General features: G+C 74.0%; 46 protein-coding genes and 1 pseudogene. 20 read left to right on the plus strand and 27 right to left on the minus strand.

The window, feature by feature from the left end:
* Positions 1-108 precede the first annotated feature (108 nt).
* Together ACFVYI_RS31855 and ACFVYI_RS31860 are read right to left on the minus strand one after the other, a co-directional pair.
* On the minus strand, positions 109-1,167 hold the full coding sequence (locus ACFVYI_RS31855) for a phosphatidylinositol-specific phospholipase C domain-containing protein (protein ID WP_387892019.1): 1,059 nt from the start codon (positions 1,165-1,167) through the stop codon (positions 109-111).
* Between the two features lie 151 nt (positions 1,168-1,318).
* Positions 1,319-2,569 carry a tetratricopeptide repeat protein gene (locus ACFVYI_RS31860; RefSeq protein ID WP_387892020.1) on the minus strand — a complete coding sequence of 417 codons (1,251 nt, stop codon included), beginning with the start codon at positions 2,567-2,569 and terminating at the stop codon, positions 1,319-1,321.
* A gap of 206 nt (positions 2,570-2,775) precedes the next feature.
* On the opposite strand from ACFVYI_RS31860, the pseudogene ACFVYI_RS31865 reads away from it, so the two are divergent.
* A pseudogene (locus ACFVYI_RS31865) lies at positions 2,776-3,774 on the plus strand (RNA-guided endonuclease InsQ/TnpB family protein); the annotation flags it as partial.
* Between the two features lie 272 nt (positions 3,775-4,046).
* Here ACFVYI_RS31865 and ACFVYI_RS31870 read toward each other — a convergent pair.
* Complete coding sequence (locus tag ACFVYI_RS31870; protein WP_387892022.1) at positions 4,047-7,517, minus strand: CHAT domain-containing protein; 3,471 nt, start codon at positions 7,515-7,517, stop codon at positions 4,047-4,049.
* 160 nt (positions 7,518-7,677) lie between these two features.
* On the opposite strand from ACFVYI_RS31870, the gene ACFVYI_RS31875 reads away from it, so the two are divergent.
* A complete protein-coding gene (locus ACFVYI_RS31875; protein ID WP_387892023.1) occupies positions 7,678-8,106 on the plus strand; it encodes a hypothetical protein in 429 nt (142 codons plus the stop codon).
* Positions 8,103-9,014 carry a hypothetical protein gene (locus ACFVYI_RS31880; RefSeq protein ID WP_387892024.1) on the plus strand — a complete coding sequence of 304 codons (912 nt, stop codon included), beginning with the start codon at positions 8,103-8,105 and terminating at the stop codon, positions 9,012-9,014. Before ACFVYI_RS31875 ends, ACFVYI_RS31880 begins: the two co-directional genes overlap by 4 nt.
* Positions 9,015-9,185: 171 nt before the next feature.
* Here the strand turns inward: ACFVYI_RS31880 and ACFVYI_RS31885 are convergent, their stop codons facing one another.
* The 6 genes from ACFVYI_RS31885 to ACFVYI_RS31910 all read right to left on the minus strand — a co-directional run bounded on the left by ACFVYI_RS31885 (position 9,186) and on the right by ACFVYI_RS31910 (position 16,499).
* On the minus strand, positions 9,186-9,356 hold the full coding sequence (locus ACFVYI_RS31885; protein ID WP_387892025.1) for a hypothetical protein: 171 nt from the start codon (positions 9,354-9,356) through the stop codon (positions 9,186-9,188).
* Positions 9,357-9,479: 123 nt separating this feature from the next.
* The gene (locus ACFVYI_RS31890; RefSeq protein WP_387892027.1) at positions 9,480-12,452 is read right to left on the minus strand and encodes a bpX6 domain-containing protein; all 2,973 of its coding nucleotides are present in this window, start codon (positions 12,450-12,452) and stop codon (positions 9,480-9,482) included.
* On the minus strand, positions 12,449-14,125 hold the full coding sequence (locus ACFVYI_RS31895; protein WP_387892029.1) for a hypothetical protein: 1,677 nt from the start codon (positions 14,123-14,125) through the stop codon (positions 12,449-12,451). The genes ACFVYI_RS31890 and ACFVYI_RS31895 overlap by 4 nt, the downstream gene beginning before the upstream one ends.
* Positions 14,122-14,664 (minus strand): hypothetical protein, encoded by a 543-nt coding sequence (locus ACFVYI_RS31900; protein WP_387892031.1) that lies wholly within the window; start codon positions 14,662-14,664, stop codon positions 14,122-14,124. Before ACFVYI_RS31900 ends, ACFVYI_RS31895 begins: the two co-directional genes overlap by 4 nt.
* A complete protein-coding gene (locus tag ACFVYI_RS31905; protein ID WP_387892033.1) occupies positions 14,661-15,866 on the minus strand; it encodes an AAA family ATPase in 1,206 nt (401 codons plus the stop codon). Before ACFVYI_RS31905 ends, ACFVYI_RS31900 begins: the two co-directional genes overlap by 4 nt.
* Positions 15,867-16,079: 213 nt before the next feature.
* The gene (locus ACFVYI_RS31910; protein WP_387892035.1) at positions 16,080-16,499 is read right to left on the minus strand and encodes a hypothetical protein; all 420 of its coding nucleotides are present in this window, start codon (positions 16,497-16,499) and stop codon (positions 16,080-16,082) included.
* Positions 16,500-16,601: 102 nt separating this feature from the next.
* On the opposite strand from ACFVYI_RS31910, the gene ACFVYI_RS31915 reads away from it, so the two are divergent.
* Positions 16,602-17,090, plus strand: coding sequence for a hypothetical protein (locus tag ACFVYI_RS31915; RefSeq protein WP_387892036.1), 489 nt, complete (start codon positions 16,602-16,604; stop codon positions 17,088-17,090).
* A 182-nt stretch (positions 17,091-17,272) separates the two neighbouring features.
* A complete protein-coding gene (locus ACFVYI_RS31920; RefSeq protein WP_387892037.1) occupies positions 17,273-17,956 on the plus strand; it encodes a LuxR C-terminal-related transcriptional regulator in 684 nt (227 codons plus the stop codon).
* A 161-nt stretch (positions 17,957-18,117) separates the two neighbouring features.
* Here ACFVYI_RS31920 and ACFVYI_RS31925 read toward each other — a convergent pair whose 3' ends face one another.
* The 4 genes from ACFVYI_RS31925 to ACFVYI_RS31940 form a co-directional block, all read right to left on the minus strand.
* Positions 18,118-18,660: a hypothetical protein gene (locus ACFVYI_RS31925; protein ID WP_387892039.1), complete on the minus strand. Its 543-nt coding sequence runs from the start codon at positions 18,658-18,660 to the stop codon at positions 18,118-18,120.
* 202 nt (positions 18,661-18,862) lie between these two features.
* Entirely contained in the window at positions 18,863-20,182 is a 1,320-nt protein-coding gene (locus ACFVYI_RS31930) for a sensor histidine kinase (RefSeq protein WP_387892041.1), read from the minus strand.
* Positions 20,175-21,662 carry an FtsX-like permease family protein gene (locus tag ACFVYI_RS31935; RefSeq protein WP_387892043.1) on the minus strand — a complete coding sequence of 496 codons (1,488 nt, stop codon included), beginning with the start codon at positions 21,660-21,662 and terminating at the stop codon, positions 20,175-20,177. Before ACFVYI_RS31935 ends, ACFVYI_RS31930 begins: the two co-directional genes overlap by 8 nt.
* Positions 21,663-21,667: 5 nt before the next feature.
* Positions 21,668-22,450, minus strand: coding sequence for an ABC transporter ATP-binding protein (locus ACFVYI_RS31940; RefSeq protein WP_387892110.1), 783 nt, complete (start codon positions 22,448-22,450; stop codon positions 21,668-21,670).
* 328 nt (positions 22,451-22,778) lie between these two features.
* Here ACFVYI_RS31940 and ACFVYI_RS31945 point away from each other — a divergent pair, with 328 nt between their 5' ends.
* Entirely contained in the window at positions 22,779-23,543 is a 765-nt protein-coding gene (locus ACFVYI_RS31945; RefSeq protein ID WP_387892045.1) for an alpha/beta hydrolase, read from the plus strand.
* A gap of 174 nt (positions 23,544-23,717) precedes the next feature.
* Positions 23,718-24,446, plus strand: coding sequence for a transcriptional regulator (locus tag ACFVYI_RS31950; protein WP_387892047.1), 729 nt, complete (start codon positions 23,718-23,720; stop codon positions 24,444-24,446).
* 140 nt (positions 24,447-24,586) lie between these two features.
* Here the strand turns inward: ACFVYI_RS31950 and ACFVYI_RS31955 are convergent, their stop codons facing one another.
* Positions 24,587-25,111 (minus strand): hypothetical protein, encoded by a 525-nt coding sequence (locus tag ACFVYI_RS31955; protein WP_387892049.1) that lies wholly within the window; start codon positions 25,109-25,111, stop codon positions 24,587-24,589.
* A gap of 312 nt (positions 25,112-25,423) precedes the next feature.
* Here ACFVYI_RS31955 and ACFVYI_RS31960 point away from each other — a divergent pair, with 312 nt between their 5' ends.
* Entirely contained in the window at positions 25,424-26,941 is a 1,518-nt protein-coding gene (locus tag ACFVYI_RS31960; RefSeq protein ID WP_387892051.1) for an MFS transporter, read from the plus strand.
* 91 nt (positions 26,942-27,032) lie between these two features.
* Here ACFVYI_RS31960 and ACFVYI_RS31965 read toward each other — a convergent pair whose 3' ends face one another.
* From ACFVYI_RS31965 to ACFVYI_RS31975, 3 genes are read right to left on the minus strand one after another with little or no spacing between them, the layout of a single operon-like run.
* Positions 27,033-29,123: a PQQ-dependent sugar dehydrogenase gene (locus tag ACFVYI_RS31965; RefSeq protein WP_387892053.1), complete on the minus strand. Its 2,091-nt coding sequence runs from the start codon at positions 29,121-29,123 to the stop codon at positions 27,033-27,035.
* On the minus strand, positions 29,123-30,400 hold the full coding sequence (locus ACFVYI_RS31970) for a glycosyl hydrolase family 8 (RefSeq protein WP_387892055.1): 1,278 nt from the start codon (positions 30,398-30,400) through the stop codon (positions 29,123-29,125). The genes ACFVYI_RS31965 and ACFVYI_RS31970 overlap by 1 nt, the downstream gene beginning before the upstream one ends.
* 11 nt (positions 30,401-30,411) lie before the next feature.
* On the minus strand, positions 30,412-31,446 hold the full coding sequence (locus ACFVYI_RS31975) for a chitinase (protein ID WP_387892057.1): 1,035 nt from the start codon (positions 31,444-31,446) through the stop codon (positions 30,412-30,414).
* Between the two features lie 207 nt (positions 31,447-31,653).
* On the opposite strand from ACFVYI_RS31975, the gene ACFVYI_RS31980 reads away from it, so the two are divergent.
* On the plus strand, positions 31,654-33,159 hold the full coding sequence (locus ACFVYI_RS31980) for an APC family permease (protein WP_387892059.1): 1,506 nt from the start codon (positions 31,654-31,656) through the stop codon (positions 33,157-33,159).
* 214 nt (positions 33,160-33,373) lie between these two features.
* Here ACFVYI_RS31980 and ACFVYI_RS31985 read toward each other — a convergent pair whose 3' ends face one another.
* Together ACFVYI_RS31985 and ACFVYI_RS31990 are read right to left on the minus strand one after the other, a co-directional pair.
* Positions 33,374-33,661 (minus strand): hypothetical protein, encoded by a 288-nt coding sequence (locus ACFVYI_RS31985; RefSeq protein ID WP_387892061.1) that lies wholly within the window; start codon positions 33,659-33,661, stop codon positions 33,374-33,376.
* Positions 33,658-34,116: an ATP-binding protein gene (locus ACFVYI_RS31990; RefSeq protein WP_387892063.1), complete on the minus strand. Its 459-nt coding sequence runs from the start codon at positions 34,114-34,116 to the stop codon at positions 33,658-33,660. Before ACFVYI_RS31990 ends, ACFVYI_RS31985 begins: the two co-directional genes overlap by 4 nt.
* 369 nt (positions 34,117-34,485) lie before the next feature.
* On the opposite strand from ACFVYI_RS31990, the gene ACFVYI_RS31995 reads away from it, so the two are divergent.
* Both ACFVYI_RS31995 and ACFVYI_RS32000 read left to right on the plus strand, forming a co-directional pair.
* Entirely contained in the window at positions 34,486-35,331 is an 846-nt protein-coding gene (locus ACFVYI_RS31995; protein ID WP_387892065.1) for a helix-turn-helix domain-containing protein, read from the plus strand.
* Between the two features lie 29 nt (positions 35,332-35,360).
* Positions 35,361-35,546: a DUF397 domain-containing protein gene (locus ACFVYI_RS32000; protein ID WP_387892067.1), complete on the plus strand. Its 186-nt coding sequence runs from the start codon at positions 35,361-35,363 to the stop codon at positions 35,544-35,546.
* Between the two features lie 65 nt (positions 35,547-35,611).
* Here the strand turns inward: ACFVYI_RS32000 and ACFVYI_RS32005 are convergent, their stop codons facing one another.
* The 3 genes from ACFVYI_RS32005 to ACFVYI_RS32015 form a co-directional block, all read right to left on the minus strand.
* Positions 35,612-36,421, minus strand: a complete 810-nt coding sequence (locus ACFVYI_RS32005; protein ID WP_387892069.1) for an arylamine N-acetyltransferase — start codon at positions 36,419-36,421, stop codon at positions 35,612-35,614.
* A gap of 107 nt (positions 36,422-36,528) precedes the next feature.
* Positions 36,529-36,939 (minus strand): hypothetical protein, encoded by a 411-nt coding sequence (locus ACFVYI_RS32010; protein ID WP_387892070.1) that lies wholly within the window; start codon positions 36,937-36,939, stop codon positions 36,529-36,531.
* 85 nt (positions 36,940-37,024) lie between these two features.
* Positions 37,025-37,351 (minus strand): nucleotidyltransferase domain-containing protein, encoded by a 327-nt coding sequence (locus ACFVYI_RS32015; protein ID WP_387892072.1) that lies wholly within the window; start codon positions 37,349-37,351, stop codon positions 37,025-37,027.
* A gap of 380 nt (positions 37,352-37,731) precedes the next feature.
* On the opposite strand from ACFVYI_RS32015, the gene ACFVYI_RS32020 reads away from it, so the two are divergent.
* Positions 37,732-39,177, plus strand: coding sequence for an NF041680 family putative transposase (locus tag ACFVYI_RS32020; protein ID WP_387892074.1), 1,446 nt, complete (start codon positions 37,732-37,734; stop codon positions 39,175-39,177).
* A gap of 8 nt (positions 39,178-39,185) precedes the next feature.
* Here ACFVYI_RS32020 and ACFVYI_RS32025 read toward each other — a convergent pair whose 3' ends face one another.
* Entirely contained in the window at positions 39,186-39,935 is a 750-nt protein-coding gene (locus tag ACFVYI_RS32025; protein WP_387892076.1) for a BTAD domain-containing putative transcriptional regulator, read from the minus strand.
* A 365-nt stretch (positions 39,936-40,300) separates the two neighbouring features.
* On the opposite strand from ACFVYI_RS32025, the gene ACFVYI_RS32030 reads away from it, so the two are divergent.
* From ACFVYI_RS32030 to ACFVYI_RS32050, 5 genes are all read left to right on the plus strand, one after another.
* Positions 40,301-42,739, plus strand: a complete 2,439-nt coding sequence (locus ACFVYI_RS32030) for a S8 family serine peptidase (RefSeq protein WP_387892078.1) — start codon at positions 40,301-40,303, stop codon at positions 42,737-42,739.
* Positions 42,740-42,807: 68 nt separating this feature from the next.
* Positions 42,808-42,993, plus strand: coding sequence for a hypothetical protein (locus tag ACFVYI_RS32035; protein WP_387892080.1), 186 nt, complete (start codon positions 42,808-42,810; stop codon positions 42,991-42,993).
* Between the two features lie 48 nt (positions 42,994-43,041).
* Positions 43,042-43,290 carry a hypothetical protein gene (locus ACFVYI_RS32040; protein ID WP_387892081.1) on the plus strand — a complete coding sequence of 83 codons (249 nt, stop codon included), beginning with the start codon at positions 43,042-43,044 and terminating at the stop codon, positions 43,288-43,290.
* A 57-nt stretch (positions 43,291-43,347) separates the two neighbouring features.
* Positions 43,348-43,593, plus strand: a complete 246-nt coding sequence (locus tag ACFVYI_RS32045) for a hypothetical protein (RefSeq protein WP_387892082.1) — start codon at positions 43,348-43,350, stop codon at positions 43,591-43,593.
* A gap of 596 nt (positions 43,594-44,189) precedes the next feature.
* Entirely contained in the window at positions 44,190-45,119 is a 930-nt protein-coding gene (locus tag ACFVYI_RS32050; protein WP_387892083.1) for a peptidoglycan-binding protein, read from the plus strand.
* Between the two features lie 371 nt (positions 45,120-45,490).
* Here ACFVYI_RS32050 and ACFVYI_RS32055 read toward each other — a convergent pair whose 3' ends face one another.
* Positions 45,491-48,496, minus strand: a complete 3,006-nt coding sequence (locus ACFVYI_RS32055) for a tetratricopeptide repeat protein (RefSeq protein WP_387892085.1) — start codon at positions 48,494-48,496, stop codon at positions 45,491-45,493.
* A gap of 566 nt (positions 48,497-49,062) precedes the next feature.
* On the opposite strand from ACFVYI_RS32055, the gene ACFVYI_RS32060 reads away from it, so the two are divergent.
* A complete protein-coding gene (locus tag ACFVYI_RS32060) occupies positions 49,063-50,472 on the plus strand; it encodes a lamin tail domain-containing protein (protein WP_387892087.1) in 1,410 nt (469 codons plus the stop codon).
* 48 nt (positions 50,473-50,520) lie between these two features.
* On the opposite strand, the gene ACFVYI_RS32065 is transcribed toward ACFVYI_RS32060, so the two are convergent.
* Positions 50,521-51,747, minus strand: coding sequence for an ROK family transcriptional regulator (locus tag ACFVYI_RS32065; protein WP_387892088.1), 1,227 nt, complete (start codon positions 51,745-51,747; stop codon positions 50,521-50,523).
* A gap of 214 nt (positions 51,748-51,961) precedes the next feature.
* On the minus strand, positions 51,962-52,807 hold the full coding sequence (locus ACFVYI_RS32070) for an SDR family NAD(P)-dependent oxidoreductase (protein WP_387892090.1): 846 nt from the start codon (positions 52,805-52,807) through the stop codon (positions 51,962-51,964).
* Positions 52,808-52,896: 89 nt separating this feature from the next.
* Here ACFVYI_RS32070 and ACFVYI_RS32075 point away from each other — a divergent pair, with 89 nt between their 5' ends.
* Together ACFVYI_RS32075 and ACFVYI_RS32080 are read left to right on the plus strand one after the other, a co-directional pair.
* Positions 52,897-53,388, plus strand: a complete 492-nt coding sequence (locus ACFVYI_RS32075; protein WP_387892092.1) for a MarR family winged helix-turn-helix transcriptional regulator — start codon at positions 52,897-52,899, stop codon at positions 53,386-53,388.
* A 129-nt stretch (positions 53,389-53,517) separates the two neighbouring features.
* The gene (locus ACFVYI_RS32080) at positions 53,518-55,341 is read left to right on the plus strand and encodes a SpoIIE family protein phosphatase (protein ID WP_387892094.1); all 1,824 of its coding nucleotides are present in this window, start codon (positions 53,518-53,520) and stop codon (positions 55,339-55,341) included.
* Positions 55,342-55,379: 38 nt separating this feature from the next.
* Here ACFVYI_RS32080 and ACFVYI_RS32085 read toward each other — a convergent pair whose 3' ends face one another.
* Entirely contained in the window at positions 55,380-56,573 is a 1,194-nt protein-coding gene (locus ACFVYI_RS32085; RefSeq protein ID WP_387892096.1) for a trans-sulfuration enzyme family protein, read from the minus strand.
* Positions 56,574-56,646: the final 73 nt, after the last annotated feature.

Genomic DNA, 56,646 nt, shown 5'->3' on the forward strand with positions numbered 1-56,646 from the left:
CGGAGTGACGCCGCACGGTCCTGGCCCTGACCCCGGGCACGGACCCGGCCGAGGGGGGGGGCCCCCCCCCCCCGGGTGGGGGGGGGGGGGGGCGCGACGGGCGGGCGGTCAGCCGCGCGGCAGGGCGAGGGACTGCACGGCGGGGAGCCTGCGCCAGTCACTGGAGACGATGCTCGCGTGCGCCCGGGCGAGCTGCTCCGTGCGACCGCGGGCCTGGTCGGCGGTGGGATCGGTGGCGCTGATCGCGGGCGCGACGTTCTGCGCGTCGGTCATCGTCAGCAGGTAGTGCCGGCTGTCGTACCAGGCGGTGTCGACGCCGCCCAGGTAGGCGGCGGCATCGCCGTCGAAGACCACGAACCACGGGCGGATCGCCGTCTCCGCGTACTTGGTGCGGGGGTCGCCGGCGGCGGCGCCGTGGACGGCGGGGAACACCTGGGCGTCGCCGATCCGCCCGGCCGCGGCCAGGTCGCGCAGGTGGCGCCCGTACTCGACGTCGGTGGGCAGGGTGTCGAAGGGGTTGCCCTCCTCCAGCGATCCGGGGATCACGTACACCAGCACCCGCCCGGCGAGCGACGCCCTGGTCGGCCAGTTGCCGGCCCGGACCGCCTCGTCGGCATCGGCGTACGAGCCGCCGCCCGGCTTGGCGAGCAGATCGGCCGGGCGCAGCACGGCGGAGCCCAGGTGGCCGGCGATCAGGGAGTCCAGCTGGGCGGGGCCCATGCCGCGGTTGGCGGCGAACCCCGCCTTGAGCTCCAGCTTGACGACCAGCGGGCCGGCGCCGGGGTGGGCCCCGAGCCAGACCCGGACGTCGTCCAGGCAGGTCTCCAGGTTCTTGTTGGCGCCACCGGTGTAGAGCTGGGCGGGCGTGTTCGCGCTGACGCAGTTGTTGGCGTTGCCCAGCGGGTTGGAGTGGCTGACCTTCCACTCCTTGGTCACGGTGTCCGTCCAGGCGTCCAGCTCGATCATGCCGGTGCCGGTGTCCAGGCCCTGGGCGAGGTAGCCGAACGCGGCCGGGTCGTAGGTGTTGTGGAGCCCGACGGTGGTGGCCGAGCCGAACGGGAGCTCACCGGCGCCGCTCGCGCCGGCCGACTGCACCGGCAGGAGGGCGGCGGCCGCGGCGAGCAGACCGGTGGCGATGGTGCCGGCGAGGGCGCGGCGTGCGGTCACGATGACTTGTCCCCTTGTCAGAACGCGGTCGGCGGTCGCTTCCGCCGATCGGAAGGATGCCACGGCTGAGCATCCCTCACATGAAGCGGACACAACAACACCGTGACCGGGACGGGACGATCCCGCTGCGCGCGCCGGCGGTGACCGGCGGTCAGGGCAGGTGTTCGCGCAACCAGTCCAGCTGCTCGCGGACGACCTGCACGCGGGGGTGGCCGGGACCGTGGATCCGGCCGTAGTCGGCGGCGCAGCGCATCAGCAGGCCGGCTGCCTCGGCGAGGAGGCCGGCGTCGATCAGGACGTTGGCCAGGTTCTCCCGGGAGTTCACGGTCACGGGGTGGCCCTCCCCGTGCAGGGCGGTCCGCCGGGCCAGGATGTCCCGCAGGAGGGGGACGGCCTCCCGGTAGCGCTCCATGCCGTGCAGGACGGCGGCCAGGTTGTTGCGGGCGGAGAGGGTGTTCTCGTCGTCGGGCCCGGCGAGCGCCTCCCAGGAGGTCACCACGGCCCGCAGCTCCGGCTCCGCCTCGACGTGGCGGTCCAGCCGGACCAGGACGGCGCCGAGGTTGCTGCGGGCCGCCACGGTGCGCTCGTGGTCGCGCCCGTAGCGCTGTTCGAGCCTGGGGACCAGGGACCGCAGGGACCGCTCGGCCTCCCGGTGGCGTCCGCAGTTGATCAGGGCGGCCGCGTGCCGGTTGACGGCGGACAGCACCTCGGGGTGGTCCGCGCCCAGCAGCCTGCTCCGGCGGTCCAGCGTGTCACGCAGCAGCGGCTCGGCCTCCGCGGAGCGCCGCAGGGACTCCAGGGCGGCGGCGAGCCCGTCGGCACTGCGCAGGGTGTCCGGGTGGTCCCGGCCGAGGGTCTGCGCCCTGGCACGGAAGTTGGCCTGCCAGAGCGACTCGGCCTGCTGGACCCGGCCGAGGTGGTGGAACAGGTCCGCGAGCTCCGCATCGCTGCACAGGGTCTCCTCGTGACGTCCGCCGAGCACCGCGCGCTGGGTGCCCGCCACGTACTCGTAGAGCTCGACCGCGCGGTCGGTGCCGCCCGGGGTGTGGGCCAGGACCCGGGCGTACTCCCGCAGGACGGTCAGGGTCTCGGGGTGGTCGGCCCCCAGCCGCTCGATGGCCGCGTCGGCCCGCCAGGCGGCCACTTCCTCCGGCTGGAGGCGGACCCGGGCGATCTCCTGTTCCGGCACGCCCTCCGTCACCTCCGTGACGGTGACGGTGGCTCCGGGCGGCCGCCAGCGCGGCTCCCGGAGCCCCTCGGCGGCGGGCGGCGCGCCGCCGGTGCCCTCACCGGGCAGCACGTCGCCGGTGCCTTCGCCGGGCGGCCCCGACGGCGCGGGGCCGCCCGTGCGGTCGGCCCGCGCGGCGCGCTCGGCCGCCCGTCTGCGCCACCATCCGCTCATCGGGGACCTCCGTGGATACCCCCGGTTGGCCGGGGGTGGGGGCGCCCCCGCTTGCGGGGGAGAAACGGACCGCCTGCGGAGCAGGTCGGGGGGCGGTGTTTCGCCGTCGAGGCGGATCGCCGTGAGGGTGGCCGCAGGTCGTTGTCAGTGCCTGTCGGTAGGTTGATCTCGTGCATCTCAGGTACTCGTTTCGGATCTGTCCGACGGTGGGTCAGCGGCAGCTGCTGGCCCGTACGTTCGGGTGCGCGCGGGTGGTGTTCAACGATGCGCTTGCCCTGCGGAAGGCGGCGTGGAAGGCGGACCGGTCGAGGATCCCGACGGGTGTTCTGGCCAAGTCGGTGATCACCGATGCGAAGAAGACGGACGCCCGGTCGTGGCTGGGGTCGGTGTCGGTGGACGCTTTGCAGTCGTCCCTTCGTGACCTGGACACGGCCTACCGGAACTTCTTCGACAGCGTGTCGGGTAAGCGGTCCGGTCGCCGGGTGGGCCTTCCGGTGTTCAAGTCGCGGAAGGACAACCGGCAGTCGTTGCGGTTCTCCCGCAACGGCTTCCGGCTGCGGTCCAATGGCAAGCTGAACCTTGCCAGGATCGGTGATGTGCGGGTGAAGTGGTCGCGGGCGCTGCCGGCCGACCCGTCGTCGGTGACGATCGTGCTGGACCCGTCCGGCCGGTACTTCGCTTCGTTCGTGGTGGACGTCGAGCCGGACCATCTCGCCGAGCTGGACACCGAGATCGGCATCGACCTCGGCCTGACCACCTACGCCGTCTGCTCCGACGGCACGGTGATCGACAACCCGCGTTTCCTGCGGAAGGCGGAGAAGAGGCTCAAGGCCGCGCAGCGGGCGCTGTCCCGGAAGGCCAAGGGGTCGAGGAACCGGGCGAAGGCCCGGCGCAAGGTGGCCAGGGCGCACGCCAAGGTGGCCGACACCCGCATGGACTGGCTGCACAAGCGGACGACCAGGCTGATCCGCGAAACCCAAGCGATCTACCTGGAAGACCTGAACGTGCGCGGCCTGGCCCGAACCCGCCTGGCCAAGTCCGTCCACGACGCCGGATGGTCCACCTTCCGGCGGCTCCTCACCGAGAAAGCCGCCCGCTACGGCAGACACGTCGGCGTCATCGGCCGGTACGAGCCCACCAGCCAGGTGTGCTCCGCGTGCGGGGTCCTGGACGGGCCCAAGCCGTTGAGTATCCGCATGTGGACGTGCGGTGCGTGCGGTACCTGCCATGACCGTGACCTCAATGCTGCTCGGAACATCCTGGCCGCCGGGCGGGCGGACAGGCTAAACGCCTGCGGAGGGCCGGTAGGACCCGGCGTGGCGATCCCACGCCAGGCACGGCCCGTTGAAACAGGAACCCACCGGAACGCCGGCCACACCGGGTGCAAGCCCCGTGCCGCAGGCGCGGCCGGAATCCCCGTGCTTCAGCGCGGGGAGGATGTCAACGGTGAACCTCCTTCGTCGTCGGGTCCGGCCGGTCAGGCGCCGGCGTGCACATGGGCGGCCCAGAGGCCCGGACTGGTGGAGAACGCCGTCCGGCACTGCCGGACGGCGTGGTGGAGTGCCTCGGCCGTCCGGTCGGTGTCCAGCCCCGGCGCCCCGGCGGGCCGGCCGGCCCGCAGACCCCGGTAGAGCAGCCTGGTCATCCGGAGCGCCAGCAGGTCGTGCACCGGCCAGAGGGTGCCGACGGCATGGGCGTACCCGGCGAGCTGGAAGGCCGAGGTGATGTGGATCGCCTCGTCGGCCAGGTCGCCGGCGCCCCGGGCCGTCTCGCAGGCCGAGAGGACGGCGAGCCGGGCCGCGGGCAGGTCGAGCCGGGCGATCCGGCGGACCGTCAGCGGCGCCGTCCGGTGGTCGTGGACGAGGAGCCGGGCGTTCGACGGGTCCTGCGGCTCGCTGACGCCGTGGCAGGCGAAGTGCACGTGGCAGTGGCGGGGCAGCGCTTCGAGGACGCCCGCCAGGGTGGCCTCCTCGCCGATCAGCACCTCGGTCGGCAGCAGCCCGCGGAGCAGCTCGACCTCGCGCCGGGCGCCGGTGAGCGGACGGGCGCCCGGGGTCTCGGGCATCGCCACCGCGAGCAGGCCGTCGGCGCCCCCGGGCCCGTCCGGCGACGGCCCGTCCAGCGCCGACGGGCCCACCACCGACCGGCCCGGCTGCGGCCGGTCCGGCTGCGGCGCGGCCTCCCGGGCGCGGGCGTAGCCGAGCGCGCGGACGGTCGGGGTGTACGAGGAGACCACCCGGTCCAGCACCGTGCAGGGGCTCCCCTCGCTTGCCCCCGTACCGCGCCGCCCGTCGGGCGCCGCGCCGTCGTGGTGGCCCGCCGCGTGCAACGGCAGGGCCGAGAGCGCCCCGCCCGGCGACCACCAGATCCGGGGCCACGGGCCGTCGGGGGCTGCCCCGGACAGGCCGAGCCGGTCGAGCACCGGTCCGGTGACGTGGTCCCACGTCCAGCCGAGCACCTCGCCGATCACCGCCTGGGCCGCCCGGTCGGTGGCCGGATCCGCCGCCGCCGCCAGCGCCTCCTCCAGCCGGCGGACCTGCTCGTCCACCGCCTCCGGGGTGGCCGCCGCCAGCGGGACCAGCAGGACCTGACCCGACCACAGGACCAGCGCGTCGCTGCGGTACCCGCTGCAGTAGGCGAGCACCACCGGTCCTCGCTCGGAGGCCGCCGCCAGGACGGCCGGGGACGGCGGGGCGAGGAAGTCCGCGAAGCCCGGCAGTGCGCGGATCTCCGTCACCAGCCGCCCGAACCGCGCCGCCAGGGTGTGCCGCAGGTCGGTGCCCCCGGCCGGCAGGCCCGACCGTGCGTCGGCCGGGTCGGCGGCGTCGAGCGCGTCGATCCGCTCGCTCAGCTCGCGGAACAGCTCGGCGGCCGCGGGATGGGCACGGCGCAGCCGGCCCAGGCCGTCCCGGGCGGCGATGGTCCGGCCGAGCAGGACGCCCCGGCCCTGTTCCAGCAGTTGGACGGCGAGGACGAGGTCCCCGGTCTGGACGGCGCAGGCGGCCGCCTCGGCGGCCAACCCGTGCACCCGGGAGAGGCTGCGTTCCTGGTCGCCCCGGGCCAGCCGGCCCGAGGCGGCGAACGGCAGCAGCCGGACGGCCAGTTCGTAGCCGCGCAGCGCCTCCTCCCACCGTTCGCCGAGCGCCGCGCCGGCGCCCCACTCCCAGGCGGCCCGGACCCGTCCGTCGGCCGGCATCGCCTCGGTCAGGGCCGCCTGCCGGTAGGCGTCCGCGGCGGCCCGCAGCACGGCGGGGTCGCCGTCCCGCTGGTGCAGGAAGAGCAGGGCGTCGGCGTAGTGCCGCAGGTAGGTGCCGTGCGCCGCGGTGCCCTCGGCGCCGGCCCAGACGGCCCGGCCGAGGTCGCTCACCGCCCGGTCCAGGGCCTCGTCGTCCCCGGTCGTGCGGTGCTGGTCGAGCCGGGAGTTGCCGAGGTTGGAGAGCACCAGGGCGAGCCGGGGGTCGCCGTACGGGCTCACCTCGACGGCGCGCTCCAGCAGCGCGACGGCCTCGTCCAGGTCCGTCCGCTCCCCGGTCGAGTCGAACCGGGCCCGCAGCGCGTTGGCGAGGTGGTTCAGCCGGTCGCCCAGGGCCGGACTCCCGGGCCCGGTCAGCGCGAGGGCCTCGCGGGCCGTCGCGATCGCCTCCGCGGCCAGTGCCGGCTCGCCGGTCTCGCCGTGCCGGCTCTGCAGCACCACACCGAGGTTGGCCAGCCGGTCGACCCGGTCGGCGGGCCGGACCGGCCCCTCGTCGACGGCCCGGCGGGCCAGCTCGGCCGCCTCCCGGACGGCCTGCGGGTCGTTGGTCTGGAAACCGCGCTCGCGCAGGGTGACGGCGAGGTTGGCGAGGACCTCGCCGAAGATCTTCGTCCCGGGCCGCTGCCCGGCCAGCGCCTCGCGCAGCACCTCGACGGCCTCGTCCAGGAGTTCCACGTCACCGGTCCACTGCGCCAACCGGTGCAGCGCGTTGCCGAGGCTGTTCAGCCGGCCCGCGTACAGCGCGGCGTCCTCCTCCGGCAGTGCGACGGCGCGGCGGAGCAGTTCGACGGACTCCCGCAGCGCCACCAGGTCGTCGGTGGCCTCGGCGACCAGCCGCAGGGCCACGCCGAGCCCGGCCAGACACGCGCCGTGGCCCGGCTGCCCGGCCGGCGTCCCGGCCAGGGCCTCCCGGTTCACCCGGAGCATCTCCGCGCGATCGGCCGGGTCGCCGGTGAGGGTGCTCCAGGTCCGCAGGCCCTGGGCCAGGTTGTGCAGCGCCGGCAGCCGGGCTTCGTGGCCGGCCGGGACCACGGCCGGCACCGCGCGCCACAGCTCCAGCGCCTCCCCCAGCGCTTCGGTGTCGCCGCGGAGTTCGTGGACGGAGTGCAGCAGGTTGCCGAGATCGAGCAGCAGGGCGGCGCGGTCCGTCGGGTCGGCCCACCGACCGTCCAGCGCACGCCGGTAGGCGCTCTCGGCCCGCGCCAGGTCCTCCTCGCGGCCGGTGACCCGGAACCGCTCGGACAGCGCCCCGCCGAGGCCGGCCAGCGCCTCCCCCGCGGTGGGCGGCTGCTGCGGCAGTCCGGCCGCCCGGGCGAACATCGCCACCGCCCCGTCGAGGTCCGCCGGGCGGCCGTGGAGGTCGAACCGGCTCCGGTACCCGAGGGCGAGCAGCCGGACGTCCTGGGCCGCGGGCGGTTCGGCCGCCGCGCACCGGACCCCGAGGGTGATCAGGGCGTCCAGGTCCCGCCGGTCGCCGAGCAGTTGCCAGCGCACCAGGAGCGCCACCAGGAGGTTGCCCGCGCGGACGGACCGGCCCGCCTCGTCCGGCGGCGCGGTGCGCAGGTACGTCCGGGCGATCCGGACCGCCCGGTCCAGGGCCGCCCGATCGCCTGTTCTGAGATGGTGCAGCAGGAGTTCGGCGGCCGGATCCGCGCCGCCTCCCGTCACCGAAAGCCGCGTCTGCGAGACGATCACCCCCGGGGCGCTCCGTCGCGCCGATCAGCCTGCCCGCTCCGACTACCCGCACCTACCCCGCCGCGGCGGGTGGAGTCACCCGACACGATAGCGAACGTACCGTCAGAATCCCGTCGTTATACTGACCGAGGATCCGCAACGACGCCACGAAGGGGGCCGTGTGGTCGAGACGGAGAGCCGCGAGCCGGACCGCCCGAGGACCGGGCACGCACGGTTGGGGGAGTTCTGCCGGCGGCTGACCGGCGCGCCCGACTCACTCGACCTGGGCCCGGCGGGGCGCCGCCTCGTCGAACACCTCACCTCCCAACTGCGCGCCGGCCGACCGCCGGCGGAACTCGATGACGCCTTCGACGAGTTGGAGGAGCTGCTGCTGATGGCCGGGCACACCGCCGGGCTCGGCTCCTACCGCACCGCCCCCACCACCGGGCCCACCTACCGTGCCCTGCCGGTGGCCGGGCCGGGCCACCCGCCGCTGCACGTCCTGGCCTGCCCGCACGGCCACTGCGGCCGGGTGGAGGTGCCCGACGCCGCGCACGCCTCGCAGTGCCTGGTCTTCGGGCAGCCGCTGCGGGCGGTCGGACTCCGGTGACCAGCGCCTTCCTCAGCGCGCTGGGCGGCCGGATCGCCGAACGCTGGGTCGCCCTGCTCGCCCTCCCCGGCCTGCTCTACCTCGCGGCGCTGACCACCGCCGCCGTCCTCGGCCAGAGCCACTGGCGCGACGTCGGACGGCTCCGCTCGCGGCTCGACGACCTGGCCGCCGCGCCCGGCTCGCACAGTGCCGCCGTGATCGCCGTCGCCGCACTGGCCCTGCTGGTCGGCGCGGCCGCGATCGGGGCGGCCGCGCAGGCCCTGGGCACGGCACTGGAACTGCTCTGGTGCGCACAGGCCCACGGCCCGGTGCTGCGCCGGCTCGCCGACCGGCGGCTGCGCCGCTGGCGCAGCGCCGACGACGCGTACCGGTCCGCCCTGCTGGCGGCGGGCCGCGCCCGGATCGCCGGCGCGGCCGACGCCGACGACCTGGCCGACACCGCGGAGCGCCGGTACGCCGAGCGCAACCGGATCGCCACGGCCCGCCCGCGCCACCCGTTCCGCACCGGGGACCGGCTGGCCGCCCCCGGCCAACGCCTCTGGCGCGCCTACCGCCTGGACCTCGCGGCCGCCTGGCCGCACCTGTGGCTGCTCGCCCCCGACGGCACCCGCGCCGAGCTGCACACCGCCCGCCTCCAGCTGGCCGCCGCCACCCGGCTCTGCGCCTGGGGCGCCGGGTACCTGCTGCTGGGCCTCTGGTGGTGGCCGGCCGCCCCCGTCGGCGCGGCCGCCGTCGGCATCGGCCTGCGCCGGGGGCGGGACGCCGCGGTGGCGTTCGCGGACCTCACCGAGGCCCTCGCCGACCTGCACGTCCGCGAGCTGGCGCAGTCGCAGGGGATCGACTGCCCCGACGGCTTCGACCGGGCGGCCGGCGAACGGCTCTCCCGGGCCCTGGCCAAGGTGGACTGAGCCGGCGTCACGCCCGGGGCGGGGTGAGCGTCCCGTGACGGGGATCGACGCCGTCGCCGCCGGGCGGGTCAGCGACCCGGCGCGCGGCCTTCTGCGCGGATACCGCCGACGCCCCGACCGCGGCCAGCAGCGGTACCCCGCGCGCGAGGGGCGAGCGGACGGTGCACAAACTCAGACGTGGCAACGCACGTTGACGAGAAGCGTGTCCCCGGGCAGGTCGTCGCCGCAGTCGATCAGCTCACGCGGCGCGCCCGCGCACCTGCCGATCACCTCGGGTTCCCGCGCGACCGCCTCGTCCACTTCGGCCACCGTCGAGCCGGGCAGACATACGATGATCGACATTCCAGCCACTCCGGGATCCTGGACACCGGCGCGGCCGCCGACGACCCGGCGACCCGGACCACGGCTCCTCGCCCGGTTGCGGGCCCTGACGAGGACGGCCGTCGGGTGGGGCACGGCCCGGTGTCAGCCGGCGGTGACCCGCAGGTTGGCGAGGACGGCCGAGCCGTCGGCGGTGGTGGCGAGCACCCGGCCGGAACGGTGCCGGAACGTCAGCGCGCCGCCGTGGTGGCGCAGGCCCACCGGGGACGCGGCCGCGGTCGCGTTCGGGAGGAGCAGTGTCCGCAGTCCCTCCGTGGCGCTCGCGGTGCCGGTGCGGACGCGGACGGTGCCGTCGGCGGCCGGGGCGAGGGTCAGTGCCCAGTGGTCACCGTCGACGACCGGTCCCGCCGCGGCGACGCCCTCGACGAGTTGCTCCGTGTGTAGCCGGTCGGTCGACCAGCGCAGCGCGGTGCGGCCCTGCGCCGGCTCCGGTTCGGCGGTCAGCAGCCGGCCGCCCGCCAGCAGCGCCGAACCCTCGGTGAGGTGCTCGGTGTCCAGCCCGGTGCGCGCGCGCAGCTCCCAGCCCGGCTGGTCCCAGCGCCACAGCTCCGTCAGCACCCCGCCCCCGGGCAGGCGGGAGGACACGACGGACGCGCAGGACGTGGGCGTGCGCACGACCGGGCCGACCGGCCGTTGCCCGCCGCCGAGTTCGCGCCACACCACGGTCGGACGCGCTGCCAGGGTGTCGAGGACGGCGATGCCCTCCTCGTCCACGGTCAGCAACTGCCGGCCGTCGAAGGACGGCGCGAGCGCGCGCACCCGCAGGGTGCTCCAGTACCGGACGGCGCGGGTGCCGAGGTCCAGCCGGGAGATCTCGCGGACCTGCCCGTAGCGGGCCACCAGCAGGGCGGTGCCGCCGTGGTCGGCCAGGACCAGCTCGTCCGCCGGGACGTCCCAGCGGGCCCGCACCCGGCCGTCGGGCCCCAGCAGCCGCACCCCCGCCTGACCGCAGGCCACCAGCAGCAAGCCCGACTCCAGCCGCACCGCGTCCAGGACCGGGAGCGTCCCGGGCCGGTCCACGAAGGCCAGGTCGCTCCCGGCGTCGGCCGTGGGGCCGGTGGCGCGCCGCGGTCGCGGCAGGTCCGCCGCCGCCAGGGGGTCAGCGCGCTTCATCAGCTGCTCGAACAGGGCCTGTTCGGTGCGCCGGTGGAGCCTGCCCGCGTCGCCGAAACCGCCGTCCCGGACCACGGCGCGGACCGCCGCCGTGGCGAGCTCCCGGTCACCCGCCGGGTCCGCGCCCGGCAGCTCGGCCAGCGCGGTGGCCAGCGCGGACCGGCCGGTCGTCCGCGCGCGAACACCCTCGCCGGCGTCGGCGGCGCCGTACGAGCCGTCGCCGACGTCCTCCAGGACGGCCAGCGCGAGCGCCCGGGTCGCCTCCCCTGCGCCGAGGGCCAGCAGGTGGGCCAGTGCCCGGCCGCGCGCCGGGCCGCCGAGCGCGACCGCGTCACGCAGATCCGCGACCACCGTGGGCCGCAGCGCCTCGTCCGGCCAGGCCGCTTCGACCGCGCCCAGCCGGTCGCCGCCCGCCCGGCAGTGCTCGACCCAGGCGGTGCGCAGCTCGCGCCCGGCCTGCGGGTCGTCGGCGCTCAGCCGGTCGACCGCGCCCGCGAAGGCGGCCCGCCGGTGCGCCGTCCGGATCGCCCGATCACGCTCGCCCGCCCGCCACCAGAGCCGCACCACCAGGTCGGCGGCCAGGTCACGGCCCTCGGCGAGTTCGGCGGCCTGGGCCGCCCGGCCGTGCCGGTCCAGCAGGGCGATCGCCTCGGCCGGGGTGTCCAGCAGGTCGGCCAGCACGAACGCCGCCTCGTCGATCCGCCCCTCGCGCTCCAGAGCGGTGGCGGCCTGCCGGTAGAGGTCGGCCAGCATCGACTTGACGGTCGGTCCGGACAGCGGCGAGACCCCCGCCGGCTCGCCGACGGTGGGCGTCGGGCGCAGCGGGCCCGCGTGGCGTCGGGGCAGTCCGAGCGAGAGCCACCCCTGTTCGGCGCTGGAGGATTCGCCGGCCAGGCGCAGCGCGTCGCGCAGGGCGTCGTCCCAGCGGCGCTGCTCGAAGGCGCGGGTCAGCTCCCGCAGGTAGCGGGCGTGGCGAGCGTGGACGAGCCCGCCGGCGGGGGTGCGCATGGCGAGGCGGGCGAGCAGGCCACCCAGCAGGGGCCGGCGGGCCCGGGGCGGCCGGGCGGCGGCGCGCGGGACGGGCTTGCCGGGCTTGCCGGGCTTGCCGGGCTTGCCCGCACCGGAGGTACCGGACGTACCGGCGGTGTGGTACCGGCGTCCCCGTCCCCCGAGGACCGCGACGGCGGCGACCAGGGCGAAGACGAACCCGCCGGGGTGGAGGCCCTGACCCAGGAACAGGTGAACGGACCAGAAGGCCATGACCACGACGGCCACGGCCATCAGGGCGGTCACCGTCACGAACGCCAGCCGTCCCGACGCGTCCCCCCACCGGGGCCGGCGGAACGACCTGGCCAGGCGGGACAGCGGTAGCCGGCGGAGCCACCTGAGCAGCCGGGACAGCGGCCGAGGTCGGCCGTCGGCCGGGGCCGCCTCGGTCAGGCGACGGGCCCGCTTCGATCGTGCCCCGATGCCCGCCGCCGCCCGCAGGTCCGACCGGGCGGGCCTCGGCAGGTCCTCGGCGACGGGCTCGGGTTCGGCCACCGCCCCGACCGGCGCGAGGCGGTGGAGGGTGAGCCCGGCCGGGTCGAGCCAGCCCGACGGGTCCAGCGGCGCCAGCTCCGCGATCCGGTGCGTCGTCACCGCTCCCGCCGTGGTGAGAGCGAGTCGGCCGGCCGGTACCGGGGCGCCCTCGGTACCGACGGCGGCCAGCCCGCCGCCGCCCGGGCGCCGCAGCGGCAGCCCGGGCGCGCCGTCCACCCGGATCCCTACCGGCTCGGCGAGGACGAACAGCCAGCGGCCGTCCGGGAGCCGGCGCAGGTCGGCGCCGTCCTCCCAGTGGGCCAGGACGCGCTCGGCGGCCTCGGCCGCGCCGATCACCGGGACGTCCAGGACGAAGCCGGCGGCGGTCACGGTGGCCCGAAACGCTGCGGCCGTTGCGCTCACTGCTCACTCCCGAGGTGGTGGTGGATGCGGCCGGTGTTGGCGTCGCCGACCACGACCCGACCGGGGCGCGGTTCGACGGCGAGCAGGGGCAGGGTCGGGTGGACGACGGGCGGGGCCGAACCGCCGGAGAAGCGGCTGAGCGTGCGGGTGCCGTCCGCCCGGATGCTGCGCACCAGCCGGCCGCTCCGGGTGCAGGTGATCAGTGCCGGGAGCACGCCGTCGTGGACGAGGCCGACCACGTCGGCCTGCTCCCGGAACGAGAGCCGGAAGGGCTCGCCCTGCCGGCAGCGCAGCACCCAGCTCCTGCCGTCCTCGGACCAGCCCTGGGTGGTGCCGCCGTGGACGACGTGCCGGGCCCGCTCCGCCTCGGGTGCCAGCGGGTGCTGGAACAGCCGCCGCTCCCGGCACCGCTGGAAGCCGCGCTCCTCCGCTCCCGGGGCCAGCGGCCCGTCGTCCCGGGCGCTCCCGTCCCGCGCGATCCGCCACCACCGGCCGCCCAGCGGGCAGAGCAGGTCGTCACCGTCGCGCAGCACCGGCCGGACCGGGCCGGTGAGCAGGTTCTCCAGCAGGGCCCGGTCGAGCCCGAGCGCGCCCAGCTCGGCGGTGTACGCGCCGCTCTCCCCGAGCGGGCGGCCACTGACGTACGGGACGAGCCGCTCGCCCCTGATCTGCAGGGCGATCAGGCGTCGGCCGATCCGGCCCGCCGCGACGACCGGCCCGTGCAGGTGGTGGCGGCGGGCCTGGAGCGGGCCGGGGTGCTGTGACGCGCTGCTCGGCAGGTTGACCGCGAGCAGCGTGGTGGCGTGCGCACCCCGCAGCAGCAGCGTGCGGGCCTCGGTGGTGAAAGCCGGCGACGCCCGCCCGGTCGTCCCGGCCGGGAGGGCGACGACCGCCGGCGCGACCCGGCGGAACTCGGCGCCGCGCAGCGCCCGGACGGCGATCTGCGTGGGGGGCAGCGGCAGGTCGACGCTCGTCCGCGCGAGGCGCACGGTGACGCGGACGGCGCCGTCCGCGCTCCAGCCGCTCGGCTCGCTCGCCAGGACCAGCTGATGGGAGCCGAGCCGGTCGGCCAGCCGGGGTGAGGTGAACAGCCAGGCCCGGTCGGCGGCGTCCAGCCCCTGCTGCGCCTGCCGGACGTCCTCGGGTGTCGGGTCGGCGTGCCGCCGGGCGTCGAGCCAGCGCGGCAGCAACTCGGGGAGGTCGCCGGTGAGCCAGTGGCCGGGCGGGTCACCGAGGATGCCGACGACCAGCTCGGCGCCGCGCGCGGCCGCCCGGCGGTGCAGGACCAGCAGGGCGGCGAGCTGGACGAGCCGGCCGGCGCCGGCCTGGCCGGGGCCGGTGTCGACCAGCACCACGGTCCGGCCGCGGACCATCGGGGCACGGAACTCGGCTGCCAGGTGCAGGAGTTCACCATCGGCGAGACGGCGCAGGAACTCGTCGGGGGCCTCGTCGGCGAGCAGCCACTCCGAGGGGAGCAGCTGATCGGGCCGGCCGGAGCGGGCGAGCCCGCCGAACCCGTCCGGGGTGCCGCGGTCGTCGACGGCAGGCTCGCGCTCGCCGATCAGGGCGTCCAGACGGCGTAGCAACGGGCCCAGGGCGACGGCGAGTTCCGGCGTCAGCGCGGCGAGGCCGGCGGCCCACGGGGCCAGCGCGGCGGGGAGACGGGTGGTCATCGCGGGGCACTCCCGGTGGACGGGGCGGGCACGGCCGGGTACCCGGCGCTCGCGTCCCCGGTGTGCGGGGCCGTGGTGTGCGGGGCCGTGGTGTGCGCGTCGCCGCTGCTCGCGTCCCCGGTGTACGCGTCCCCGGTGTACGGGTCCAGCGCGGCCGGGTCGGTGGTCGGGGGCGGCGGGTCGGCGACCAGGGCGTGACCGGGGAGCAGCACGCAGAGCCGGTCGCCCTCGGCGCCCACGGCGGTGCGCCAGAGCGCGGCGGTCGGCCGGGGGCGGCCGGTGGTGGGCACCAGCACGCCCGCGTCGAGGCCCAGGTAACGGGTACCGTCCGCCCAGGGCAGGTCGGTTTCGGCCCCGAGGACCAGCAGCGCGCCGTCGCCGGCGACCACGCCGAGCCGGGCGCCGCCGACCAGCCGCTCGCGCGCGGCCACGGCCAGCGCGGGCACGGCGGCACCCAGGGCGAGCACGGCGGCGGCGGGCAGCGGCGGCTCGCGGCGCTCCCAGCGGAGTGCGAAGGACGGCGGGGCGGTGACCGTCACGAGGGGGCGACCGCCGCAACCAGCTCGGCGCGTATCCCGGCCAGGGCGCCCGACAGGTCGGCCGGGTCGAAGCCGGCGTCGATCTCGCGCAGTGCCGCCTCCAGCCGCAGCCGGGAGTCGCGCCCCTCGGGAAGGGTGCGGTGCGCGGCCAGCAGCGCGCCACCGGTGCGGACGAGCCGCTCGGCACGGGCCGCCGAGCTGCGGGACAGTTCCTCGGCGGCGTGCACCAGGCTGCGGTTGGCGGCCTTCTCGACCAGATCGGCGAGGGTGTCGCGGGCCTGCGCCTGGGCGTCGGCCGTGGGGGCGACCAGCGGCAGCACCCACAGGTCGCGGGCCGAGGCCGTGGTCCGGCCGTCGAGCACGGCGGCGGCGGCGACCAGCTTCTGCGAGCGGACCGCCCGCCGGTCGCTGATCGGCACACCCGCGGCGCGCAGCCGGCGCAGCGCGGCGGCCACCAGCGGGGTGACGTCGTCGAGGTCGCAGGCACGGGCGGCGGCGGCGAGCCGGTCGAGAGCGCCGAGCCGGTCGGCCGGACCGGCGAGGTCGCTCGGGTCGGTCAGGTCACGCGCATCGGTCAGGTCGCGCGGGTGGAGCGGGGCGGTCGCGGGCCGGCGGCCGGCCTCCAGCAGCTCCTCCAGCCGCGCGTCCGCCACCGGCTCGACGAAGACCCGGGCCAGGAAGCGGTCGGCGAAGGCCGCGAGCGCCGGATCGTCCGGCAAGTGGTTGGCCGCGCCCACACAGACCCGCAGCGGGCTGTGCACCACGGTGCGGCCGCGCCGGAAGACCCGCTCGTTGAGCAGGCCGAGCAGGGTGTTGAGAACAGCGGTGGAGCCGAGGAACACCTCGTCGAGAAAGGCGATCTCGGCCTCGGGAAGCATCCCGGCGGTATCGAACTCGACCCGGCCCTCGCGGAGTTGACGAAGGTCGACGGGGCCGAACAGCTCGTTGGGCTCGGTGAACCGCCCGAGCAGGTACTCGAAGTAGCGGCCGCCGAGCTGCCCGGCGATCCGGCGGACCGCCTCGGACTTCGCCGTGCCCGGTGCGCCGACGACCAGCAGGTGCTCGCCGGCGACCGCGCACAGGACCACCACCTCGGCCACGGTCTCGCGGTCGATCATGCCCTGCCCGGCGGCGGCGACGGCGGAGCCGATCAGCTCGGCATCGGCGGCGCGGGCGGCTGCGGTGGTACTGGTCTCGGTCACGAGCACCGGAGTCTACGGGCGGCTCCGACACGCCCACCAACCGGTTTTCCGGGCGGGTCACCGCGCACGGGCCCGACGAGCGCCCCCGGCGCCCACTCAGTCGCGCAGGCCCGGCCAGCCATCCCGGTTCGTGCGCGACTCGTAGTCGTAGCGGGTGAGCCGGTCCCACTCCTCGCCGGTCACCTGCTCGGGCCTCCGGCAAGAAGTCCAGCGTCACTGATCCGAAGGCCGGACCCACGGAGCGACTCGCTGATCAGGAGCCGCGTCCTCGCGCCAGTACCTCAGAACGGTCTCCTGCACGATGTCCAGGCGACCTGCGGCGATGAGGCACGAGGCAGGCTCCGTCCCGCCCGCGTCCGCTTCGAAGGCGACCAGCACGGGCGGCCTTCCACCAAGCAGGCCGGTGACTGTCGCCAGCTCCTCGGACGTGGGTGAGCGAAAGAGAGGATCCTGGAAGTCCGCAGGGCATCTGACGAAGAGCGGGCCGCCGAAGACCAGCTCCAGGCCGTGGTGGTAGGTGAGGTCGTGGTCGGCAGCGAGCCGGAACTGCCCACGGTCCCAGGCGACGACGTCCCAGTCCCACCAGGACCCTTCGGGGAGTTCGATCGCTGCATGCGGTCGTTCGGCGTTCACTTCAGGCCCCCAATCCGTTCGAACGGAACGACAGGCTACACAGCCCCTCGACGCCTCGGCCTGACGTGTTGGATACCTGAGGTGTCCGGTTAGGCTTCACCCATGGCGAGCCGGCACCGTTCGACGGGTTTCACCGAGGCCCAGCTGTCGATCATTGACGAACTGAGCGCCCTGCCGTTCCCCGAGCAGGAAGGCAGACCGGGAATGGGCGGCGGGTGGGGTGGGCCCGGATACCACCTGGCCGTGCTCCGGGAGAGCCAGGACTTCTGGGATGACCGTAGTGAGGAGACCGTCGAGGCAGCCGAGAAGGAGCTGGAAGCCGATCTTGACACCTTGGCGGCCGTGCTGACCGCCCGTTGGGGCGCCCCCACGACAGTCGATCTGTGGCCGTATCTCGGGTTCGACAGTCCAGACCCCGAGTTCATGGCTCCCGAGCCGCTGGGCTTCCTGTGCAACGTCGCCGGCAGCATGCGGATGTGGCAGCCGCCGTCCTCCGGTCGATGGCTCGCGCTGGCCATCGGCCAGGCGGATCGGGAGCTGCCTTTCGAACTGCTCGCCGCGATCGGTGAGGCGTCCTCGCTCCCGGGATGAGCCGGCCCGGAGGCCGCCACCCACAAGATCGTCATGCGAGTTGAAACCGGGCAGCATCCGGATCGCTGCGTGCCTGTCCACCCCATCAGCGAAGCAGCCGGTGGCGTTGAGGTGTTCGCTCCGCCGCAGCAGGTGACAAGGCCGACTGTCCGACCCGACGCGACCGACCCGATAATGGCGTCATGATCGACAAGCAGCTGCGCGTGGTACTGGCCGAGGACTCCGTCGTCCTCCGGGACGGGATGGTCGAACTGCTGGGTGCCCGTGGGTGCGAGGTGGTCGCCGCCGTCGGCACGGCCCCCGCGCTGCTCGCCGCCGTCGCGGAGCACCGGCCCGACGTGGCCGTGGTGGACATCCGGATGCCGCCCACCCACACGGACGAGGGCATTCGCGCGGCCGTGGAGCTCCGGGCGGGCGCCCCCGAGGTCGGCATCCTGGTCTTCTCCCAGCACGTCGAGACCGCCTGGGCCGGCCGGCTGCTGGCCGGCGGCGCGGCGGGGATCGGGTACCTGCTGAAGGAGCGGGTCGCCCGGACGTCCGAGTTCGTGGACGCGCTGCACCGGGTCGCCGAAGGCGGTACCGCGCTCGACCCCGAGGTGGTGACCCGGCTGCTGCGGGGCGGCCGGCGCAGCCGGGTGGACGCGCTGACGCCACGCGAGCGCGAGGTGCTGGAACTGATGGCGCAGGGCCACTCCAACCGCTCGATCGCCACGCGGCTCGTGGTGTCGGAGCGGGCCGTGGAGAAGCATGTCGCCGCCGTCTTCACCAAGTTCGACCTCCCGGCCACCGAGGCGGACAACCGGCGGGTCAAGGCGGTGCTCACCTACCTCTCCTCCACCGGGGCGGTCGGCGACCGCCACCTCTGATCGCACGAGCCGCACCGCCAGGTCACCGCCCGGGCGGTTTGCCGGCCGAGCGCTCCCGGGTAGCGCCGAACACCCCGACCAGCCCCCACGCGCCACCGGAGCGGGCGCCACTTGCGGACCACGCGCGCCGGAGGGGCGGACCGTGCACTCGTACCCGACGGTCAGGTGGACTCGAACGGCAACGGCGCAGCCTCTCCGCAGGCCCGGCCGACGACCCGACGCCCGGTCTGCTCCCCCCAGCCCTCGGGCAACGGCTCATCCCACCAGGGGTTCTCCTCCCAGGACTCCGCGGCGAGGGGAGTCGTGTCCGGGAAGGACCGACGGATCTCAGCGAGCACCCCGGGGTCGACGGTCGCCAGCTGCCAGGACGAACTGTCGAATTCCCTCAGCAATATGATCAGTTCAGTTCCCGCATAGTCCGCGAAGTCCGCGTTGACCGCCTGAAGATCCGAAGGCAGCAGAGCCAGCAGCTCAAGCGTCCCCACCCCACCCTCGGAGAGCTTCACGATTCCGGAGAGCCAGTCGTCGTCCTCGTCGGCTCGCATCCGCCAGGTCAACCCCATCCCGAAACTCCCCAGCCGCACCAGGAGTTCGTTCACCGTGACGTAGCGCCGTCCAGTCGGCGCCCAGGGCACCGGATCGTCGTCCCTCCAGGCCTCGAACTCCACCCGTTCCATCGCGCCACTCGCAGCTCCGGTCTCCATCCGGCGACCGTACTCAGGCCGCCGGATGCCTGCCTCCCGTTCTCATCCACCTCGACGACCTCCTGCGCGACACCTTCGGCCGCACCGTTCTTGGCGGCCGTCGATTCCGTTCGACGGCCCTCCTTCGGACGCGGGCGCCGGGTGCACCGGCCGGAGTAGGAAGTCGGACCGGCCGACTTCCTGCTCCTCGTTCTACTCCTCGTCAGAGCGAGCTCGGTAGCTCGGCGGTGACGACGGTCGGGCCGCCCGGCGGGCTCTCCAACCGCAGGACGCCGTCCACGGCGGCGAGCCGCTCGCGCAGCCCTGCGAGGCCGGTGCCACCCCGAGCCGCCGGGTCGGCCGCACCCGGCGCGGCGGGCGGGCCCGCCCCCGGGCCGGCCCCGAAGGCGGCGCCACCGCGTCCGTCGTCACGCACCGTCAGCCGGACCCGGCCGTCGGCGGCGGTCGCCGACAACTCGGCCGCCCGGGCTCCGCTGTGCTTGGTGACGTTGGTGAGCAGCTCGGCGGCGCAGAAGTAGACGGCCTGCTCGATCGCCGTGTCCGGCCGCTCCCGCAGATCCAGCCGGACGGTGACCGGCACGGCCGAGCCGGCGGCCAGCCCGGGCAGGGCCTCGCCCAGGCCGCCGTCCAGGGCCACCGGGTGGATGCCCCGGGTGAGCCTGCGCAGCTCGGCGATGCTGTCGTCGGTCTGGCCGCGCGCCCGGTCGACCAGGGTGCGCAGGCGGGCGAGGTCGGCCTGCGCGGGGGCGGGGTCGAGCACGTCGTCGGCCAGCGAGAGGGTGATGGCGAGGGCGACCAGCCGGGCCTGGGTGCCGTCGTGCAGGTCGCGTTCCAGGCGGCGGAGCCGGTCGGTGTTCTCGGTGAGGAGCGTCGCCCGGGCGGATTCGAGCGCGCGGACCCGCTGCTGGGCACGGGCCGGGCCGAGCAGCAGCCGGGCCAGGCGCCGGTTCGCCGCGCCGAGCGCACGGTTGGCCCCCGGCACGGCGGCGAGCACGGCCAGGCCCAGCAGGACGGCGGCGGCGTCCAGCAGGCCGGTGGGCCGGTCGCCCGGCTCCAGCAGCCGTGCCCAGAGCGGGAATCCGATCAGCCAGCCGCAGCCGAGCGGCAGGACGACGGCGGCGGCGAAGCCGAGCAGGCCCAGCGGCAGGCGCAGCAGCAGGTAGAGCAGGGCCCGCCAGGCGACCGGGTCGGCCAGGACGGCGCGGCCGCGGGCGAACACGCCGTCCTGGGCCGGCAGCGGGGCCGGGGGTTCGACGTGCTCGCCGAGCAGTGCGCCCACCAGCTGGCGATGGAACGCGCCGAGGCCGCGCGTGCCGTGGAGGGCGGCGACCACGAACGGCAGGCCGAGGACGGTGAGGGAGAGCAGCGCCCCCGCGTAGAGGACGGCGAGCGCGTAGGCGCCGCCCAGGACGGCGAGCGGCAGGCCCGCGACGGCGAAGAGCAGCTCGCCGCCGGGGACCGTGAAGTACCGCCGCCGGCCCGGGCCCGCCGGCGGACCGCTTCCCCGCCACCGGTCAACCACGGCCGCCGCCGACCAGTTCCGTGGCCGGGCCGCCGACGGCGCGCAGACCGGTGCCCAGGATGGCGGGCACGGTCAGCGCTGCCGCGCCGAGGGCGATCCACCCGCAGGTGGCCACCGGGACGGCCGGCAGGGCGGAGCCGGTGAGCGCCGTGCTGAAGGCCGCCGAAGCGGTGGCGGCGACCGCCGCACCCAGCAGGACCCCGATGGCCGTGGTGAGCACGGCCTCGACGGTGAGCATCCGCAGCAGCTGGCGGCGGGTCGCGCCGACCAGCCGGAGCAGGGCGAACTCGCGCCGGCGGTCGGCGGTCAGCGCCACCAGCGTGTTGACCGTGGAGACGGCGGCGAAGCAGACCAGCATGGCCAGCTCGGCCTGGCGCAGCCAGACGTCGGTGGCCGAGGTCACGGAGGTGCCGCCGGCCGCCGCCCGGCTCGCCGCGTGCGCTGCGGTGCTTGTCATGATCGACATGGTGCCCGAGAGGCCGACGAGGAGCGCAACCGGCACCACGGCGGCGGACAACCGGTGCGCGTAGCCGCGCAGATTGGCGTCGGCCAGCCAGCCGGAGCGCGGCGCCGCGATCCGCACCGGCGCGCCCAGCACGGCGGCGACCACGCGGGCCGCGAGCGGGCCCAGCAGGGCGACGGCGACCAGCAGCACCACCGAGGCGAGCAGGGCCGCCTGCCCGGCCTTGTCCGGCTGGTCGGCCGGACGGGTCGCGGCCAGCCGGAGCAGCAGCCCGCCGCCGACCAGCGCACCGGCCCCTGCGAGCAGCCGCACCGGCCCGGTTCGGCCGTGCTCGGTCGAGGTCGCGGTCAGTGCGGCGGCGGGCGCGATCCGGGAGATCCGCCGGGCGGCGACGGCGCTCGCGGCCAGGCCGACGAGCAGCGCCGCCGCTAGCGCGACCAACATCGGCAGCGGCGTGCCCGGCACCCGCACGGCGGGCGCGGCCATCCCCTGCCGCTGCAGCGCGGCGAGGAAACGGCGGGCGGCGATCGCGCCGGCCGCGCAGCCGGGTACCGCCATCAGCAGGACGGTCGCGACCACCTGGCCGCGCACCAGCCGCCGGACCTGCCGGGGCGTCGCGGCGACGGTGCGCAGCAGCGCCAGCTCACGGTGCTGGCGGCGAACGGCGAAGCCCAGCGCGTTGACCACCACGAAGAAGGCGACCACCACGGCGATCTCGCCGAAGGCGCCGGCGATCACCATCAGCCCCGGACCGGCGGAGGCCCGCTCGGCGGCGGGAGTGGCGGCCGCGGCGGCGAAGAGGGAGCCGAACAGCGTCACCGTGGCGAGGGCGAGGAAGAGCGCGGCCGCCGAGCCGGCGAAGGCGGCGGGGCTGCGGCGGAGCTGCCCGAGCGCCAAGGTCACGACGGCGCCGAAGGCCGGGCGGCTCACCCCCGACGTGGTGCGGGCGGCGGCCGGGGTCGACGCGGACGGGCTCGGGGCGGACGGGCTCGGGGCGGACGGGCTCGGGGCGGGCATCGCGCTCACCCGCCCAGCCGGCTCAGGCGCTCGCCGACCAGCGCCGCCGTGGGCCGCTCCAGCTCGTCGACCACCAGGCCGTCGGCGAGCAGCAGGACGCGATCGGCGTAGCCGGCCGCCACCGGGTCGTGGGTGACCATCACGCAGGTCTGCCCGTCCCGGTCCACGCCGGTCCGGAGCAGGGCGAGGATCTCGTGACCGGTGGCCCGGTCGAGGGCGCCCGTGGGTTCGTCGGCGAAGAGCACGTCCGGGCGGGCGACGAGGGCCCGGGCGATCGCCACCCGCTGCTGCTGGCCGCCGGAGAGCCGCCCCGGCCGGTCCCGCTCCCGCCCGGCCAGGCCGACCCGGGCGAGCGCGTCCAGCACGGTGGCCCGGTCGGGTCGGGCACCGGCCAGCCGGCCGGGGAGCTCGACGTTCTGGGCGACGGTCATCGCGGGCATCAGGTTGAACGCCTGGAAGACGAACCCGACCCGGCGGCGGCGCAGTTCCGCCAGCCGTCGCTCGGACAGCCGGGACACCTCGGTGTCGCCCCACCGGACGGTGCCGCGGGTGGGGCGGTCCATGCCGGCGAGACAGTGCAGCAGGGTGGTCTTGCCCGACCCGGAGGGCCCCATCACCGCGGTGAACGTGCCGGGCGCGAATGCCACCGACACCCCGCGCAGCGCCTGGACGGCGGCGGCGCCGCGGCCGTACGCACGGTGCAGGTCCTCGGCACAGGCCGCGGGCCGGGCCGACGGCGGGCCCCAGTCCGCCGGTGGTGACGGGGCCGTCGTGCTTCTGGTGGTCATCGCTTCAGCCATGTCCTCATCGTCGGCGGACCGGGCCCGGCGATCGATCGTGCCCACCCCCGAATCCGGGGTTCGGAAAACCGAACCCCGGGCCGGACCAGCAGCATTCCGCCGCCCGGCACCGGGCCCGCCCCCGTCGGCGGAAAAGGGCTGGAGGGGCGAGGTTCGGGGCTGGTACGTTGCACGCGACCGTGACGCCGCCCGAGGAGGTGAGACCCGTGAACGCTGGATCGATACGGGTGCTCCCCCTTGCCGTCACGACCGGGCGATCGACGTAGGTGTCGCCGGGAGCGCCTGGACAACAAGGCACTCCCGAAAGGCAACACCCGTGCACTCTCCGCAGTTCACCGCCGAGTCGTCGTCGAACGGCATGCTCGAACGCGACTTCACCGTGGGCGAGGTCCCCGGCGTTCTCTGGTCACCGGCCTCCGGCGCCGATCGCGCGCCCCTGGTCCTGATGGGCCACGGCGGCGGCAACCACAAGAAGCATCCGGCGATGGCGGGCCGGGCCCAGCTCCTCGTAACCGGCTGCGGCTTCCACGTCGCCGTCATCGACGCGCCCGGGCACGGCGACCGGCCGCGCACCGCGCACGACGAGCGGGAGATCGCCGAGCTGTACCGGGCGAGGTCGGCGGGCGAACCGGAAGGGCCGATCGTCGTCCGCTACAACGCGCATCTGGCGGAGCTCGCCGTACCCGAGTGGCGGGCGACCCTGGACGCCCTCCAGGAACGTCCGGAGATCGGCGCCGACGGGCCGGTCGGCTACTTCGGTCTGAACATGGGCACCGCGATCGGTGTGCCGCTCGTGGCGGTCGAACCCAGGATCACGGCCGCGGTGTTCGGTCAGCACTGGCCCGATGTCCTGGCCGAGAAGGCCCGGCAGATCACCGTCCCGATCGAGTTCGCCCTGCAGTGGGACGACGAACACATCCCGCGCGAGGCCGGTCTCGCACTGTTCGACGCCTTCGCCTCGACGGAGAAGACGCTGCACGCCAACGCCGGCAGGCACAAGGAGCTGCCCAGGTTCGAGGCCGACAGCGCGGTCCGGTTCTTCGCCCGGCACTTCGGCCGGGCGGTCACCTCGGCGGCCTGACGCACGCGGGCTCCGGACAGGCTCTGGTGCCCCACCGCCTCCGGGCGGAGCAGGAATCGGCGGGGCCGCGACGGCCCACCGTGCGCCGGAAGGGCCGTGTCGTCGCGCCCCGGCGCGGCCCGGCGCGATAGGAATGGCACCCGGAGCCGAACCGAGGCGGAGGCACGAGTGCCGGTGAACCACCGAATCACAGCACAACTGCGCGACCTGCGAGTCGAGTTGGCGCCCGGCGACAAACCACCGGCGCTGGTCGCAGCCGTCGCCGCGGGCGGGGCCGCTCCGCTCGGCGCCCTCGCCGAGCTGGCCGCGCAGCAGCAGCGGATCATCACCTCGGACCGCCGCAGCCTGCTGCTGCTCGCCACCCGGTGCGCCGACCGGCCGCTCGGCGCCTGGTTCGCCGCGCTCGCCGAGGGCGAGAGCACGGCCCTCGGCCTGCTGCCCGCGCTCGCCGCCGCCTGCGGGTCGGATCCGGGCCGGAGTGCCGCCCGGCCTCCGCTGCCGGGCTGCCAGGCCTATCCCGCCTACCTGGCCTGGCTGGCGCTCAACGGGCGGCCGGATGCCGTCGCGGCCGCACTGGTCGCCAACTTCGCCGCCTGGGGCGGCTACTGCGCCGCCCTCGCCGAGGCGCTCCGCCGGCGTCACGGGTTCGACGACGAAGCCTGCGCCTTCTTCGACTTCTTCGCCCGACCGGCCACCGCACTGGAGGAACAGGCCGCGGCCGCCCTGGCCCACCAGGACGTCGAGCCGTCCGACCCCGACCCGTCCGCCGGCCTCCACGCGGCGACGCTCAATGCCGCGGCACTCCCCGCCGGCACGCTCACCGCCGCCCGCGAGTACGGCCGGCTGCTCCAGGCCTACGAGCGGCTCTTCTGGGAGACGCTCACCGCCCCGCCCACCGGCTGACCACCGACGCTCCGCAGCCCCGATACGCCGGGCACGCCGCCCCGTTCACCGAACCGACCGGAGCGCCACACCGGTTCCGAACGACGAGGCGCCCGGCGGTGCGGGCCGCCGGGCGCCTCGTCGACCTGCACGCCGTCGGATCAGGCCTGCCAGTGCGGCTTGCCGCTGACCATGCGGCAGTAGATCACCCGGCCGCCGGCCTCGTGGGTGCTCTTGCCGAGGTCGTCGTCGCGGCAGAACTGGCCCGCCCTGTAGCAGTTGCCGGCGTTGGAGCGGATCTCGCAGTCGCCGGCGGGTGCCTTGGTCTGTGTGGGCTCCGGCTCCGCCGGCGGCCTCGCGGTGGTGGCCCTGGGCTCGGGCGTCACCTTGCCGGCGGGCGACTGGGTCTTGGGCGCGGGCGACCGGGGCTCGGCCGTGGTCGGCGCGGGCGCCGGCTCCGCGGGCGGCACCGGCGCGGTCACGACCGGCGCGGGCGAAGACTCGGTCACCGTCGGCGCGGCCGTCGCGACGGGTACGGCCGGGGCCGTGACGGCGGGCGGGGTGGCAGCGGCCGTGGCACCGTCGGTCGCCGACGGGTCGCACCCGGTCAGGGCGAGACCGACGGTGAAGACGAGTCCGGCGACGGCGGCCAGGCCGCGACGGCCGCCGCGCATCCGTGAAGACATGAGAGGAGAACGCTCCGTTCCGATGAAAAGATGTTCGTGATTCAATCAGGACGGGATCACACCGCACGCACATCTCTCACACTTCGTTGGCAGATCGAGATCTGTCGGCCACGGAGCGTCAGCGACCGGCCGTCACCGCTCCTCGGGGCCGCCGAGCCGCGGAGCCACCGAGCCGCAGGGCCGCGGTCTCGGCCGGACAGGGCCTAAATACGCTGGTCCGGCCGCGTTTGCCCGGATTCGAACCTCGGCGTTGCGTACGGTCGGTGCCTTCCCGACCGAACCCCGGTCGGCGGGCCAAGGAGACCGGCTGCCGTGCAACGCAAGTGGTGGACCCTCATCGCCGTCTCGGTCGCGACGTTCATGCTGCTGCTCGACATCACGGTGGTGAACGTCGCCCTGCCGTCGATCCGCAAGGACCTCGGCGCCGACTTCACCGATCTGCAGTGGGTGTTCGACGCCTATGCGCTGTCCCTGGCCGCACTGGTGCTGACGGCCGGCTCGCTCGCCGACCGCCTCGGGCGGCGCCGGACCTTCGCCGCAGGCCTGGTGATCTTCTCCGCCGCCTCGCTGCTCTGCGCCCTGGCGCCGAACCCGACCTTCCTCAACGTGTCCCGCGCGATCCAGGGCGTCGGCGGCGCGGTGATGTTCGCGGTGTCGCTGGCCCTGGTCGCCCAGGAGTTCCCGCCCGGCCGCGAGCGGGGCACCGCGATGGGCCTGTACGGGGCGACCATCGGGGTGGCGGTCGCGGTCGGCCCGCTGGTCGGCGGGGCGCTGACCGACTCGCTCGGCTGGGAGTGGATCTTCTACCTCAATGTGCCGATCGGGGTGGCGGCGCTGATCATCACCTACCTGAAGCTGGCCGAGAGCCGCGACCCGAACGCCACCCGGGTCGACTGGGCCGGGGTCGCGGCGTTCAGCAGCGGCCTCTTCCTGCTCGTCCTGGCCCTGGTGCGCGGCAACGCCGAGGGCTGGGGCAGCACGCTGATCGTCTCGCTGTTCGCCGGATCGGCCGTCCTGCTGGTCGCCTTCGCCGTGATCGAACTCCGCGTCCCCGAACCGATGCTCCCGCTCAGGCTCTTCCGCCGGCACGCGTTCACCGGCGTGCAGCTGGCCGCGTTCGCGGTGTCCAGCTCGCTCTTCGCCCTGTTCCTCTACCTGACGCTGTATCTGCAGAACTACCTCGGACTCTCCCCGTTCGCGGCGGGCGTGCGCTACCTGCCCATCACGGCGCTCAGCTTCGTCGTGGCCCCGATCGCCGGCCTGATGCTCTCCCGGGTGCCGGCCCGGCTGATGCTCTGCGCCGGCCTCCTCGCGATCGGTGCGGGCCTGCTCCTGATGGGCGACGTCCAGCCCGACGACGACTGGACCGGCCTGCTGGCCGGCTTCCTGGTCGGCGGCGCGGGTGTCGGCCTGATCAACCCGGTGATCGCCGACGTGGCGGTCAGCGTGGTGCCGAAGGAGAACAGCGGGATGGCGGCCGGTATCAACGACACCTTCCGGCAGGTGGGCATCGCGGTGGGCATCGCCGTCTGGGGGGCGATCTTCGTCGGCCAGGGCGCCGACAAGGTCCGCGAACTGGCGGCGGGCACACCGACCGGGGAGGGCGCCCGCCCGCGCGAGCTGATCGAGGCCGCCTCCTCCGGCAGCCTGCCCGAGGTCCTCGCCGCCGTCCCCGAGCCGGCCCGGCAGGCCGTCGCGGACGCCGCCCGCGCGGGGTTCCTGGAGGGCCTCAACGCCGTGCTGCTGCTGGGCGGTGTGGTCAGCCTGGTCGGCGCGGCGCTCGCGCTCTGGCTGGTCCGGGAGAGCGAGATCGACCGGGAGACGGCGTGAGCCGCGCGAGCCGGACCCGCACGAGCCGGACCAGGCCGGCCCGGGCCCGGAGCGCACCTCCGGGCCCGAGCCACGCCGCCGACGGCCCCGGCTAGCCGATCGAGATCGTGAAGATCTTGTCGGCGCCGTCGGCCGCCCCGCCGTTGTTGTCGGCGTTGGTGGTGGTGAGCCAGAGCCGGTCGGCCCCGGGCACCTTGGACACCGTCCGCAGCCGGCCGTAGGCGCCGACGTAGTAGGAGGTCGGCGTGCCGACGTTCTCGGTGTTCCCGTCGATCGGGATGCGCCACATCCGCTCACCGCGCAGCGCGGCCATGTAGACCACGTTGCGGACGATCGCGATGCCGCTCGGTGAGGCCTCGTTGACCGGCCAGCTCGCCTTGGGGTTCGTCATCCCCGCCACGCTGCAGGTGCCCTCGCAGGTCGGCCAGCCGTAGTTGGCCCCGGGCTTGACCAGATTGAGCTCGTCCCGCTTGGAGTCGCCGAACTCCGCCTCCCAGAGCCGTCCGTTGCGGTCGAAGGCCAGGCCCTGCGGGTTGCGGTGGCCGTAGCTGTAGACGAAGTTGCCGAACGGGTTGCCGGGGGCCGGCTTGCCCTCGGTGGTGAGCCGCAGGATCTTCCCGTTGAGGGAGTTCTTGTCCTGCGCCAGCGAGGAGGTCTGGGCGTCGCCGGTCGACGCGTACAGGTACCCGTCGGGGCCGAACGCCAGGCGCCCGCCGTTGTGGTAGCGGTTCTTCTTGATGCCCTGGAGCAGGACCTTGTAGCCGCTCAGCGTCTTGCCGTCGTACGTCATCCGCACGATCCGGTTGCCCTCGGCGGCGGTGTGCATGAGGTACACGTAGTGGTTGGCCGACCAGTCGGGGTCGACGACGATGCCGAGCAGGCCGCCCTCGCCGTCGGTGGTGACGGCGTTGGGCACGGTGCCGACCGCCGTCCTGGTGCCGCCCGTGGTGAGCCTGGAGACCTTGAAGCCGTCCCGCTCGGTCACCAGTGCGCCGGTGCCGTCCGGCAGCCAGGCGATGCCCCAGGGGATCGTCCACCCGGTGGAGAGGGCGGTCGGGGAGCCCGGGACGCCGCCGTCGGCCGGGCAGGCGCCGGTGGTGAAGGAGACCGTGCCGGACGGCGCCGAGTAGCTGCCCGCGGTGTCCCGGGCGACCACGGACAGCGTGAACGGGGCGTCGCAGGCGAGCCCGGTGACCGTCGCCGTGGTGGCCGGCGGGGTGCCGGTGACGGTCCTCACCACGGCGGACCCGCTGCGGATCTCGTACGCCACCACGCCCTTGTCGTCCGTGGCGGCGCCCCACGTCAGGGTGGCGCCGGTGGCCGTGACCGCCGAGACGGTCGGGGTGCCCGGCGCGCTCGGCGGCGGGTCGGTGCTCGCCGTGGTGGTGCAGTCGACCGCGACGCTGGCCGGCGAGGCGTTGCCGGAGGCGTCCCGGGCGATCACGGTGAGGTTGTAGGTGGTGGCCGGGGTCAGCCCGGTGAGCTGCCAGGACGTCGCGGTGCCCGGCGCCTCGGCGAGCTTGTTGCCGTGCTCGTACAGGTCGTAGGCGGTGACGCCGACGTCGTCGGTGGAGGCTCCCCAGCCGAGCGTGAGGCCGTTCGGCCCGACGGCGGAGCAGCTCGGCGGTCCGGGCCGGCTCGGCGCGGTGGTGTCGGCCGCCGCGCCCACCCGGAGGCGGTCGAGGTTGGGGCCGCCGTCGGCGGTGGTGGCGGTGGCCCGGATCCGGTTGGCGCCGGCGACGAGTGCGACGCCGAGGGTCCTGTCCGCCCAGGTGTCCCAGTCGGCGGTGGGCGGGAAGGCGACGCCGGCGGCGACGACCTTCCCGTTGACCGTGATGTCCATCGGGCGGTTCGCCGCCCCGGCGTTGGCGTACCGGAAGGCCAGCGAGGCGCTGCCGGCCGCCGTGGCACTGACCGTGAACTCGACGGCGGAGCCGGTGGTGTTGGTGTAGTCGACGAAGCCGGTCCCGGTGTACCCGGTGTGGTTGGTGGCCGTCTTCGCCTGCGCGAGCACGGCGTCCTCGGCCTGGTAGTCGGTGCTCGCCGTGGTCGCGGCCGCCGCGGCGGTCGCCGCGGGCGGCGCCGCCACGGCTCCGAGGACCAGTGCGGCGGCGGCGAGTGCCGCACCGCCGGCCCTGACGACCGCTGTCCGCGCGTGGCGCGGCCCTCCTGCGGCCGCCACTACGGCACCCAGTGGTTGCCGGAGGCCACGATCATCGACTGGAGCTGCACGCTGGCCCCGTAGTAGAGCTTGCTGTCCACGGGCGTGCTCGCGAGCTTGGTCCAGAGCGCGTCCAGCCAGGCCTGCGAGCCCGGGTCGGTCATCGCGGTGACCACGAACGGTGCGGTGAAGGCCATGTCGTGCCCGCTGTCGAAGACCGTGCCGTTGAGCTTGTAGCCGGTGACGATGTTCGCCGGGTTGCCGCCCGCCTTGCCCTTGATCCAGGCGTTGATCCTGCGCGCCGAGGCGAGCGAGGCGGCGTCGCCGCTGGTGACGGCGTCGGCGCCGATCCGCCACGGGTCGCGGCAGGCGTTCCAGGAGTAGTCCCCGTCGTTGGGGCTCTCCAGGACCTCGCCGGCGGCGGGCTTGGCGGTGCCGTTGGTGTTGACCACGAAGTCGGCGAGCAGCCCGGTGTTCGGGGCGTAGCCGCTCTGCTGCTTGGTGATCAGGCTCTGGTGCGCCGTGCGGATGGTGTCCCACGCGGCGTCGCCGGTCGCGGCCCGGAAGGCACGGAAGTGGTCGATCATCCAGTCCGAGGAGCGGGTGACGTAGTACGTCGAGTCGCCCTTGGTGGACCAGTCGCCGAGCAGCGTCAGGTGGGTGGTCGGGTTGACCTCGCTCGCCTTGATCGCCTTGATGTGCTTCACGGCCAGGTCCTTGTAGTTGTACGTGCCCGTGCTGCCCCACTGCCGGTCGGCGAGCAGCAGCCCGTAGGCGACGTCGAGGTCCCCGTCGGTGGCCGAGTCGGAGCCGTTGACGGACTTGCAGGAGGAGTCCTGCTCGGCCGCCAGCAGATCGGCGTTGTTGACCGACTTGTGGGCCAGCACGTACTTCACCAGGCCGTCGAAGACGGTCTTCGCGTTGGGGTCGGCGCCGGCCATGGTGGCGGTGACGACCATGCCGTACCCCTGGGCCTCGGCCACGTAGGGGTGGTCGGCGTCCGGCGAGATCACCTGGTACCAGCCGTTGCCGCAGTTCTGCTTGACGAACGCGGCCTTCCAGGCGTTGTAGATGGCGACGACCTTCTGGTCGAGGTCGGCCTGCGCGCCGGTGGGCTTGAGGATCCCGGCGGCGTAGGGGTAGCGGTGGCCGCCGAAGGGCACGGCGGGTGCGGCGGCGGCCTGCTGCGGGGCGGCGGCGGACGCGGCCGGGCCGGCGAGCAGCCCGGCCGCCAGGCCGGCCCCCGCGAGCAGGCCGGCGGTGGTGCGACGGAGGCGCGTGGTGGTCAGCGGTGACATCGGTGTGCTCCTCAACCCTGGTACTGGACGACGATCTTGGTGAACTCGTACGGGGACTGCGCGACGCCGCTGCAGGCGTCGGCGTCCGTGCCGGAGCCGCAGGCGCGGTCGCGGTTGACCGACCAGAAGGCGTACCGGGCCAGGTGGTGCTGCTGCGCGTAGCCGAGGATGGTCCGGAAGTCGGCGGTGGTGACGGTCTCGCCCGCCTCGTCGGTCTTCCCGTTCATCGAGGAGACGCCGATGTGGCGGTAGGCGGCGTCGTCGGTGTAGCCGTAGGCGCTCTTGACCGCCGCCTTCAGGCCCTCCAGTGCGCTGACCGACGCCTGGCCCATGGTGCCGCTGTGGCCGCCGAAGTCGAACGGCATGATCACCCAGCCGTCGTTGGCGAGGCCGGCCGCCGCACCGCGCTTGATCAGGTCCTTGCCGGTGGCGTCCGGGCCGCTCGGGGTGGTGCCCATGGTCACGTAGGTGACGATGCCCGGGTTCTTCGTCTTGACGATCTTCAGTGCGTCGACCACCCGCTGACGGACCGTCGCGTTGGAGAACTCGGTGTCCTCGATGTCGATGTCCAGCGCCTTGAGCTTGTAGGCGTCGATCACCTTCTGGTAAGCGCCGGCCAGCGCGCTCGCGCCGGAACACTTCTCGCCGAGCTTGTTGCCGCTCCAGCCGCCGACGGAGACCACGACGTCGCCACCGGCCGCCCGGATCGACTTGATCGCGGCCTCGTCGGAGCCGCCGGTGAGCGCCCGACTGCCGTCCCACTTCGGGTTGCAGCCGCCGTCGGAGAGGACGAACGCGAGGGTGAACCACTTCACCCCGGCCGCCTTCATCACGTCGGTGGGCTTCTGCGGGCTGCCCCAGCCCAGGTACTCGTACGGCGCGGCGGCCATCGCGGGCACGGCCGCGCTCGCGGCGGGGCCCGCACCAGCGGCGGAGGCGGTCGGGGCGGCCGACGCGGTGGCCGCCGGGGCCAGCAGCAGGGCTGCCGAGCCGAGAGCGCCGGCCAGCAGCGGGGCGGTACAACGGACTCCGATGGATTTGTGCATGCCAACTCACTTTCGTCAACCCGCCGCACGATGACGACGGGCCAGGGGGAGGACGGGCGAGCACTCGCGGACGGACGACGGCGGCCGTGGCGGGCGCCACCAGGATCGGGGCGACGGGCCGCCGGGTCAATGACTTTCGTTAGGAAAGTTTCCCAATGGTCGCTCCCGCAACCCCCGTTCGACCCCGGCATCTTGACGAATTAAGTAATGCTCCCTAACTTGAATCCCCCGGCACCCAGCTCGGCGTCCACTCCCCCTCGTCCGGAGGCCCCGGTGTCCCCTGGCCTGTCCCGAAGAATCGGCCTGTTCCAGGCCACCACCCTCAACATGAGCCAGATGTGCGGCATCGGACCCTTCGTCACGATCCCGCTGATGGTCGCCGCCTTCGGTGGCCCGCAGGCCGTCATCGGCTGGATCGCCGGCGCCGTCCTCGCCCTCGCCGACGGCCTGGTCTGGGCCGAACTCGGCGCCTCGCTCCCCGGGGCCGGCGGCACCTACGTCTACCTGCGCGAGGCCTTCCAGTACCGGACCGGGCGGCTGATGCCGTTCCTCTTCGTCTGGACGGCCATGCTCTTCATCCCGCTCATCATGTCCACCGGCGTCGTCGGCTTCGTCCAGTACCTCGGCTACCTCCGGCCCGGCATGACGAGCGGCCAGGGCGACCTCGTCGGGCTCGCCCTCTGCGCACTCGTGGTGGCCATGCTCTGGCGGCGGGTCGAGAACATCGCCCGGCTCACCACCGTGATGTGGGGCGTGATGATCCTCTCGGTGCTCGCCGTGATCGTCGCCTGCTACACCCACTTCAGCCCGAGCCGCGCCTTCGACTGGCCCGCGCACGCCATCGAACTCACCCACGGCCAGTTCTGGATCGGCTTCGCGGCCGGCCTCACCATCGGCATCTACGACTACCTCGGCTACAACACCGCCGCCTACCTCGGTGCCGAGGTGCGGCAACCCGGCCGCGTCCTGCCGCGCGCCATCGTGCTGTCCATCGTCGGCATCATGACCATCTACCTGCTGCTGCAGATCGGCGTCCTGGGCGCGATGGACTGGCACGCGATGCTCGACCCGGACTCGGTGGACTCCAAGTCGGTCGCCTCGGCGGTCCTGGAGAGCACCTGGGGCAAGGGCGCCGCCCAGATCGTCACCGTACTGATCCTGGTCACCGCCTTCGCCTCCGTCCTCGCCGGCCTGCTCGGCGGCTCCCGGGTGCCGTACGACGCGGCGCGCGACGGCGTCTTCTTCCGCGCCTTCGGCAAGCTGCACCCCCGGCACGGCTTCCCCGTCCTAGGACTGGCGGCCATGGGCGTGCTCACCGCAGCCGGCTTCCTGCTCGGCCGCCACCTCGGCGCGAGCACCACCCACCCCCCGCTGGCCCTCCTGATCAACCTGCTCACCACCGTGATGGTGATCGTCCAGGCGCTCGCCCAGATCGTTGCGGTCACCGTCCTGCGCCGCCGCCAGCCGGGGCTCGTCCGGCCGTACAAGATGTGGCTCTACCCGGCACCGGGGATCATCGCGGCCGTCGGCTGGCTGGTCATCTACGGCTACGCGGACCGCAACGCGCCCGGCTTCCACCCCATCGAGTGGTCACTGGCCTGGGTCGTCGCGGGCTGCGGCGCCTTCCTGCTCTGGGCCCGGGCCGAACGCACCTGGCCGTTCGGCCCACGCGAGGTCCGGGAGGAGTACCTGACAGGGAAGGTCCCCGCCTGATCCACCCTCCGCGGTGGCCTCGGAGCTCCGGCTCCGTAGCCACCGGCGCGTCAGCGGAGGTCGAGATCCTGCTGGACGCGTCGCCTGATGCGGCGGGCCGCCTCGGGGAGGTGGTGTGACAACTCCCCTTCGAGGCGGCGACGTTCGGCACGGAGGAGGCGGGCAGCGGGGGCGCGGGAACAGTGGACGAACCACCAGGGGTAGAGCCGGCGGATCACTGGTCACTCCCCGGGGTGGTCCAGCGGACGCGCAGGTGGTGAAGGCTCTCCGGGAGGACGACCGGGAGGGACACCGGGCCGGTGCCGTCGAGGTGTTCGGCGAGAAAGCGCTCGGCACAGGGGCCGGTGAGATAGCGCTCGAACCAGAGCCAGCGGGTTCTGCTGAGCGGGAGAATCCGGAGCGCGCACCAGAGCGAGGAAAGGGCCTTGGGGAGGAGCAGGTAGGTCGTCGGCGGCATGATGCCGGTGACCTCGGCCGTGACGAGTCGGTCGTCGCTCCTCATGCGGCACACTCCGCAGTGGTGATCTCGGGGGTGGCCTCGGGGCCGCATTCGGCCCAGACGATCTTGCCGACGCCCTTCCGCGGGCAGCAACCCCAGCGGCGAGCCAGGGACTTGACCAGGATCAGCCCCCGACCGGACTCGTCCTCGGCGGAGCCCGCACGAAGCACCGGCCCCCGGTCCGCGCGGGCGTCGTGCACCTCGATCCGGAGGCGCTCGTGGTCGACGGAGAGGACGAGGTGGACCCGGTTGCCGGCGGGCGTGCCATGCAGAACGGCATTGGTGACCAGCTCCGAGACGAGCAACAGCCCGACGTCGGCGAAGCATTGGCCATGGGGAGTACCGGCGAGGAGCCTTTCGAGGAGCCGACGGGCCTCGGCGGGAGAACGGCGGCTGCGCGGGAGCCAGTAGTCGGCCGAACCGGCGGAGAGGGGAGGCTGGTCAAGGGTTTCGGGCATGGCGTAGCCACCTTCCGAGTGTGGGGAATCAAGCCACGGAAACGGCAGGCACGAGTCAGGGGGATACCCGGCGACGAGCCGTCGTGGTCACTCACGTGAACTGCGAGGCGAAGGGACACGAAACGCAATGAGGGCGTGAAGCATCAGCAGAGACAGCGCTTCCACCAGCCACTCATGTCACTGTGCGTCAGATCTCCGCTACACCCAGCATGCTGGACGGAACAGCCGCACTGCAAGCTATGTCGAGCAAATATGAAAACTTTCACTCCTGAGGCCAAGGTGCCGCATCTAGGCTCGTGGTAGCCGGTGGCGAAGCACCGCCGAGGGCATGCACACTGGTCCACAGACAGGTCAGGAGGGGTTACGTACATGGCAGTTGCAGTGCCAGCCGTGCGCTACCGGCGCATCGCGGCCGAGCTCAGGAGACTTCGCGAGCTCAAGAACCTGTCGGCCGAAGAGGTGGTCGCCCAGGTCGACGGCGTCAACCTCGTGAAGCTCAGCAGATACGAGAACGCCCGCGTCCAGCTGAAGCCCGACGTCGTCCGCGCGCTCCTCGACTTCTACGAGTGCGATGAGGAGTTGAAGGAAGTCCTCGTCGAGATCCTCCGAGACAAGCGCCGACCAGGGTGGATAGCCGGATATGAGCAGCTGAACCCGCTCTACACAGACTTGATCCGACTCGAAGAGACCGCAGTTGGCAACAAGTCATATGAGTCGGCCTACATCCCTGGATTGCTTCAGACCCGGCAGTACGCGCACGCCATCATCTCCAGCGGCGTCCTGACGAAGCCCAGCGTCGAAGAACGCGTTGAGGTGCGGATCAACCGCCAGTCCGTCCTTACCAGGTCCGAGAATCCACTGAAGCTCTGGGCAGTCATCCACGAATCGGCGCTGACCATGGCCGCAGCGCCCGGTGTCATGGTCGACCAGCTGGACAAGCTGCAGCAATTCAGCAGACTCCCGAACGTCAACATCCAGGTCATGCCGGCCATGGCACCGCCGCACCCTGGGATGACCGGACCTTTCGCCCTACTGGAGTTCCGTCAACGGGATCTCGATCTCGTCCTGCTCAGCGGAATGCTCAGCAGCGACTGGGTTGAGGACCCGGATCACGTGGACATCTACCGGGCGGCCTTCGACGAGATCATGGCGACCGCCCTGGATCTCGACCAGTCGTTCAACCTCATCGCAGAGAAGAGAGACAAGCTCAAGTGACCCACTTCCCCGATGCCTCAGCCCTCCCCGTGAGGTGGAAGAAGGCACTCGCCAGCAACCCGAACGACAACTGCGTCGAGTGCGGCCTGCTGGGCAACGCCATGATGGTCCGGGACAGCAAGGATGCCCACGGCCCCGCACTCGCGTTCGGGGCCGACGCCTGGCGGGCCTTCGTCGCCGGAGTCCGCTCCGGGGACTTCCCCGTCGACCGCTGACCCGCCCGAACGCCTGCAGCCCCGCGCCGCACCGGCGCGGGGCTGCAGGCGTTCACCTGCCTGACTCAGAAGGCCGCCCCGACGCCGGGCGGCGGGGTGATCCCGAACTCCGACTCCAGCAACTCGCAGAGCTCGTCCGCGCTCTCGACCTCCCGCACCGAGTCCGTGCCTTCGGCATCGGTCCGGGTCAGGGTCTTCCCGTCGAGCCGCAGGTGGCCGGCGGCCAGGGTGCGCTGGATGTAGAAGCGGTGGAACGGCGAGCGTGGGAAGGTCGCCACGGCCCAGTTGGCGATCTCGATGTCGGGGGCCGGAACCGGATCCAGGGTGAAGGCGCTCTGGTCCTCCCAGGCGTCGCCGACCTTCGCCTGCAACACCCAGACGGGCGCGGGGCCGTCCGCGTCCTCGACGACGAGGCGGTGGGTGCGCCCGGCGCCCTCGCGGACCAGGTCGGGGATCATCGGCAGGGGCTCCAGCAGGCCGGTGCGCGATCCGTACCCGACGTCGGCGAGGTAGCGGCCGGAGTCTCCGGGCACCCGGACGGCCAGCACCATGTGGGTCCGCGGCCGGATGACCCCGGGCCGTGCGCCGGCGCGGACCCGGCCGGTGAGCCTGGTGACCTCGAAGCCCAACTGGTCCAGCACCGCGGCGAACAGGGTGCTGTGCTCGAAGCAGTAACCACCGCGGGAGCTTTCGACGAGCTTGGCCTGGAGGTCCTCGACGTCCACCGACGGCACCGAGCCGGTGACCACGTCGAGATTCTCGAACGGGATGCCGTGGACATGTGCGTGGTGCAGGGAACGAAGGGTCTCGGAGGTGGGCGCGGGCTCACCCTCCCACCCGATGCGTGCGAAGTACTTCTCCAGATCAACGGTCATACCATCACCGTACGAACCGGGCGGGGGTGGCGGCCTCCTCCTGTGGTCCCGATCATGGTGGATCGCGCGACCTAAGACTCCCGGTCGACCCGCCTCGGCGCCGCCTGTCACTCGTGGCCCGAAGAGATCTCGCCCTCCCGTAGTAGCAGCCATTCCCTGACCGAGGGAGCACGGTCCAGCAACCGGCCCACCCGCAGGCCTTCTTCACGCGACGTCACCCTCGGCAGCGGGGTGAACTCATCGGGCAGCATGTCCAGCAGGCTCATCACGCGCTCTCCCCCACGCAGCGTGATCAACAGCTCGCACCGCAACTGGCGCGGGACGTCCGGGCGGTGGGACAGGCTGTTCCACCGGGCGGGCCACAGGTAGTGGGCTCCCTCGGGCGCCGCGTGCGCCGTCACCCACGCCGGGTCCAACCGCTGGTTGAGGCCCAGCTCACCCGCCCGCTCCTCCAGCCTGAGCAACGCGGCCGTGTCGACGACCTTCACCTCGCGAGGCAGCGGCTGATCCGAGTCCATCGCCCCATGGTGCCCGACAGCACGCGGTGGCGAGCGCCCGACCCCACCGAGGTTCATTCCGCCAGGAGTTCCAGACCCCCCGTGGTCAGCCCGCCTCGGGGCCGGCCGAGGGCCTGCCGCGTCCACGAGTGGCCGGCCGACGGGGCACGCCGCCAGGTTGGTGGGTCAGGTCCGCGACCTCGGGCGTGAGCTCCCAGATGCGGTCGGACGCCACGACGTCGAAGACGAACTCGGGGAAGCGCGCCCGGATCTCGGGGAACCGGGCGGCCGGGACGGCGATCTCCAGGTCACCGTGCCCACGGGTCTGCTCGCCCCTGAACAGGTCGACGGCCCAGCCCCCGGCGACGTACCAGGGGCCGAGGCGCCGGCCAGCCGGGCCGCCGCCTCGGTGGGCGTCCAGGAACCCGCCCACCTGGCCTCGGCCTCGGCCTCGGTGATCTCGGTACCGCCCGGGGCCGTCCTTGGCTCATCCGACCGGGCTACCGGGCGGGGTCGCACGCGGCGCGGCCTTCTCGAGGCTCAGGCGCAGGCTGTCGAGGCTGGCCAACGGCAGCCCGCAACTCCTATCTATCACCCGCCAGCACAGCCCTGGGCTGCGAGGACACCCCGAGACCACCAGCCTCAACGCGGACACGCGGCTACAACCCACTACGCTCCTCCACCTGAGCTTGTTGTTTAACCTCGGCGGTCACTCGACCTGCTGATCTGCGGTTCTTCCCGGGACAGCGGAGACGGCCGTTCTCCACGCTTCGAGATGTCGAGTCACGAAGCACGAGAGAACGGCCGCTGCCCATGAGTCTTGCCGTCGACGCGCCCGCATGCCAGGCATTGGCTCTCTTGTCCCGCTTTCGGGTTGAGTTCTACGAATGCCTCTACGCCCGCTCGGACGCACTCTTCGAGCTCACCGACGCGGTGCTGTGCACGGACGGACCGGTTAAGACCCTCGTCGAGCTGTCGCTCACAGCCGAGCACCGGCGCGGGCACGGCGCCCTGTACGCCGCGCTGGACCGGGGCTGGTTGGAGCCGGCCCGGCTGCGTCGCATGCTGGCCGGCCTGCCGCTGCCGAAGGCGGCCGACGGCCGGATCGTGCTGGCCGTCGATGTGAGCAACTGGCTCCGCCCCGACGCCCCCACCAGCGACGACCGGCTCTTCTGCCACGTCTATGGCCGCGGCGACCGCAAAACGGACCAGCTCGTTCCCGGCTGGCCGTACTCCTTCGTCGCCGCCCTGGAAACAGGCCGCACCTCCCGGGTCGCACTGCTGGACGCCGTACGCCTCGGGCCGGCCGACGACGCAACCGCCGTCACTGACGCCCAACTACGCGATGTCGTCGAGCGGTTGACACAGGCCGGGCACTGGCAGCCGGGCGGCCCAGAAATCCTGATCATGATGGACTCCGGCTACGACGTCGCCTACCTCTCACACGCTCTCGCGGACCTTCCGGTCGTGCTGGTCGGACGCTTGCGCTCGGACCGCGTCATGCTCCGCGACGCGGGCCCCGCGCGCTCCACCCCGAAGGGCGGGCGCCCGCGCCGGCACGGCGGCGTCCTCGCCTTCGCGAAGCCCGAGAGCTGGCATCTGCCCGAGGTCACCACGGTCACGGACACCACCCGTTACGGAACCGCGGAGGCGGTCGCGTGGGACCGGATGCACCCCAGGCTCACCCATCGCGGTCCCTGGCTGGACCACGCCAAGGAAGAACTACCGGTCCTGCATGGGACGTTGGTGCGACTGAAGGTCGATCGCCTGCCGGGCGACCGGGACCCGAAACCGGTTTGGCCGTGGTGCTCGGCCACCGCCGCCACCGGCGCGGATGTGGACCGCTGGTGGCAGTCGTTCCTGCGCAGATTCGACCTGGAACACACCTTCAGGCTCATGAAGCAGACGCTCGGCTGGACCGCCCCGAAGATCCGCCACGCCGACAGCGCCGACCTGTGGACCTGGCTCATCATCGCCGTCCACACCCAGCTCCGTCTTGCCCGGCCGCTGGCCGAGGACCTTCGCCGGCCCTGGGAGCGGCCCGCCGAGCCCCGCCGCCTCACCCCCGCCCGGGTGCGGCGGGGGTTTCGCAACATCCGCCCGACCGCCGCTCGCCCAGCGGCAGCACCGAAACCGTCCAAGCCGGGCCCGGGACGGCCTCCCGGTTCACAGAACAAGCAGAGGGCCACACGTCACGACGTCGGAAAGACAGTCAAACGCGCCGAATCGATCAAGGAACACCAAGCCCGACGAGGATGAATTCCAAGCTAAGTGCACATGAGGTTCTGGACCAAGCGGGTCATCATGGGCGATGGGGCGACGTTGAGTTCACGTTGCAGGAATGCCCGGTAGTGCTGGTACGACTTGAGCGCGCTGGCGACGTTGCCCTCGGCCATGTGCACCTCGACAACGATCCGATGGGCGGTCTCGCGGATCGGATCGATTTCGATGGCGGCAAGCGCGGTCTGGATGGCGGACAGGTAGTGCTCCTCGCTCCGCAGCTGCTGGGCCAGACTCTCCAAGGCGTGCAGGCGCGTCTGGTCCCAGCGCTCGCGTTCCAGCAAGAGCCACTTCTCCTCCCAGCCGGGCAGGAGTTCCCCGCAGAAGTCGTTGACGAAGTCGTCAGAGCCGGCGGACAACACGCTGTGGCCGGATAGGACTTGCTGCGCCTTGGTCCACGCCCGGTGGAGGTCGACACGGGTCGAGGGCGTGAGCCGCAGCCGCTCGCCGACGTTCTCGATCGCGGTCACCGACCCCACCCGCCGGCCCTGGCAGAGTGCGGAACGCAGGTTCGCCGCTGCCCGGCAGCGCGTGCAGTCGGGCCACAGCTGTTCCGCAGCCGTGCTGCGGAGCACGCCGTCGCCGTGCAGGGCCAGGAACGCCAAGAGGTGCCGAGCGCCGACCGGGAGAGGAATCCTGGCTCCGGCGTAGCTGGCTTCGAAGCCTCCGAGTAGCTCGATGCCCGCACCATTCCACGACATACCTTCCACTGTGCAGTCCTCGATGGTGCCTCGCACCCGCTCAGTTCCACTGGCGGGCGCACCGGGGCGCCCGGGGTGCGTGTTCGTCCCGTGGGTGCGACCGGCGCACACCTGTCGGAGCAACGGCGGCGATGTGTCGCGCGGGCGTCGCGTCACCGTCTGCAGCCCGTCGCGGAAGCTGCTCGCGGGCGAGCCCCCTCCGGGCGGGCCATGGCGGGCGGAGCGGGCCGGACACACGACCCGCTCCGGTCGGGCCACGCCGGAGAGACGACGCCGCGACACCACGGCGACGCCTGCGCCGACACATCGCAGCACATCGGCCCGACAGGCGTACCGGAGGCTGGTGCCATTCGGTGCGGCGTCCCCGTACTGGTCGCGAGCATGGAGAACGGTGATTGAGCATGGAGGCCCGATCGGTCCTGCAGGCCTTACATCCGCCGCATGACTCGCTCCTGGGTGACGACTCGGTGTGTGTCGCGGTCCTGGACGGCCCGGTCGACCTCACCCACCCCTGCTTCGCCGGAGCCGACCTGACTCGGCTGGACACGCTCGTCGGGCAGCCGGCCGGGCCCGGACCGATGTCACAGCACGGCACCCACGTCGCGAGCCTGCTCTTCGGCCAGCCCGACAGCCCGGTGGCGGGGCTCGTACCTCGCTGCCGCGGGCTGCTACTGCCAGTGTTCCGGGACGGGGCACAGGGCCGGGTGCCGCAGCTGGATCTGGCCCGAGCCGTTGAACGGGCGGTCCAGGAGGGCGCCCACATCATCAACATCAGCGGTGGCGAACCCAGCCAGAACGTCCAGGTGGACGCCATGCTGGAGCGGGCCCTCCGGCTGTGCGAGGACAGTGGAGTCCTGGTCGTCGCGGCCGTCGGCAACGACGGGTGCGACTGCCTACAGGTGCCGGCGGCCGTCCCTTCGGTGCTCGCGGTCGGTGCGGCGGGTCCCGACGGCGAACCCCTGGCGATCAGCAACTGGGGTGCCGCCTACGCGGCCAACGGCGTGCTCGCCCCCGGCCGGGACATCGAGGGCGCCGTACCCGGCGGCGCTCGCCGTGCCCTCACCGGCAGCAGCTTTGCGACGCCCCTGGTGTCCGGCGTTGCCGCTCTCCTGGTGGCCGCACAGCTTCGCGCCGGGCACGACGCCGAACCTCGGGCCGCGGGCCGGGCGGTGCTGCGCGGCGCGGCGGCTCCCGACTGCTCACCCTCCGAAGCCCCCCAGTGTCGGCGCCGACTGGCCGGCCGACTGGACGCCGCCAGGGCGTACGAGCTCATCACCCGGAGGGACGATCCGACAACTGCCGTGGCCGACCAGGCATCGGCCGCGGGCCTACCGGTGCCGGCGCTGGTGCCGCTGCCGGCCGGTCCGTCCACGGCCTTGCCCGTACCCGCGCAGCCGACGACGCGCCGGGTACGGGCGCTCTCGCCCGAGCCCGGGGTCGACGCCGCCTCGTCGCTCAGGACCTGCCAACTCGAATCGCATGAGGGAGCCAGCATCATGGACACCGAGAGCGCGCCAGTCGTCACCGCACAAGAGGGAGTCGCCACCACGGGTGTGGAGCCCGGTGGTGTTGTCCACCGGCCGCCCGAGGATCAAACGACCGTCGCGGGGTCTTCCCTGGATCGGGGTGTCGCGCCCTCGGCGCCCTGCCAGTGCCAGGGCGGCGGCCAGCAGCCCGCCGAGTACGAAGCCGCCATGGCCTCGGTCCGGGAGCCATGGACGCCACCGGAGCCACCCACCGTCGCCGCACCTGCCCAGTCGGCGCCGACCGCCGGCGGTCAGGTGCGCGGTGTGCGTCCCTCGTGCGACTCGGCGGAAAGCGGCCGGCACCCCCTCGTCTATGCGATCGGGCAGATCGGAACCGACTTCCTGACCGAGGCGCGCCGGGACAGTTTCCGCCAGGAGATGGACCCCGTGCCCGGGGATCCCGTGGGCGGCAGAGAGACCGAGACGCCGGCGAACCCGTACGACCCGAAACAGCTGTACGACTACCTCGCTCGCAACCCGTGGGCATCCAACAAGCTGACCTGGACGCTCACCATGGACAGCACGCCGATCTACGCGCTGGAGGGCGAGAACGCCACCGGCATGGACTGGAGCACGCAGGTCTTCGACCCCGATTTGACCATGGACCAACTGGAGCAGCTCGTCGGGCGGCCCAACGAACTCGTGCAGGTGCTCCTCAAGCTCTCGACGCCACCGGTGTCGACCGTCTACCGAAGCTTCCGGGACGCGATCGTCGGCCAGGCTCGGCCGGAGAACGACCCCGGCTTCATCTCCCGGGTCTCGGTGCCCGGGAGATTGACCGGCCGCACGGTCCGGCTGTTCTCCGGCCAGGTCGTCCCGGTTGTCGAGGTGAAGAGCCGCGGCATCTACACCTGGAGCGAGAGCGACCTGGTCAACTCCGTGCTTCAGGCAGTCAAAAAGGACACCGACAAGCGCAACGCCCAAGCGTTCGACGAGGCGCAGCTGCGCAAGACCGTCCGCGCGCTGCTCGACAAGATCTACTACCAGTTCCGCAACCTCGGGCAGAGCTCCGCCGACCGGGCCCTCAATTACGCCGGGACCAACGCGTTCCTGTTCGCCAGCCAGATCAGTGAGGGCCTGCTCTCCGCCAAGCACGTCCCGGGGAAGGACGACCACCTTTACGCGCTGGACTACATCCGCGTCTCCAAGAGCCCGTACTGCCGCCTGGGCTCGGACTGCCAGGACGTCGCCGTCGGCTTCTTCGATCCGGAGGACGAGCGGCGCTCCCGGGTCACCTATCTGTTCACCATCGACGTGAGCGACGAACTGCCGGTCACCCTGGCGCCGGTCCACCAGTTCATCGGCGACATGTGAGGTGCTCGACGCACCCCGGCATCGCGTCAACCGAACCCGTTGAGCAAACCGTGAGGAGGAGACCCACCGTGAACGCTCGCCCCGGACTCCCGAAGCCCCAGCCCCCCATACAGGCCCACCCGGTTCCCCGCGACAACCGCGACGACCCGCCGGCCCAGCAGAGCGGCCCCGGCGTCGACGCGGCCAAGTCGGCCTGCGCCCACCTGCCCGGCCTGGCCCGCCAGATGTGCTACGCGGCACTGTACGGCGGGTAGTCCGACGTCCGTACCGTGCACGCTCAATCAGGAAGAAGGAGAACCGTGATGATCGACCAGGCCGTGCGGAACTCAGCCGCACTCGGACCGCCCGGCCCGCGGCTGCCACGGCTGGCGCCGCCCGTCGACCGAACGGGCCTCAGACCTGTCGGCGCGCTCGGCGACGGTCAGGGCGTGGACCCGAATAGGGGCGTCGCGGAAATGCTCGGCGCCGTCGTCGACGAGTGGATGCTCGGCCCCGCGAGCGAGGGCATCGGCGGCATCATCGAGGGCATCTTGTCGTGGTTCAGCAGCTGACGGTGCCGACGACGATCTACGCCCTTCACAGGAGGAGCAGGACGAAAGGAGACAGTGATGATCAACAAGATCGTTCGAGATTCGGCCGGGCTGGGGCCGCCCGTACCACGGCTGCCGCGACTGGTGGCGCCCGTCGATCGAAGCGCGACGGCAGTTGGTGCGCTCGCCAGCACGCAGGGGGTCGATGCCGACTCGATCTGGGACGACATCCTCCATGCGATCCCCATCCCGCAGATCCCCCCGATTCCCGTCCCGGGGCTCCCGCCAATCACCATCCCTCTGCCGTGGCCCTTCGGCGGCTGAGGCAGCATTCGCGTCGACGGCCGGGGGTCGGCTCCCCCGCCGTCGGCCGCACCCCGGTGACGAGCCCGCGCTGACAGCGCCCTGGCGCGGAGCCCACCGCCGTCGCACCGGACACAGGCGCGCACCCTGTGCGGCCGACCAGGAGAGGCGCAGTGATGCGACACATTCCGCGAATCCGGCAACCGATCGACCGCAGGGTGCCGTACCAGACCCATCTGGTGGTCACGAGCGACGAGCTTCCCGCCGAACCGGCGGCTCGCACCCGATGCTTGAGGAGCAGGCAGGATCCGGCCACCAGTGACGCGGGCCGACTCCTGTCAGGCGATCCGCAGCACCCACAGCCTGACCCGGCAGCCAAGAAGGGCAATCCCGTCGTGCGGATGGACGGTCCCGGTGGAACCTTCGGTCCTTCCCCTCAAGACCCTCCCCCGTGGCCGTGCGACGGTTCCCGCAGCCCGGCCTGCCGACCTCTGTGACCGCGCCCGCGTCGATGTGCGCCGGGGCGGCCGGGCTGAAGGTCAGCATGGCGTCATCCGCCCGAATCCAGCGCGAGCCGAACGTCTCCCGCCGGAAAGCACCCACATGAGGAGCCAAAGATGCATCAGAGCGTTCAGGATGCCTTCCTCCCGTTCAATGAACCGCTGGAAGGACGCGTCCGGTTCATGTATCTGGACGTCAAGAGCCTGGTGTCCACGGGCGTGGGAAACCTGCTCGACGCCGATGATCCGGACCACTTCGGCAGCAATCCCCATCCGCTGCCCGACATCTTCACCCTGAACTGGTTCGACAAGGACATGAACGCGCCTGCAGGTCAAGCCGAGATCGAACACGAATATCAGACGGTCAAGTTCAGCGGAACAGCTTCCGTCTCGCTCGCCCAGAAAGAGTCGGTCACCAGGTTACGGATCAGCGATCAGACGATCAACGGGCTGGTGACGGACAAGCTGACAAGCTTCGAGAGGACCCTGCAGGGCCGGCCCCCGTTCGCCGACCTGCGGGGCTGGCCAGCCGACGGCCAGCTCGGCCTTTTCAGCATGGCATGGGCCCTGGGCCCGCTCTTCCGGTTTCCGAGGTTCCAGGCCGCCGCCGCATCGCAGGACTGGCTGGCCATGGCTCGCGAATGCAAGATGACGGAGCTCGGAAATCCAGGAGTCATCCCGCGAAATGTCAGGAACGGGCTGCTGTTCACCCTCGCCGGGTGGAATGCCGCGCCACCCCCCGGCGACCTCACTCAACTGGTCTTCGACGCATCGCTGACGCTCGACGCCAACATGCGCTCCGGAAGCTTTCCGGTCCCGCTGAATCTCACGATCGGGGTGCAGGCCGCTCTGAAGGACCTTGGCTTCGACCCGGACGGCCTTGACGGTGTGTTCGGGAACGGTACTCGCGCGGCGTTGACATCCTTCCAAAGTGCCAACAGCCTGCGGCAGACACCTGCCGCCCAGAGCCTCGACGACGTCCCGCAGGAGACCCTCGACGCCATCGCGGCCCAACTCGACGACAAAGGGTTCTCCCACGTCCCGTAGACAGCCAGGGCCGGGGCTCCGAAAGGTCAGGATGCTTCGGCCGAGGAGGCACTTGAGCTCGGCACGCGTTCCTTCCGGCTGCTTCGCCTCCAGCCCGATGTCGAGGTTCTGGCAGAGGTCCTTGGCGCGGAGCCCGTCCACGGCGGATTTGAAGGCGGCCAGGATCCGCCGGTGGATGCCCGTCAGGCCAGGACCGGGCCGGCGACGAGTTCCACTTCGTCCTCTGCGGACGGCAGGAGGACAGCCTCGCACCTGATCCCCAGGCCCGTCACCGGTGGGAACGCGCAAGCGTCGGCCGGCGCCGGCCGCTGGACCACCGGGCGTCAACAGCGGTGGGGCTGCCGCCCCCTCCCGGGGCGACAACCCGCCCGCTACACGCCCAGGGCCACCGTGCCGAACCGCCCGGCCCGGCGGATCAGGACGACCAGGGCGAGGTACGCCACCAGGCTGGCCAGGCTCGGGACGGGCCCGGTGAGGCGGAGTTCGCCCCGCGTCAGCGAGAGCGCGTGCAACAGCAGCACCGGCACCGGCAGCAGCCTCCAGCCGGTCTGCAGCACCAGTTGGGCCGGCGTCGCGACGTCCGCGCCGGTGGCGCTGCGGAAGGACAGCCCGGCCACCAGGGCGAGCGCCGCACTCACCCCGGCGACGACGGTCGCCGCGGTGGCCCAGGGCCCGCCGGGCCCGTAGGCCGCCCAGGCGGCGACGGCCAGCAGGACGGCCACCTGGGCATAGGCGGTGGACGCGATCCGAAAGTGCGAGCCCTTCTCCTGCGCCGCCACACCGCCCGGGAGCTGCCGTCCGGCCTCGCGCCCGCCGGAGCGCAGCCCTCGGGCGGCGGCTCCCGGCGGGACGGCCCCCGGGGTCACCGTCGCCTCCACCACCGTGACCGTCGGCGCCGCCGGCAGCTCCGGCCTGGCCGGGTGGACGGCCACCCGGGGGATCGGCTCCCGGATCCGACGCACCGCCGCCCGGGAGCGCCGGAAGGCGGCACTGGCCTCCGCGGGCCGCTCCGCCACCGTGAGGGCGGAGCCGAGCAGGGCCAGCGCCCACACCTCGGCGGGCGCGTCGTCCTCCTTGGCGGCCAGGGCCACCGCCTCCTGCAACGGGTCGACCGCCTCCAGTGGCCGCCCGGCGTCGTGCAGCGACCTGCCCAGACCGCTCAGCGCGGCCGACAGAACGGCCGGCCGACCGGCCTCCCGCGCCCGGGCGACCGCTTCGGTGGCCCGGTCCACGGCCTCGCCGTGGCGCTTCAGCCTTCCGAGGGTGGAGGCCAGCGCGGTCAGCGCGCGGGCCCGGCCGGCCTGGTCCCCGACGCGGGCGCGGAAGCCGGCGACCGCACGCTGGACGGCGGCGGCCTGCTCGTACTGTCCGAGGTCCGCCAGCGCGTCGCCCGCCTCCTCCAACACGAGGTGGGCGGCGAGTTCGTCGCCCAGGTCGAGCAGGCCCTCGGCCGCCTCGGCCATGAACTTCAGGCCCAGGTCGCCGCTCGCCCGGCCGGCCAGACCGAGGGCGACGAGGTGGCGCCGCTGGTCCCCGGCCTCGCGGAAGGCGTGGAACGCGAGAGCGAACACCGCGCCGGCGGGCAGCGCACGGCCCATCAGGTCGAGGCCGACCAGGCCGAGCTGCACGTGGGCGACGCCGGTGCGCAGCTGGTCACCGGCGGCCTCGGCCACCCGGACGGCCCGGCTCAGGTCCTTCGCGGCGGCCTTCCCCCGCCCCCTCTCCGCGAGCGCGATCCCCGCGTGCAGGCTCCCCCGGTACTCGACCTCCGCGTCGCCGGTCATCCGGGCGGCGATCGCGGCCGCGCGCCGACCCTCCCGGGCCGCCTCCTCCGAGCGGCCGACCGCCCGCCAGGCCTCCGCCAGGGCGGCCAGCGCCGCCGCCGCGGCCTCCCAGTGCCGGATCCGCCGCGCTCCCTCCGCCGCCTGGCGCAGCAGCGCCAGGGCCTGCTCGTACTGCCCGTCCAGGCAGTGCAGCCGGCCGCGCCGCACCAGGGACGCCAACTCCGCGCCGGGGTCGCCGCGTTCGCCGGCCAGGGTCTGGGTGAGGGCGGCGGCGTCGGCGAGCTCGTCGCGGTGCAGCCCGTGCTCCAGGTAGGGGTCGAGCGCCTCCGCGAGGCCCACCGCCACGTCGGGCCCGCCGGTGGACGCAGCCCGGCGCAGCAGCCCCGCCGAGGTCGGGTGCTCCGCGTCGAGCCAGGCGAGCGCGGCGGCACGGTCGGCGAAGGCCCGCGGGTCGGTCCCGGGGCTGCGCCGCAGGGGGCTCAGGTGGAGGCAGGCCGCCCGGACCCGCTCGGTGTGGGCGCGGACCAGCCGCTCCACGGCCTCCCGTGCCTCGTCGACCGCGCCGTTGGGCGTCGCCGTGCGGGCCGGAACGGCCAGCGGCAGGTCGTCGTCGGCGTGCAGCGTGGGCCGCCACCGGTCGGGGGCTTCGCCGCGCGCGACCAGCCCGACCGCCAGCAGCTCGGCGAGGTCGGCCGCGACCGTCCCGGCGGAGGGTCCGGCGAGGTCCCGGGCGGTGTCGGTGGAGAAGTCCGGCCCGGGGAGGACGCGCGTCAGCCGAAGCAGCCGGGTCGGTCCGCCGCCCAGGGCGCCCAGAGCGAGCAGGTGGACGGCCGCCAGGGTCCGCACGGGGCCGTCGAGCCGGTCCAGGCCCGCCCGGAGCCGGTCGAGTTCGCGGGAGGTCTCGACCGCCGTGGCACCGGTCCGGGCCATGGTGGCCGCGGTCACGAGCAGCGCGGGCGGCAGTCCGCCGCAGGCCTTCGCGAGGCGCCGCAGTTCGAGTCCGTGCGCGGCGTCGGCCGGCACGCGGGCGCCGCGGGCGGCCAGCTCGGCCCGCAGCAGGTCGGTGGCGGCGGCGGTGGGCAGTGGCGCCAGCCCGTGGACCGTGCCCGGGACGTCCCGGGGGGTGCGTCGCGCCGTCACCAGTACTCCGGCCGTGCCGGGGGCGGGCAGGAGCGCGGTCAGGTCGTCGTCGGCGGCCGGGTCGTCCAGGAGCAGCAGCACGCGGCGCCCCTGGGCGGCGTAGGACGCCAGGGTGCGGTGCAGCAGCGCGGCCCGGTCGGCCGGCTCGGGCGGGATGTGTTCGGGCGGCAGTCCGGCGGCGCGCAGGGCGAGGCCGATGGCGCGTTCGGGTCGCCGGCGGCGGATGTGGTCGGAGCCGTGGAGCTCGACCGTGAGCAGGCCGCCCGGGAAGTGCCCGTCGACCTGGAGGGCGTGGCCGGTCCGGCGCGCCAGCGTGCTCTTGCCGACGCCCGGCGGGCCGGTGACGACCACGCACGGGCCCCCGTCGCCGGTGAGCGCGGTGCTCAGCGCGGCGAGTTCCGCGTCCCGGCCGGTGAGTTCGGCGGGCGGGGGGCCGGAGAGGGGTGCGAGCACCCGCGGGAGCCGAACCGCGTACGGCCTGCCCCCCGTCCACCCGTGGCAGAGCACGCCTTCGCGTTCCTGGTCGGCCCACGACCAGTCCACCGTTTCCATCCAGCCCCTCGAAAAGTCCGTGCCGCCGACGGGGCGACCCGATCGGGACCGTCACGGCCACGGCCCCGCCCGACTCGCTCCCCCGACCGCTCCCGCCCCTGTCCCTGCTCCGGCTCCGGCTCCGCCCCGGGCGGTGGCAGCCCCGGATCCGTTTGCACGGAACTCATGACGGTACCTCACATCTGTTGTGCTGTAAGGGCTTTGAACATTCACCGGACGCACCGCGAGCACTCGTCCGCCACGGTGGAGAACGCCGGCCCCGGATGCCCCGGGAGCCTCCGCGCCGGCGCACGGCCCCGGGCGTGCGGGCCGAGCGGTTCACCGGGCCGGCCACGGGAACACCAGGTGTACCGACGCCCCCCGGTTCGCCCGCTGTTCATGCGACGCTCGCCCGGCGGCGGGCGCCAGTTGGGCCGGTGCCGCGATGGTGGTGGCGGCCTGTCAGGACGACCCCGGGGACGGACATCGTGACCGAATCACGCGCACCGCGCTGGCGCCGAAGCCTCGCGTTCCTCCTCGTCGCCGTCGCCGGCCCGGTGGGGGCGCTGAGCGCCACGCCCGCCCGGGCCGCCGCGGCCGACGACATCCGGATCAACGAGGTGGTGACCACCGGGGACGTCGACGACTCGATCGAGCTCCACAACAGGGGCGCCGCCGCCGTGGACGTCTCGGGCTGGATCCTCAAGGACGACGACAACGGCTCGAAGTACACGATCGCCGCCGGGACCACACTGGCCCCCGGTGCGTTCCGGGCCTTCGACGTCCACGCCAAGTTCGGCCTGGGCTCCGCCGACAAGGCACGGCTGTACCTGCCGAACGGGAGCACGCTGGTCGACAGCTTCGGCTGGAGCGAGCACTCGGCCCCTTCGTGGTCGCGCTGCCCGGACGGCACCGGCTCGTTCGGCAAGGCCGCGCTCACCCTCGGTGCCGCGAACGCCTGCGGCACCGGTGGCGCCGTGACTCCGGTGGCCTGGCCCGGCGGCGGATCCGTGGCGACCGCCGACGCCTCCGGCGTCTTCGGGTCGGACCTCAGCGGCCTCTACCAGGGGGGCGGCGTGCTGTGGGGCGCGCAGAACTCCGGCAAGCTGTGGCGGCTCGTGCCGAACGGGTCCGGCGGGTGGAAGCCGGACACCGCGAACGGCTGGACCTCCGGCAAGGCGCTGCGCTTCCCCGGCGGCTCCGGCACTCCTGACAGCGAGGGCGTCACGCTCACCGACGCCGGCGCCTCGGGCGGCGTGTTCGTTTCGAGCGAGCGCAACGCCGACTCCTCCGGCACCAGCAGGCTCTCCGTACTGCGGTACGACGTGGCCGGCACGGGCACCACGCTGACCGCCGCCAAGGAGTGGAACCTGACCTCCGCCCTCCCGTCGGTGGGCTCCAACCTCGGGTTGGAGGGCATCACCTGGATCCCCGACGGCTACCTGACCGGCGCCGGGTTCACGGACGCGTCGACCGGCGCGGCCTACAACCCGGCCGGGTACGGCGCGCACGCGGGCGGGGTGTTCTTCGTCGCCGTCGAGGGCGGCACGGTGTACGGCTTCGTCCTCCAGGACAGCGGGGCGTTCACCCGGGTGGCCACCGTCGCCAGCGGCATGGCCGGTGTCATGGAGCTGCAGTGGGAGCCGCAGGCCTCGCGGCTCTGGGTCGTGTGCGACAACACCTGCGGCGGCCAGCACCGGACGATGCAGGTCGGAGCGAACGGCGCCTTCACCACCACCGCGGTGTTCAACCGCCCGAGCGGCATGGCCGATCTGAACAACGAGGGCTTCGCCCTGGCCGGCGCCGCGGAGTGCGCTGCCGGTTCGAAGCCCGTCTACTGGGCCGACGACGGCAACACCGGCGGCCACGCGCTGCGCAGGGGCACCGTCAGCTGCTGAGGCGCCGCCGTGGTCCCGGTCGCCGCGGCCGGGACCACGGCCGGCCCGTCAGAGTGACGCGCCGTGGTCCGCCAGGGCCGAGCGACGCTCGAAGACCTCGGGGCGGGCGGTGTCCAGGGCGGTGGCGACGGCGCCGAGCAGCACCGCCTCCTCCCCCAGCCCGCTCGGGGCGAGCTTCGGGCGCAGCGGGGTGAGGCGGTGCAGCTCGCGCTCCAGCGGCTCCAGCAGGAGGTCCGCGCTGCCGCCGACGCCACCGCCGAGCACCACCAGGTCCGGATCGAGGACGGCCGCCAGCACCGCGACCGCGTAGGCGAGCTGCTCGGCCTCGTGCTCGACCGCGCGGGCGGCCAGCGGGTCGCCGGTCCGGGCCGCGTCGAAGACCTGCTTGGCCGTCAGCGGGCCGCGCATCCCCAGGCCCAGTGCGGTGCGGACCACCGCGTCGGCCCCGGCCGCCTGTTCGATCGTCCCGGCCGGCCCGCCGTCGGCGCCGGGGGCCAGCGGCACCAGGCCGACCTCGCCCGCCGCCCCGTGCGCGCCGGAGAGCAGTTCGCCGTCCTTGAGGACGCCGACGCCCAGGCCGGTGCCGATCAGCAGGTAGGCGAACATCCGGCTGCCCCGGCCGGCGCCGAGGGTGAACTCGCCGAGGGCGGCGAGGTTGGCGTCGTTGGAGACGGTGATCGCGGTCTCCAGACCGGCCGCGATCCGGTCGAACAGACCGCGTCTGCCCCAGCCGGGCAGGCTGGTCGCGTACCGGACGCCGCGCCGCTGCTCGTCCCAGACGCCCGGGGTGCCGATCACGGCGTGGACGATGTCGGTGGCCGCCAAGCCGGCCTCGGCGGCGGTCTCCCGCGCGGCCGCCACCACGGCGTCGGCCACCGCGTTCGCCGAGCGGCCCTTGTTGGGCACGTCCCGGCGGGCGATGATCCGCCCGGCGAGGTCGGCCACCGCGACCCGCAGCCGGGCCCGGCCGATGTCCACGCCGAGCACGTGGCCGGCCGTCGGGTCGGGCTCGTACAGCACCGCCGTCCGGCCGCGCTCGGGCACGAACCGGCCCGCCTCGCGGGCCAGCCCGGCCTGCTCCAGCGCGGCCAGGGCCGCGGAGACGGTGGGCTTGGACAAGCCGGTGTCCCGGGCGAGCTGGGCGCGCGAGGACGGGCCGCCGGTGCGCAGCAGTTCGAGCAGCAGCCACTCGTTGTTGCTCCGCAGCCGCTGCCGGTTCCACGGCTGCGCCGGCGTCCCGCCCGGCGGAACGGTGGTCGGCAGGTGGCGGCTCATCGGTTCCTCCGGTCTGGGCGGTGCGCGGCGCCGTCGTCGGCGCCCCCGGCCTGTGCTGAGGCCTCGCCCAGTATGACCGGTCGTCAATCCGCCCTTCGGCCGCAACCCCCTCGGGGCGAGCACCGGGAATCCGCCCGCTGACCTGGCATGTCCTCGACCGCGGAGCCGGCGGCGACGTCTCCCGCACGCGGGCTGCCGCCCCGCACGGTGACGGTCAGCCGACCCAGCCGCCGGTGAGCCGCTGCACCGTGGAGCCGTCCAGGTCGGCGAGCTTGGCACCGACGAACGCGCGGGCCCGCTCGGAGGTCTGCACCCGGAACGGCGGGTGCTCGGCGGTCAGCGCCGCCACCACCGACTCGGCGGCCTGCTCGGGGGTCTGCGCCTGGTCGAAGGCGGCCCGGGTGCGGTCGACGTAGGCGCCCAGCGCGGGGGCGTAGGGGCCGGCGGCGGTCAGCAGGGCGGGGATGTCCAGCCCCTGGCTGGCGACGAACTCGCTCGCCACGGCGCCCGGTTCGACCACGCTGACCTTGACTCCCACGGTCGCGGCGACCGGCGCCAGCGACTCCATGAAGCCCTCGACCGCGAACTTGGCCGCGCAGTAGGCCTCGTTGAAGGGCTGCCCGACCACGCCGCCGACACTGGTGACGGTGACCACCCGGCCACCGACGGCCCGCAGGTGCGGCAGCGCGGCCCGGGTGACGTCGACGACGCCGAAGAAGTTGACCTCCATCGCGGCCCGGACGGGCTCCAGGCCGTCCTGCTCCACGGTGCCGACGTAGCCGGCGCCGGCGTTGTTGACGACGGCGTCGAGGCGGCCGTGCCGGGCGACCACCCCGGCCACGCAGGCCTCGACCGACCCGGGGTCGGTGACGTCGAGGCGGGCGACCTCGATCCGGTCGGCGACGCCCGCCGCCCCGGCGGCGGCGAGCAGCGCGCCGGAGCGGGCGGTGTCGCGCATGGTGGCGACGACGTGGTGCCCGGTGCGGGCGACGGCCACGGCGGCGGCGAGGCCGATGCCGGAGGACGTGCCGGTGATCAGGGTGATGCGGGTGGTGGTCATGGGGGCGCTCCCGGCGGGCTCGGCTTTATGTGCGTGCACACACACCATAGAACCGTGTGCACGCACACGCAAACAGGTAGAGTGACGGCATGGCGCGCACCGAACTCACCCTGGGCGAGCTCACCGCCCGCGACCACGCCTTCTACGGCCTCGTCTGGGCCGGCACCACCCTGAGCGCCAAGGTCGACCAGGCCCTCGGCAAGGCCCACGACCTACCGCTCTCCTGGTTCGAGGTGATGCTCTGGCTGCACGGGCAGGACGAACCGGTGGCCGCCTCCGACCTGGGCGCCAAGACCCTGCTCAGCCGCAGCCAGGTGTCCCGGGTGGCCGACTCGCTCCAGGCCCGCGGCCTGGTCGAGCGCGCCCCCTCCCCCGTCGACGCCCGCTCAGTGCGGCTCGCCCTCACCAACGAGGGCAGGCGGGTCTTCGCCGCCGCCGACGCCACCCGGCGCGCCGTCCTGGCCGAGGCCTTCGACGACCGGCTGGACGACGCGGACATCGCGGCCCTGGAGGCCGTCTGGGCCAAGCTCAAGCGGCCGGCCGCGCCGGCCCCCGCCTCCGCACCCACCCCCGGAACGTGAGCAGCCCGGCGACCCGTCGCGACGGGCCCCGCCGCACGGACCCGGGCACCGATGACCACACCACCACCGGCCGGTCAAGCTTCGGCCGGCCCTCGGGCGTGCCGCAGCCCGGCGCGTGATCATGTGAGTATGCGGTTCCGGCACGGCGAAGCAGGAGAGGGCGCCACCCCCGCGGACCCGGACGCGCGGTCACGCGCGACAGCGGCGGCGGCCCTGACCGCGAGCACCGGAGCCGTCACGGACAGCGACGGGACGGACCTGCTGCGTGAGATCCTCGCGGTGGCGCCCGTCGGCGTGGCCCTGCTGGACGACCGGCTGCGCTGGCAGTACCTCAACCCCGCGTTCACCACCGTGACCGGCCTGCGCCGGGCCGACCTGCTGGGCGGGTCGGTCGACGGCACCGCGTTCGCCGGCGCGGCCGACACGCTGCGGCGGGTCCTGGCCGACGGCCGGGCCCGCGAACAGGCCACCGGCGGCCCCGACGGCGCGGGTGCGCCCGTGCCGTCCGGCCTGCGGGTGCGCTACCGCCCGCTGGAACGCGCCGGGCGGATCACCGGTGTGGTGGTGGTCGTGCTCGACGACCCCGACCCGGAGCGCGAACTGCGGCGCGAACTGGGCCAGGCCCGCGCCCGGCTGGCACTGCTCGACGCGGCCGCCGACCGGATCGGCAGCACGCTCGACGTCGACACCACCTGTGCCGAGCTGGCCGCGTTCGCCGTCCCCCGGCTCGCGGAGCTGGCGACCGTCGACGTCCTGCCGCCCGAGGCCACCGCCCGCACCGGCGGCACACCGGGCACCCGGCTCCACCGCGCCGCCGTCGACTGCGTCGCGGGCCTGCGCGAGGCCGTGGCCGAGCTGCCCCGGCCCGGCGAGTCGGTCCGCCACCGGGACGGCTCGGCCGCCGCCCGCGCCCTGGCCGGCGGCGTCGCGGTGCTCGTCGACCGCCTCCCGACCGATGAGACGGCAGGCGAGACGGCCGACGGCACGGCCGGCGAGAGGGCCGACGACACGGCCGGCACCGCGCCGGACCCGGCGACCGCGGCCGCCTACCGGGCCGCCGGGGTGCGCTCCCTGCTGGTCGTACCGCTGACCGCCCGGGGGCACCTGGTCGGGCTGCTCACGCTGGCCCGGACGGCCGCCTCGCCGGGCTTCACCCCGGACGAGGCCGTGCTGATCGGCGACCTGGCCGGCCGCGCCGCCGCCGACATCGACAACGCCCGCCGCTACACCCGCTCGCAGGGCATCGCCCTCGAACTCCAGCGGGCCCTGCTGAGCGAACCGGGCAGCCCGCACCAGAACCTCGAACTCGCCTCCCGCTACCTGCCGTCCGGCACCAGCTCGGTGGTCGGCGGCGACTGGTACGAGACGGTGCGGCTGCCGTTCGGGCGGACCCTGCTGGTGATGGGCGACGTGATGGGCCACGGCGTCGAGGCGGCGGTCGACATGAGCACCTACCGCTCGACGCTGCGCGACGTCGCGGGCATGGACCTGCCGCCGCACCGGATCCTGCGTCAGCTCGACACCGTCATCGCGGCCAACGAATCGGCCCGCCCGGCGACCTGCCTGCTCGCGCTGGCCGACCCGGGCCGGGGCCGCTGGACGCTCTCCAGCGCCGGCCACCTGCCACCCGCACTGATCGCTCCCGACCGGCCGAACGAGCTGCTGCGGATCCCGACCGGCCCGCCGCTCGGCACCGGGCTCGGCGGCTACGAGCAGGCCACCCGTGAGCTGCTGCCCGGCCAGACCCTGCTGCTGTACACCGACGGCCTGGTGGAGCGCCGGGGCGAGGACATCGACGTCTCGCTCGACCGGCTGGCAGGGCTGCGGCTGCCGGCCGCCGGCGAGCTGGACGACCTGATCGACGCCGTGCTGCACGCGCTCGGGCCGTCCACCGCCGGCCCGGCCGAGGACGACATCGCCGTGCTGGCCGCCCGGCCCCGGGCCCGGCCGTGACCCGCTGACGCCGCGCTGACGCCCCGCTCCCGGCGCACTCAGAGCTTGCCGAGCGCCTGGTCGAGGTCGGCCCAGAGGTCCTCGGGGTGCTCGATGCCCACGGCGACGCGGACGGTGCCGGGGCCGATGCCGGCCGCGGCCAGCTCCGCGTCGTCGAGCTGGCGGTGCGAGGTGCTGGCGGGGTGCAGGACGAGGGTGTGCACGCCGCCGAGCGAGGGGGCGAGCGAGGCCAGCCGCACCGACTCGGTGAAGGTCCGGGCCGCCTCGCGCCCGCCGGCCAGGTCGAAGGCGAGCACGCCGCCGTGCCCCTGCGGCAGCAGGCGGCGGGCGAGTTCGTGGTCCGGGTGGGCGGGCAGCCCCGGGTAGTGGACGGCGGTGACGGCCGGGTGGGCGGCCAGCCGGCCGGCCAGTTCCAGCGCGGTCTCGCAGTGCCGGCGCACCCTCAGCGCCAGGGTCTGCAGGCCGCGCAGCGTCAGCCAGGCGCTGTGCGGGTCGGCCGAGGCGCCCAGTTCGACGGCGTAGTGCCAGACGGTCCGGTGGAGTTCGGCGTCGGCGAAGACGGCGAGGCCGGCCAGCACGTCGGAGTGGCCGCCGAGGTACTTGGTGGCCGAGTGGACCACGATGTCGGCGCCGTGCTCGATCGGCCGGCAGAGCAGCGGAGTGGCGAAGGTGTTGTCCACCACGCTGAGCACCCCGGCCTCCTTGGCGACCCCGATCAGCCCGGGCAGGTCGGTGACCCGGGTGGTCGGGTTGGAGATCGTCTCCAGGTGCAGCAGCCGGGTGTTGGGGCGCAGCGCGGCCCGCACCTCGGCCGGGTCGTCGCCCCGGACGTGGGTGACCTCCACGCCCCAGCGCCGGGCCAGGTCGGCGAGCACCGCGAAGGTGCCGCCGTACAGGCTCCGCTGGGCGATCACGTGGTCGCCGGAGCTCAGCAGCGCGAGCAGCACGGAGTTGATCGCCCCCATGCCGGAGGCGGTGGCGATCGCGCCCGCGCCGCCCTCCAGTCCGGCGACCGCCTTCTCCAAGGAGCGGACCGTCGGGTTGCCGAAGCGGTTGTAGAAGAACGCCTGGTCCGGCCCGCCGAACGCGGTCGTCATGGCGTCGTTGTCCTCGAAGGCGAACAGGTGGCTCTGATGCAGCGGCACCCCCAGCGGGCGGCTGCCGGTCACCTCCTCGACGGGCGGGTGGACGATCCGGCTCTCGGGGCGCAGCGCGCTGTCGAAGTCGCTCATGCCGCCCATCCTCGGCCGGTGCGGCGGGCCGCGCCCAGGGCCAATTCCGACCAAGTGGCCCCCGAACCCGCTG

The sequence above is a fragment of the Kitasatospora sp. NPDC058218 genome (assembly GCF_042882445.1).
In the GTDB taxonomy this organism is placed as follows: domain Bacteria; phylum Actinomycetota; class Actinomycetes; order Streptomycetales; family Streptomycetaceae; genus Kitasatospora.

Excerpts from the sequence above, each read along its gene's own strand:
- ACFVYI_RS31860 (WP_387892020.1), bottom strand. The coding sequence starts at position 2,569 with ATGAGCGGATGGTGGCGCAGACGGGCGGCCGAGCGCGCCGCGCGGGCC.
- ACFVYI_RS31885 (WP_387892025.1), bottom strand. The coding sequence starts at position 9,356 with ATGTCGATCATCGTATGTCTGCCCGGCTCGACGGTGGCCGAAGTGGAC.
- ACFVYI_RS31895 (WP_387892029.1), bottom strand. The coding sequence starts at position 14,125 with ATGACCACCCGTCTCCCCGCCGCGCTGGCCCCGTGGGCCGCCGGCCTC.
- ACFVYI_RS31915 (WP_387892036.1), top strand. The coding sequence starts at position 16,602 with ATGGCGAGCCGGCACCGTTCGACGGGTTTCACCGAGGCCCAGCTGTCG.
- ACFVYI_RS31920 (WP_387892037.1), top strand. The coding sequence starts at position 17,273 with ATGATCGACAAGCAGCTGCGCGTGGTACTGGCCGAGGACTCCGTCGTC.
- ACFVYI_RS31925 (WP_387892039.1), bottom strand. The coding sequence starts at position 18,660 with ATGGAGACCGGAGCTGCGAGTGGCGCGATGGAACGGGTGGAGTTCGAG.
- ACFVYI_RS31935 (WP_387892043.1), bottom strand. The coding sequence starts at position 21,662 with ATGCCCGCCCCGAGCCCGTCCGCCCCGAGCCCGTCCGCCCCGAGCCCG.
- ACFVYI_RS31940 (WP_387892110.1), bottom strand. The coding sequence starts at position 22,450 with ATGACCACCAGAAGCACGACGGCCCCGTCACCACCGGCGGACTGGGGC.
- ACFVYI_RS31955 (WP_387892049.1), bottom strand. The coding sequence starts at position 25,111 with ATGTCTTCACGGATGCGCGGCGGCCGTCGCGGCCTGGCCGCCGTCGCC.
- ACFVYI_RS31970 (WP_387892055.1), bottom strand. The coding sequence starts at position 30,400 with ATGTCACCGCTGACCACCACGCGCCTCCGTCGCACCACCGCCGGCCTG.
- ACFVYI_RS31975 (WP_387892057.1), bottom strand. The coding sequence starts at position 31,446 with ATGCACAAATCCATCGGAGTCCGTTGTACCGCCCCGCTGCTGGCCGGC.
- ACFVYI_RS31980 (WP_387892059.1), top strand. The coding sequence starts at position 31,654 with ATGCTCCCTAACTTGAATCCCCCGGCACCCAGCTCGGCGTCCACTCCC.
- ACFVYI_RS31985 (WP_387892061.1), bottom strand. The coding sequence starts at position 33,661 with ATGAGGAGCGACGACCGACTCGTCACGGCCGAGGTCACCGGCATCATG.
- ACFVYI_RS31990 (WP_387892063.1), bottom strand. The coding sequence starts at position 34,116 with ATGCCCGAAACCCTTGACCAGCCTCCCCTCTCCGCCGGTTCGGCCGAC.
- ACFVYI_RS31995 (WP_387892065.1), top strand. The coding sequence starts at position 34,486 with ATGGCAGTTGCAGTGCCAGCCGTGCGCTACCGGCGCATCGCGGCCGAG.
- ACFVYI_RS32005 (WP_387892069.1), bottom strand. The coding sequence starts at position 36,421 with ATGACCGTTGATCTGGAGAAGTACTTCGCACGCATCGGGTGGGAGGGT.
- ACFVYI_RS32010 (WP_387892070.1), bottom strand. The coding sequence starts at position 36,939 with ATGGACTCGGATCAGCCGCTGCCTCGCGAGGTGAAGGTCGTCGACACG.
- ACFVYI_RS32020 (WP_387892074.1), top strand. The coding sequence starts at position 37,732 with ATGAGTCTTGCCGTCGACGCGCCCGCATGCCAGGCATTGGCTCTCTTG.
- ACFVYI_RS32030 (WP_387892078.1), top strand. The coding sequence starts at position 40,301 with ATGGAGGCCCGATCGGTCCTGCAGGCCTTACATCCGCCGCATGACTCG.
- ACFVYI_RS32040 (WP_387892081.1), top strand. The coding sequence starts at position 43,042 with ATGATCGACCAGGCCGTGCGGAACTCAGCCGCACTCGGACCGCCCGGC.
- ACFVYI_RS32045 (WP_387892082.1), top strand. The coding sequence starts at position 43,348 with ATGATCAACAAGATCGTTCGAGATTCGGCCGGGCTGGGGCCGCCCGTA.
- ACFVYI_RS32050 (WP_387892083.1), top strand. The coding sequence starts at position 44,190 with ATGCATCAGAGCGTTCAGGATGCCTTCCTCCCGTTCAATGAACCGCTG.
- ACFVYI_RS32065 (WP_387892088.1), bottom strand. The coding sequence starts at position 51,747 with ATGAGCCGCCACCTGCCGACCACCGTTCCGCCGGGCGGGACGCCGGCG.
- ACFVYI_RS32070 (WP_387892090.1), bottom strand. The coding sequence starts at position 52,807 with ATGACCACCACCCGCATCACCCTGATCACCGGCACGTCCTCCGGCATC.
- ACFVYI_RS32075 (WP_387892092.1), top strand. The coding sequence starts at position 52,897 with ATGGCGCGCACCGAACTCACCCTGGGCGAGCTCACCGCCCGCGACCAC.
- ACFVYI_RS32080 (WP_387892094.1), top strand. The coding sequence starts at position 53,518 with ATGCGGTTCCGGCACGGCGAAGCAGGAGAGGGCGCCACCCCCGCGGAC.
- ACFVYI_RS32085 (WP_387892096.1), bottom strand. The coding sequence starts at position 56,573 with ATGAGCGACTTCGACAGCGCGCTGCGCCCCGAGAGCCGGATCGTCCAC.